Source organism: Citrobacter sp. Cpo065, from assembly GCF_030332805.1.
Taxonomy (GTDB): Bacteria; Pseudomonadota; Gammaproteobacteria; order Enterobacterales; family Enterobacteriaceae; genus Citrobacter; species Citrobacter portucalensis.
The window spans coordinates 1-57,671 of record NZ_JAOWHC010000020.1 but is presented as its reverse complement, the minus strand read 5'-3'; the positions used below and the strand labels follow the sequence as shown (position 1 = coordinate 57,671).

Genomic DNA, 57,671 nt, shown 5'->3' with positions numbered 1-57,671 from the left:
GATGGAACATTTTGACGTAGCGATTATCGGTTTAGGTCCGGCAGGCGCAGCGCTGGCGCGACAGTTGAGCGGAAAAATGCGCGTGATTGCGTTGGATAAAAAACGCCAGTGCAGCAACGAAGGTTTCACTAAACCCTGCGGCGGTCTGCTGGCCCCGGACGCCCAGCGTTCGTTTATCCGCGACGGGATAACCTTACCCGTTGATGTTATCGCCAACCCGCAGATTTTTAGCGTTAAAACGGTTGATGTTGCCGCTTCTTTGACGCGTAACTACCAACGCAGCTACATTAATATCAACCGCCATGCTTTTGATTTATGGCTTAAATCTCTCATCCCTGATGATGTGCAGGTGTATCACGACAGCCTGTGCCGGAAAATCTGGCGCGAGGGCGATAAATGGCATGTTATCTTCCGCGCCGACGGTTGGGAGCAGCAGATAACTGCACGTTATCTGGTGGGGGCAGACGGCGCGAATTCACTGGTGCGCCGTCATCTCTATCCACAGCACCAAATCCGTAAATATGTCGCTATTCAACAATGGTTTGCGGAAAAGCATCCCGTACCGTTCTATTCCTGTATTTTTGATAACGATGCAACTGACTGTTATTCCTGGAGTATCAGCAAAGATGGCTATTTTATCTTTGGTGGTGCCTACCCCATGAAGGACGGACAGGCACGCTTTGACGCGCTGAAAGAGAAGCTGGAAGCGTTCCATTTCCAGTTCAGCAAACCGGTGAAAAGTGAAAAATGTACGGTGCTATTCCCCTCACGCTGGAAAGACTTCGTCTGCGGCGAGGACAACGCATTTTTGATTGGTGAAGCGGCCGGTTTTATCAGCGCCAGCTCGCTGGAAGGGATTAGCTATGCGCTGGACAGCGCGGAGATCCTCAAATCGGTACTGCTGCGGGATACACCAGATATGAATCACGCTTACCGTAAAGCCACCCACAAGTTACGTCTCAAACTGTATGGCAAAATCCTGAAAAGCCGGGCCCTGACGTCGGCATTTTCCCGTAAATGGATTATGCGCAGCGGCGTTGCGCATATTCCCTTGGCAAAATCAGAAAACCGCCCGCCAGTGAAAGAAAAACGTGAGAGAAAACGTAGTAAGGCAATGACATTGTGGCGCGTTTTCTTAAGGGACTGAGTTCACCTCGCTGTCACGGCCTTGTGCCACTGTAGCCAGCGCGGGAAAGTTGGCGGCGGTGTACCAGGAACCAGGCGTAGGCAGTCGCTCCATTGTACGGCCAGGCCAAAGTTCGAGTTGTGCCAACGCATCAAGGGAATATTCTCGCCAGTGATGTGGCAACATCAGTCTCAATGGCGAGGCTTGTTCACCCGGTACCGGCGTCGGTAAACGCGAGTCACTCACATCATAGTTTCTGTGCAGAACCAAATATTTCTCTGGTACCCGACGCTGGCTGTTCCACCATTTGCCATCCAGCATATCAAACTGAAAGCGGGTGATTTTTTCCGGTTTTGCCCCCAATTGCATCAACGCCTGGCGCAGCGAGTTGTTCATCGCCGCATCGTACATTTCCGTTGTTGCCAGTTGCCCATTGAGGATCAGCGATACCGCAATTCTGGCACCCAACAAATTTGAGTAGAGATCTTCCGGGGAAAATGCAGAAACCTCCTCCGAAAATCCTGGAACAGACTCAAAACCATACCATTGCGCAATTTCATGCCAGGCAGCGAGCTGAAACGCCAGATGCGCGGCCATCCATGCCGCCAGCGCGTAACGATCAGCAGGCTCTGTGGGAGGTGTGAAAGCGTTAAATACGACATGCCGTTGCGCAAGCTCATCATCCAGACGCAGCGTAAATGATTGACCAAGTCGTGGAAGAAGCTGGCTAAAGAGCCAGACCGTCATGTCTGCGGTATCACGGACATGTGCGGTATCAATGAAGCCACCGCGAGCGGTATACACTATGCCGTTATTCTCATGCCCGATCCCTGCCAGATTCGCTAGCCCTAACAGTAGGCTATCGTTATAGCGGTGCTCGCCGATGCTATCGATCGTGACAACATTATCAAGTTCATAAAATGGCACCGGCATATGCAGTACCTGTGCGTGCAGGTCGTAGCCAAACGCGCAGCACGGACGTAATCCCTGAGGTGCAGGGAGGGGCGAAACTACCGACCAGGCAGTACCCTGGGCCTTATCCTCTGTAGAAACGAGCTGCAAAGTTACAGGTATTGCCGCACGGGCTATCGCCGTTGCCAGCCATAAGAGCGCTATTAACACCACCTTATTGATCAAAATGCCTCTCCAACCTGAAAATAAAAACCGCTGCTCCCTTTGCCAATCCCATAATCAAGACGCACATTCACCCGGGGCTTAAATTCAAAGCGGTAGCCCACACCGGCGGACGGTAACCAGCGTCCATCGTCCAGCGCATGAAAAGAGGGTCCCATCGTGCCCGCACCGAGCCAACCAACCACACCATGCCGCCAGTCAAGTTTCCGCCGATACTCCAGTTGCCCGCTGACGGCGTTTTTATCCCGGTAGCGCCCTTCGTAATAACCGCGCATACGCTGATTGCTGCCAAGCAGCGGCATCATGCTCCACGGCACATCGCCATGGGTAAACGCGCCGTCCATCTCCCAGGCAAGCACATTGTTCTCGTCCAGCGAGTGATAGCGGCTGTAGTGCAGTTGATATTCATCAAATCGCGTATCGCTTCCCACCTCTGGTGTGAATCGGGTATAGCGCACATCGGCATACTGTCCTTTACGCGGGTTGGGAACGAAATCACGATCGTCCCAGCTGAGTTCGACACTACTTCCGGAGCTGAGAACCGACGCCCCCTGCCCGGTATGCTCAATGTTGGGCGGATCGTTATCGTCCATTTGGGTAGAGTGCTGGGCGTTCAGCGACCAGCCAAGCCCCAGATAAACATTGGGTGCCAACTGGCGATACAACGTTGGACGCAACTCCAGAACCTGAGCGGTGTATTGCTGTTTTTGGTTATCTTTATCCCCAGCGCTAAAACCTTGCCCCCAGTAGTAGGTTGGAGTATCCGTTAATGCGCCATTGAGAAAAAATCGCCACCGATCGTCGGCAAAAAATGCGTAATTTTGCATCGTGATACCGAATGCGCCAGTTGAGCTAAAATAGCCGCTGAGCGTCAGCGTCGAGTTTTGGCTTACCGTATCATTCGGGTCAGGGCGATACATCCCCACCACCGCTGTACCGATCCCTAACCCCAGCTCCGGGGTATAAAACGGTCCCGGCATTACGCCCCAGTCAATGCCTTTGCTGGCGTCAAAGCTATCACTGGCACCCAACTTATTTAGCCAACCGTCAACTTCGCCTCGGCTCGGCAACGCTGCCCGCACTGTACAGGAGAGCATGTTGAACAGCAGGAAGAGGGTAAGACGGCTCAAAAGCGATACTCTCCCGCCATGAAGAAACTGTTACGTTCAGCAAAGCCGATTTCGGTCGTGACGTTGAAGTTCCGGGTAATTTCATACTGTGCGCCCACCAGCACGTTCCAGGGGGATTGCAGATGCTGTTTAACGTCAAAGCGACCATTACCGTCTTTGTTGGCAATATCAACGAGTCTTTGCAGCGTTTCAGACGGCATGGTGAGGTCGTTAAGGCTACCGCTAAATTCTTGCTGCACGTCCTGGTACATACTGCCAACCCATAGATTCAACTTTCCGGATGGCAGGTGCAGCGCATCCACACTGGGGGTGGTAAAGCGATATCCGATGCGCGGAGAAAGAGTTAAGGCGTCAATACTCCCATCCAGAATATCGAACCGCGTCTGGGTGTAGTTGGCATCAAAAGCAGTAAACCAGTTGCCTACACCGCCGACCAACGTCGTCCCTACGCCGTAGGTGGTGCCTTTAAAATCGAGCTGAAACGCCAGATTCTGCAAACTGCTTGGTGTGCGGTCTTTAAGGGGGCCTTTTATCCCGACGCCTATTTGCGAAACGGAGTGGCCATCGGTATAGCCAATCAAGCCATAGACATTCATAAACGGCAGCAGCCAGGCATCCAGCTTCAGCGTTTCGGTTTTACTGCGTTCACGCGTATTGCCGACGCTAATTTTAAACGCGTTATCCAGTGAGCGGCCACCGAGGGAAAGACCGTTGAAGTTAATACTATCCACATTAATATTTTGTCGGATATTCATGTAGTTAATATTCACGCCAAACGGTGCCGGTAGTTCATATCCGCGCTTACGCGCTTCATCGCCTAAAAAGGGCAAAATGGTGTGGTTTTCGGCAGGTTTAACAGTCGTTTTTTCCGGTACAGGCGCAGACAGACCGTCATCCTGATAGCCAAAGAGAGGTGTAATAGTTGAGCTGGAATCCGTCGCGGCACTGGCATGAAAAACCAGACAGGAAGACGTTATCAACACCACGCGGATGCTTGTGTTTGTCATAAGAAAGTTTAGTAGCAGGCAGGAATTGCCCAGATATAAAAGAAGAAGGGAGAGTATAGAAGTTACGTACTATGTGGGGGTATTAATGTGCGGTTTCACATCTGATAATATAAATATATGTTTTATAACATCTTAATGTTATTGCCCAGCCGAGGCCAGGCATAATACGCATCAGGAAAGGACGTATTTCTCTATCGCCCAGGCGACGCCATCTTCAAGGTTAGATTTCGTTACGAAGTTGGCGATTTCTTTGACTGATGGAATAGCGTTATCCATAGCAACGCCCACCCCTGCGTATTCAATCATCGCGATGTCGTTTTCCTGATCGCCAATCGCCATCACCTCTTCGGCTTTAATGCCTAACGCATCAGCCAGCGATTTTACGCCCGTCCCTTTATTGACGCGTTTATCGAGGATTTCGAGGAAATACGGCGCACTTTTCAGCACGGTGTACTTCTCTTTTACTTCCGCAGGTAGACGAGAGATAGCTTTATCGAGGATCTCCGGCTCGTCAATCATCATCACTTTCAGGAACTGGGTTGCAGGATCCATTTTCTCGGCTTCACAAAACACCAGCGGAATGGTCGCGACAAACGATTCGTGCACCGTGTAGTAGCTGATATCACGGTTCGCGGTATACAGCGTATTGCGATCGAGGGCGTGGAAATGCGAGCCAACTTCCCGGGAGAGCTGCTCCAGGTAACGATAATCATCATAGCTCAGCGCGGTTTGCGCCACGGTACTGCCATCCCCTGCTTTCTGCACCAGCGCACCGTTGTAGGTAATGCAGTAGTCACCGGGTTGTTCCATATGTAATTCTTTCAGATAGCTGTGAACGCCGGCATACGGGCGTCCCGTGGTCAGCACCACATTCACGCCACGCGCGCGTGCCGCGGCAATCGCCGTTTTGACCGCTGGTGAAATGGTGTGATCGGGCAGCAGAAGTGTGCCATCCATGTCGATAGCAATAAGTTTGATAGCCATGAGTTCCCCGGATTAAATGAGTCCGTCCTCATGCTAACGCGATTCCGCTCAAAAAACAGCTACGAAAAGGGGGATAGAAAGGGGAATCGAGATTCCCCTTTTTGTAGATTGGTTGTCGTTTGTAGGTCTGATAAGCAACGCGCCATCAGGCACAATACAACGTCTTGCCGGATGGCGGCGTAAACCGCCTTATCCGGCCTACAGATTGGCTTAAATATCGATGTTCGCCGCTTTCAGGGCGTTTTCTTCGATAAATGCGCGACGCGGTTCAACGGCATCGCCCATCAGCGTGGTGAACAGTTGGTCGGCAGCAATCGCATCCTTCACGGTAACGCGCAGCATACGACGGCTTTCCGGATCCATGGTGGTTTCCCACAGCTGTTCCGGGTTCATCTCGCCAAGACCTTTATAACGCTGGATAGCGAGGCCACGACGAGACTCTTTTTGCAGCCATTCCAGCGCCTGCTCAAAGCTGGCAACCGGCTGGCGACGCTCGCCACGTTCGATAAACGCATCGTCTTCGATCAGCCCACGCAGCTTCTCGCCAAGCGTACAAATACGATGGTACTCGCCACCGGTCACAAATTCATGTTCCAATGGATAGTCAGTATCGACACCGTGGGTACGCACCCGGATCACCGGTTCGAACAGGTTCAGTTCAGCGTCTTTACGCACGAAGCTATTCCAGGTGCTGCCGTGCATTTCGTTTTCATTAAGCACGTTAACCAACTGGGAAACCCAGGCCGTAACTTTCGCTTCATCAGCCAGATCGGCTTCTGGCAGCGTCGGTTGATAAACCAGCTCTTTCAGCAGCGCTTTCGGGAAACGACGTTCCATACGGCCAATCATTTTCTGCGTCGCGTTGTATTCAGAAACCAGTTTCTCTAACGACTCACCGGAAAGGGCTGGTGCGCTGGCGTTGGTGTGCAGCGTTGCGCCATCCAGAGCGATAGAGATCTGATACTGATCCATCGCTTCGTCATCTTTAATGTACTGTTCCTGCTTGCCTTTTTTCACTTTGTACAGCGGTGGCTGTGCAATGTAAACGTGGCCGCGTTCAACGATTTCCGGCATTTGACGATAGAAGAAGGTCAACAGCAGCGTACGAATGTGCGAGCCATCGACGTCGGCATCGGTCATGATGATGATGCTGTGATAACGCAGTTTGTCCGGGTTGTACTCGTCACGACCGATGCCACAGCCGAGCGCGGTGATCAGCGTCGCGACTTCCTGAGAGGAGAGCATCTTGTCAAAGCGCGCTTTCTCGACGTTGAGGATTTTACCCTTCAGCGGCAGAATCGCCTGGTTTTTACGGTTACGGCCCTGCTTCGCAGAACCGCCCGCGGAGTCCCCTTCCACAAGGTACAGTTCGGACAGCGCCGGGTCACGTTCCTGACAATCCGCCAGCTTGCCCGGCAGACCGGCTAAGTCGAGCGCGCCTTTACGACGGGTCATTTCACGCGCACGACGTGCAGCTTCACGAGCACGTGCAGCATCAATAATTTTGCCAACAACGATTTTCGCGTCAGACGGGTTTTCCAGCAGATATTCGCTCAGCAGTTCGTTCATCTGCTGTTCTACCGCCGATTTCACCTCAGAGGAGACCAGCTTGTCTTTGGTCTGTGAGGAGAACTTCGGATCCGGTACTTTCACGGAAACAACGGCAATCAGGCCTTCACGGGCATCGTCACCAGTAGCGCTGACTTTCGCTTTTTTGCTGTAGCCTTCTTTGTCCATGTAGGCGTTCAGGGTACGGGTCATCGCCGCACGGAAGCCTGCAAGGTGAGTACCGCCGTCACGCTGTGGAATGTTGTTGGTGAAGCAGTAGATGTTTTCCTGGAAACCATCGTTCCACTGCAGCGCAACTTCAACGCCGATACCGTCTTTTTCGGTGGAGAAGTAGAAGATATTCGGGTGGATCGGCGTTTTGTTTTTGTTGAGGTATTCAACAAACGCCTTGATGCCACCTTCGTAGTGGAAATGGTCTTCTTTGCCGTCACGCTTGTCGCGCAGACGAATAGAGACGCCGGAGTTCAGGAATGACAGCTCACGCAGACGTTTCGCCAGAATGTCGTATTCAAATTCAACAACATTGGTAAAGGTTTCGTGGCTTGGCCAGAAACGGACCTGAGTCCCGGTCAATTCTGTTTCGCCGGTTACTGCCAGCGGCGCCTGCGGCACACCGTGCACGTAAGTTTGCTGATGCACTTTGCCTTCACGACGAATCACCAGTTCCAGCTTCTGTGACAGGGCGTTAACGACGGAAACACCCACGCCGTGCAGACCGCCGGAAACTTTATAGGAGTTATCATCGAATTTACCGCCTGCGTGCAAAACGGTCATGATAACTTCCGCTGCCGAAACGCCCTCTTCCGGGTGAATACCGGTTGGGATACCACGGCCATCATCGGTAACGGACACGGAGTTGTCAGCGTGAATCGTTACCACGATATCTTTACAGTGACCCGCGAGCGCTTCGTCGATAGCGTTATCTACCACCTCGAATACCATGTGGTGCAGACCGGTGCCGTCATCCGTGTCGCCGATATACATACCCGGGCGCTTACGCACCGCATCCAGTCCTTTCAGGACTTTGATACTGGAGGAGTCATAAGAATTCGACATCAACGTTTCTCGCTCATTTTATCTTGGGTTAATCCGTTATTTTACCCTTTTCCACGGTAAACATCTTCGAATTTTCATCGGACATGTCTATAACGTGTTCAGCGCTTATTGCGCTGACAAAGACCTGAGATTGCGTGGCTTTTAAGCGGCTGGCCAGCAGTCCGCGACGCGCGTCATCCAGTTCAGAGGCAAAATCATCTATCAGGTACAGGCAGCGCCGCCCGCTTTCACGGGTCAGGAACTCCCCTTGCGCCAGACGTAAGGCGCACATCAGCAGCTTTAGCTGCCCACGCGACAACGTATCTTCCACCGGCGCACCGTCGGCGCGAATGCGGAAATCCGCCTTATGCGGGCCGTGCGCAGTGTAGGTCAACATGCGATCGCGTTCAAAACTGCGTTCCAGCACTTCGGCATAATCAGTCTCTTTCTCCCAGCCGCGCTGGAATGAGAAGGAGAGCGAAAACTCGGGAAGAAACTGCTGGCAGGTATCCGCCATATCCTGCGCGATACCGGCGCTGTACTCCGCGCGCCAGGTGCTGATTTGTTCCGCCAGTGGGATCAGTTCTTTATCCCACGGGCGCAGTTGCTCATAACGACTCACCTGGCGCAGCGCTGCATTGCGCTGCTTGAGCAGTCGCTTCAGGTTGCTCCAGGCGGTGAAAAATCCGGCTTCATTGTGAAAGCATCCCCAGTCAAGAAATGCTCTTCTGTATTTGGGGCCGCCGTTGAGTAAAGTAAACCCCTCAGGCGTGATCAGCTGCATCGGCATCAGGTGTGCCAGTTCAGCGACCTTGTGCCCGTCAGTGCCATCAATGCGCACTTTACTGTCGCCCAGTTTGTCTTTCGTCAGGCCAATCGACGTTTCACGTTCTTCACCCTGCAAACGCCCGTGTAAAACAAACGACTCCTGCTCGTGGCGAATCACGCGGCCAATCTGCAAACTGCGAAACGCCCGACCGTGGCCGAGCGTATAGATAGCTTCCAGTACGCTGGTTTTGCCGCTGCCGTTCGCGCCAACCAGGAAGTTAAAGCCAGGGGATAAAGCGAGATCCGCGCTTTCGATATTGCGAAAATCGCGGATCAACAGGCGGGTGAGCGACATTACAGTCTCATTGGCATAACAACATAGGCAGCCGACTGTGATGCGGCATCTTCAATCTGTACGCTCGATACGGAATCGGTCAGCAGAATACGCACGTTCTCGCACTTCAGCGCGTTCAGAACGTCCAGTACGTAGCTCACGTTAAAGCCGATTTCCAGTTCTGTACCAGGATAGGAGACATCCAGAATTTCTTCCGCTTCTTCCTGCTCCGGGTTGTTGGCGGTGATTTTGAGCTGGTTTTCGCTGACATACAGACGCACGCCGCGGAATTTCTCGTTCGAGAGGATCGCCGCACGCGCAAACGCCTGTTTGAGGATATCGCAACCGGCTTCCAGATGTTTGTCCGGATTCTTCGGCAATACGCGGCGATAATCCGGGAAACGGCCATCAACCAGCTTAGAGGTGAAGATGAAGTCACCAACGTGCGCACGAATGTTGTTGCTGCCAATCTGCACGCGCAGCGGGTTATCGCCGCCGTCGAGCATACGCATCAGTTCAATCACGCCTTTACGCGGTACGATCACCGAATGGCTTGGCAACGGCTGACCAACAGGCATTGAACAGACCGCCAGGCGGTGACCGTCGGTCGCCACGGTACGCAGCTCTTCCCCTTCGGTTTCAAACAGCATGCCGTTTAAGTAGTAACGTACGTCCTGATGCGCCATCGAAAACTGCGTGGCTTCAATCAGGCGCTTCATCGTCGCCTGCGGCAGGGTGAATTCGACTTCGCTCTGCCAGTCGTCCAGATTCGGGAAGTCGGCAGCAGGCAGCGTAGACAGCGAGAAACGGCTGCGACCAGAACGCACCAGCATACGGTCGCCTTCCAGTTGAACGGCAATTTCCGCGCCTTCCGGCAATCCACGGCAAATATCGAAGAATTTACGCGCCGGAACGGTGGTCGCGCCAGGTTCATGAGGCTGGATCAGCGCCACGCGCGCCACCATCTCCATTTCGAGATCGGTACCGGTCAGCGAAAGCGTGCCGTCAGCAACCTGCAGCAGCAGGTTTCCGAGAATAGGCAGTGTAGGACGTCCACCCAGCGGGCCGCTGACCTGCTGAAGCGGTTTTAATAAATGTTCACGTTCAACGGTAAATTTCATAGCGTCACGAAGATAATGTTCTGATTAAATTGGAGAAATCTTCTTTAATATCATGGCTTTCTTCACGCAACTGCTCAATCTTGCGGCAGGCATGAAGCACGGTAGTATGGTCACGCCCACCAAACGCGTCGCCAATTTCCGGCAGACTGTGGTTAGTGAGCTCTTTTGCCAGCGCCATCGCCATCTGGCGCGGGCGAGCTACCGAGCGAGATCGACGCTTAGAAAGCAGATCCGCAATTTTGATTTTGTAATACTCCGCCACCGTCTTCTGGATATTGTCGATGGTGACCAGCTTTTCCTGCAAAGCCAGCAGATCGCGCAGCGCTTCGCGCACGAAATCGATAGTAATCGCCCGGCCGGTAAAATTGGCGTTGGCGATCACGCGGTTCAGTGCGCCTTCCAGCTCACGTACGTTAGAGCGTAGACGCTTGGCAATAAAGAACGCTACTTCACCCGGCAGACGAATGTCGTTTTCGTCGGCTTTTTTCATCAGGATCGCAACACGCGTTTCCAGTTCAGGCGGTTCGATCGCGACAGTCAGTCCCCAGCCAAAACGGGATTTCAGACGATCTTCAACGCCGTTGATCTCCTTCGGGTAGCGATCCGAGGTCAGGATGATCTGCTGATTGCCTTCCAGCAGGGCGTTAAAGGTGTGGAAAAACTCTTCCTGCGATCGCTCTTTATTCGCGAAGAATTGGATATCGTCAATCAGCAGCGCGTCAACGGAACGGTAGTAGCGTTTAAACTCTTCGATCGCGTTGTTTTGCAGGGCTTTGACCATGTCCTGCACAAAACGCTCGGAGTGCATATATACCACTTTGGCGTTTGGCTTACGCGCCATAATGCCGTTACCGACAGCGTGCAACAGGTGGGTTTTACCCAGACCCGTACCGCCATAAAGGAATAACGGATTGTAGGCGCCGCCAGGATTGTCCGCCACCTGACGTGCCGCCGCGCGCGCCAGTTGGTTAGATTTACCTTCAACGAAGTTATCAAACGTGTGTTTGACGTTGACGTTAGAACGATAGGTAGGTTCTGCCGGAGCCGGGACGTTATCCCAGCCTGGACGCGCCGCCGGAACAGCACGTTGTGGTTGCACTTGCTGAGCCACGTGGGCGGACGCAACAACGTTGTTGACCGGCGTTTTCAGCGTTTGCGTGACGGGTTTAGTACCGACCTCAAAGCGCAGCTGTGGGGCATCCGCTCCACAGAAATTATTGAGTAATCCATTAATATTATTAAGGTATTTATCCCTTACCCAATCGAGCACGAAACGGTTTGGCGCATACAAAGCCAGCGTGTTATCGCTCAGTTCCGCCTGCAACGGGCGTATCCACATACTGAACTCTGTGGCTGGTAACTCATCCTGCAATCGGGCAAGACACTGCTGCCAAAGCGAAAGTGACACGGCGGACTCCACTCGAACAAAAGTCGATAAATGACAAAGGCTGAAACATTCATGATTGTTGACGCACATCGACAAGACCCTATGCAAAGGGTGACGTGCGAATTGCTATCTGCAATTTTTACCCGATCAGGATCCATTGAAACGATCAGGACCGCGGATCATAGCGTAAACTGAGAAAGAGATCTTCTGTTTCTCACAGATTCTTCCCGATTTATCCACAGGATGATCCAGAATCGGCTAAGTGTAAACGATCCTGGAGAAGTGCTGCAGGTTTTAGCGCGCATATTGAAAAAATTAATGAGTAAAGATGCTTTACTGCTTAAACGATCTAATAAAGATCCCGTGCGATCCTTGCGCTTTATCCACCAGCCCGTATAATTCTTACCCCCAGCGAGTAACGGTCGCCTTACGGCGTCAACGCTGCCTGTTTTTTACGCGAAACCATGCGGAAAAAAGCGGGAAATAAGGAAAGAGAATTGACTCCGGAGTGTACAATTATTACAATCCGGCCTCTTTAATCACCCACACTGTGGCGTAAGTCGTTCGAAATTCGTTCGGGTATACGCAAAAGTCAGTGAATTTATTCAAGTTTAGGTAGAAATCGCCATGAAACGCACTTTTCAACCGTCTGTACTGAAGCGCAACCGTTCTCACGGCTTCCGTGCTCGTATGGCTAATAAAAATGGTCGTCAGGTTCTGGCACGTCGTCGTGCTAAAGGCCGTTCTCGTCTGACCGTTTCTAAGTAATAAAAGCTAGCCCCTGAGTGGTTAAGCTCGCATTTCCCAGGGAGTTACGTTTGTTAACTCCCACTCATTTCACATTCGTCTTCCAGCAGCCACAACGGGCTGGCACGCCGCAAATCACCATCCTCGGCCGCCTGAATTCGCTGGGGCATCCCCGTATCGGTCTTACAGTCGCCAAGAAAAATGTTAAGCGTGCGCATGAACGCAATCGGATTAAACGTCTGACGCGTGAAAGCTTCCGTTTACGTCAGCACGAGCTTCCAGCAATGGATTTCGTGGTGGTGGCGAAAAAAGGGGTTGCTGACCTCGATAACCGTGCTCTCTCGGAAGCGTTGGAAAAATTATGGCGTCGCCATTGTCGCCTGGCTCGCGGGTCCTGATAGCCCTCATTCGGGTCTATCAACGCCTGATCAGTCCGCTGCTTGGGCCGCATTGCCGTTTCACTCCAACCTGTTCGAGCTACGGAATTGAGGCATTGCGCAGGTTTGGAGTGATAAAAGGCAGTTGGTTGACGGTGAAACGCGTATTAAAATGCCACCCTTTACACCCTGGTGGTGACGATCCCGTCCCGCCCGGACCATTTGATACCAGAGAACACTAACGATGGATTCGCAACGCAATCTTTTAGTCATCGCTTTGCTGTTCGTGTCTTTCATGATCTGGCAAGCCTGGGAGCAGGATAAAAACCCGCAACCTCAGGCCCAACAGACCACGCAGACAACGACCACCGCAGCGGGTAGCGCCGCAGACCAGGGCGTACCGGCCAGTGGCCAGGGGAAACTGATTACGGTTAAAACTGACGTGCTTGATCTGACCATCAACACCCGTGGTGGTGATGTGGAACAGGCTTCACTGCCAGCTTACCCGAAAGAACTCGGTTCTACCGAACCGTTCCAGTTACTGGAAACCACGCCACAGTTCATCTACCAGGCACAGAGTGGCCTGACAGGTCGTGACGGCCCGGATAACCCGGCTAACGGCCCACGTCCGCTGTACAACGTCGATAAAGACGCGTTTGTACTGGCTGACGGTCAGAACGAACTGCAGATCCCGATGACCTATACTGACGCAGCGGGTAACACATTCACTAAAACGTTTGTTCTTAAGCGTGGTGAATATGCTGTCAACGTTAACTACAGCGTGCAGAACGCCGGCGAAAAACCGCTGGAAATCTCCACCTTTGGTCAGTTGAAGCAATCCATCAATCTGCCATCTCATCGCGACACCGGTAGCAGCAACTTTGCGCTGCACACCTTCCGTGGCGCGGCGTACTCCACGCCGGATGAGAAGTATGAGAAATACAAATTCGACACCATTGCTGAAAACGAAAACCTGAACGTCAATGCTAAAGACGGCTGGGTCGCAATGCTGCAACAGTATTTCGCAACGGCATGGGTTCCGCGTAACGACGGCACCAACAACTTCTATACCGCTAACCTGGGTAACGGCATTGCCGCTATCGGCTATAAATCACAGCCGGTACTGGTACAGCCTGGCCAGACTGGCGCGATGACCAGCACCCTGTGGGTCGGCCCGGAAATTCAGGATAAAATGGCGGCCGTTGCACCGCACCTGGATCTGACCGTGGATTACGGCTGGTTGTGGTTCATTTCTCAGCCGCTGTTTAAACTGCTGAAGTGGATCCATAGCTTCCTGGGTAACTGGGGCTTCTCCATCATCGTTATCACCTTTATCGTTCGTGGCATCATGTACCCGCTGACCAAAGCGCAGTACACCTCCATGGCGAAGATGCGTATGCTGCAGCCAAAGATTCAGGCTATGCGTGAACGTCTGGGCGATGACAAACAGCGTCAGAGCCAGGAAATGATGGCCCTGTACAAAGCTGAGAAGGTAAACCCGCTGGGCGGCTGCTTCCCGCTGATCATCCAGATGCCAATCTTCCTGGCGTTGTACTACATGCTGATGGGCTCCATTGAACTGCGTCATGCGCCGTTCGCCCTGTGGATCCATGACCTGTCTGCACAGGACCCGTACTACATCCTGCCGATTCTGATGGGCGTGACGATGTTCTTCATTCAGAAGATGTCTCCGACCACTGTAACCGACCCGATGCAGCAGAAGATCATGACCTTCATGCCGGTCATCTTCACCGTGTTCTTCCTGTGGTTCCCGTCAGGTCTGGTGCTGTACTATATCGTCAGCAACCTGGTAACCATTATTCAGCAGCAGCTGATTTACCGTGGTCTGGAGAAACGTGGCCTGCATAGCCGCGAGAAGAAAAACTCCTGATTCGGTGTAGGCCGGATTAGGCGAAGCCGCCATCCGGCAAACGGAACATAAAGTAAAGGGCGGTCATTAGACCGCCTTTTTTATTGCATTAAGAAGAGACAAACCATGAGCCATAACGACACCATCGTCGCTCAGGCCACCCCACCGGGACGTGGTGGCGTGGGTATCCTGCGTATCTCCGGCCTGAAGGCGCGTGAGGTGGCAGAAACCGTACTGGGGAAACTGCCCAAACCGCGTTATGCCGATTATCTGCCGTTTAAAGACGCGGATGGCAGCGCGCTGGATCAGGGGATTGCCTTGTGGTTCCCCGGCCCAAACTCCTTTACCGGCGAAGACGTTTTAGAGCTTCAGGGCCACGGCGGTCCAGTGATTCTTGACCTGCTGCTCAAACGTATTCTGACCATTCCCGGGCTGCGCATTGCCAGACCAGGTGAATTCTCCGAGCGAGCGTTTCTCAATGATAAGCTCGATTTAGCCCAGGCCGAGGCGATTGCCGACCTGATCGATGCCAGCTCAGAGCAAGCCGCTCGCTCGGCGCTGAACTCGTTGCAGGGCGCATTTTCCGCACGGGTAAATCATCTTGTGGAAGCGCTCACTCACCTGCGCATCTATGTTGAAGCAGCGATCGACTTCCCGGATGAAGAAATCGACTTCCTGTCTGACGGCAAGATTGAAGCGCAACTCAACAGCGTTATCAGCGATCTTGATGCCGTGCGTGCGGAAGCGCGTCAGGGCAGCCTGCTGCGCGAAGGGATGAAGGTGGTGATTGCCGGTCGGCCAAACGCCGGGAAATCAAGCCTGCTGAACGCGCTGGCTGGCCGTGAGGCGGCCATTGTCACCGATATCGCCGGGACTACTCGCGACGTGCTGCGTGAGCATATTCACATCGACGGCATGCCGCTACACATCATCGACACCGCCGGTTTGCGCGATGCCAGCGACGAAGTTGAACGCATCGGTATCGAACGTGCCTGGCAGGAAATTGAACAGGCCGACCGTGTACTGTTTATGGTTGATGGCACCACCACCGACGCCGTGGACCCGGCAGATATCTGGCCAGACTTTATTGCCCGTCTGCCAGCCAAACTGCCGATCACCGTGGTGCGTAACAAAGCGGATATTACCGGTGAGACGCTGGGCCTTAGCGAAGTAAATAGCCACTCACTGGTTCGCCTCTCCGCGCGTACCGGTGAAGGCGTTGACGTACTGCGTAATCATCTCAAACAGAGCATGGGCTTTGAAACCAATATGGAAGGCGGCTTCCTGGCGCGTCGTCGTCACCTGCAGGCGCTGGCAGAAGCTGCAGAGCATCTCGAGCAGGGTAAAGCCCAACTGCTCGGAGCATGGGCCGGAGAATTGCTGGCTGAGGAGCTACGCCTGGCGCAGCAGAACCTCAGTGAGATCACCGGAGAATTTACTTCCGACGATCTGCTGGGACGGATTTTCTCCAGCTTCTGTATTGGTAAGTAGCGTTGTGTTGCCCGGTAGCTAGATTCTAACCGGGCCTACAGGCCCCGTAGGCCGGATAAGGCATTTACGCCGCCATCCGGCAACAACTATTTCCCATGTGGAAATCACTGTTGTCCAAATGGCAACTCGTGCAGTTGACTCTCTGACCGTATGCTTAGCGCCACATTTCTTATGAGGTCGCTATGACACGCTTTCTAATCTGCAGTTTCGCCCTGGTTCTTCTTTATCCTGCCGGTATTGATATGTATCTGGTGGGGCTGCCCCGTATTGCTGCCGATTTACAGGCCAGCGAGGCGCAACTGCATATCGCGTTTTCGGTTTATCTGGCAGGAATGGCGACGGCGATGCTGTTCGCCGGTAAAATTGCCGACCAGTCAGGTCGCAAACCGGTCGCCATAGTCGGCGCACTCATCTTTATTTTCGCCTCTGCGCTATGTTCTTTCGCCGAAAGCGGTACGCCATTCCTCATAGGTCGTTTTATTCAGGGCGTAGGTGCGGGCTGTTGCTACGTGGTGGCTTTCGCTATCCTGCGCGATACGCTCGACGATCGCCGCCGGGCGAAGGTACTGTCGCTGTTGAACGGAATTACCTGTATTGTGCCGGTGTTGGCTCCAGTGATGGGGCATCTGATCATGCTCAAATACCCGTGGCAGAGCCTGTTCTACACGATGATGGGAATGGGTGTGGCTGTTTGCCTGCTGTCGGTGTTTGTCCTGCGAGAATCGCGCCCAGCAACGCTTATGGCGACGACGGAAAAGAACCACACAACCGAATCACTGGTAAACCGCTTTTTCTTAAGCCGTCTGGCCATTACCACCCTCAGCGTATCGGTGATCCTGACCTTCGTGAACACGTCTCCGGTGCTGCTGATGGAAGTGATGGGCTTCGACCGTGGTGAGTACGCCACCACGATGGCCATGACCGCAGGCATCAGTATGGCGGTCTCTTTCTCTACGCCATTTGCTCTGAGCGTATTTAAGCCTCGCGTTCTGATGCTGACCTCACAGGTGCTGTTTCTGTGTGCCGGCGTGGTGTTAACCCTTGCCACTTCACACGCAGTAACGCTTTTCGGGCTGACGTTAATCTGCGCCGGATTCTCGGTCGGCTTCGGTGTTGCGATGAGCCAGGCGCTTGGGCCGTTCTCGCTGCGCGCGGGCGTCGCCAGCTCAGCATTAGGTATTGCGCAGGTTTGCGGTTCCTCGCTGTGGATTTGGCTGGCGGCGGTTCTTGGCCTTGATGCGCTGAATATGCTGATCGGGATTCTGATTGGCTGTAGCATAGTGAGTATCATGCTGATTATCACTGTTGCACCTAACCGGTCCGCGCCAACTCATGAAGAAATCCCTCAGCAGTCTCGATCTTAATTTATTGCTCTGCCTGCAGCTGTTAATGCAGGAACGCAGCGTCACTAAAACCGCCAAACGGATGAACGTCACGCCGTCGGCGGTCAGTAAGTCGCTGTCGAAGCTGCGGACCTGGTTTGACGATCCCTTGTTTGTGAACACCCCGCTGGGGCTATCACCGACGCCGCTGATGGTCAGCATGGAGCAGAGCCTTGCTGAATGGATGCAGATGGGCAATCAGTTGCTCGATAAGCCGCACCATGAGTCTCCACGCGGGCTGAAGTTTGATCTGGCGGCCGAAACGCCGTTAGTGATGATCATGTTCAATGCGCTCTCCCAGCAGATTTATCAGCGCTATCCCCAGGCAACAATCAAAATACGCAACTGGGACTATGACTCGCTGGATGCCATTATTCGCGGTGAAGTGGATATTGGCTTTACCGGGCGCGAAAGTCATCCGCGTTCGCGCGAACTGCTGAGTTTGTTGCCATTGTCGATCGACCATGAAGTGCTGTTTTCCGATCTGCCCTGCGTCTGGCTACGTGAAGATCATCCCGCACTGCAGGAAGAGTGGAATCTGGACACCTTTCTGCGCTATCCGCACATCAGCATTAGCTGGGAGCAAAGCGATACATGGGCGCTGGATGAAGTCCTGCAAGAAATGGGACGCGCACGCAATATCGCGTTATGTCTGCCCGGTTTTGAGCAATCGCTGTTTATGGCCGCGCAGCCGGATCACGCGCTGATAGCCACCGCACCGGTCTATTGCCAGCGTTATAACCAACTCCACCAGCTTCCACTCGTTGCACGGCCAATGCCATTTGATACGGCGCAACTGGAAAAAATGCGCGTACCGTTCACTCTTCTTTGGCATAAACGCAACAGCCACAATCCTAAGATCGTCTGGCTAAAAGACACGATCAAGGCGCTTTATCGCGATATCTCCTGACGATCCTTCATTTTGGTGTTGCTAAATCGACCATTCTGGCAACAGAAATGTAAATATCGCGTAATGTCTCCCATTTTCGCTTAGTTTTTGGGCAGCAAAGCCTGCCCGGAAGCCGTGTAAATGTTACTCTGGTAATAATCACGGACCATTAATCACGGAGCGACAAATGGCGACACATTTTGCCAGAGGGATTCTTACGGAGGGACACCTGGTTTCAGCTCGCCTCCCTTCTCCATGTCATATCGAAGCAAGAGATCTACCCGCTCATCGCCGGACACGTTTCCTGGCTTCCCGAAGTCTTCTCGCTGAACTGATGTTTATGCTTTACGGCACCAGCACGCTGCCCGAAATTGTTACTCAGGCCAAAGGTAAGCCCGTTTTTCGCGATAAGAACCTGCCGGGTTTTTCGATTTCCTATGCCGGGAATATCGTCGGCGTTGTGCTAACAACTGAAGGAACGTGCGGCCTGGATATGGAACTTCAGCGGGCCACCCGCGGGTTTCACAATCCAAATTCAGCGGAAACGTGGCGCTTCTCCAGTAACGAAAACCTGTGGATCAATAACCAAAACGACCCCAACGAAGCACGCGCGCAGCTCATTACATTGCGCCAGAGCGTACTCAAACTCACTGGCGATGTGTGCAATGACGATCCGCGCGAGCTCCAGCTTTTACCCGGCGCAGGGCGCCTGAAATGTGCCCATGTGGCGCAGGTTGAAGCCATTTGCGATGCGGAAGATGTACTGGTGTGGTCAGTTGCGGTTACGCCAACCATTGAAAAACTCAAAGTTTGGGAGTTTGATGGTAAACAGGACTGGAAAATTTTGCCTGATATCCAGACTCGCGCCAATGAGCCAACGGGTCGTCTGATCCGGTTCTCTCAATTATGTGCAGCGAAGAGCCATACGCTTTGATTTAACCTTCATGATGAAACAGGAGCCACCATGTCTGAAACATTGAATGTTGTTACGTTACTGGGAAGTCTGCGCAAAGGTTCGTTTAATGGAATGGTTGCCCGTACGCTGCCCAAGATTGCTCCAGCGGGAATGGAAGTGAACGCGCTGCCGTCGATTGGTGATATCCCTCTGTACGATGCCGACCTCCAACAGGAAGAGGGTTTTCCGGCCAGCGTAGAAGCACTGGCTGAGCAAATCAGAAAGGCTGACGGTGTCGTCATCGTCACACCTGAATATAACTATTCTGTTCCGGGCGGACTGAAGAACGCCATCGACTGGCTGTCCCGCCTGCCCGATCAGCCATTATCGGGTAAGCCGGTACTGATCCAGACCAGTTCTATGGGCGCTATTGGCGGCGCGCGCTGCCAGTATCATCTGCGTCAGATCCTGGTATTCCTCGACGCCATGGTAATGAACAAGCCGGAATTTATGGGCGGCGTCATTCAGAACAAAGTAGACCCGCAGACAGGTGAAGTGATCGACCAAAGCACGCTGGACCATCTGACCGGTCAATTGACCGCATTTGGCGACTACATTCAGCGCGTGAAAGCGTAAAAGAAAAAGCCCGGCGATATGCCGGGCTTGTTGATATATGGGCAAATAAACAACGATTAGTGCGCGTCGATAAACACAATCTTCAGCACAAACAGCAGCGCGACAATGATGACGCACGGGCTGAGATCGCGGAAACGTCCGGTACCAATCTTCATCACGCAGTAAGAAATAAAGCCCAGCGCAATACCTTCGGTAATTGAGAAGCTAAAGGGCATCATCACGGCAGTAATAAACGCCGGAACCGCTTCTGTAAGGTCATCCCACTTCACGCGCGACAGGCTTGATGTCATCAGGACGCCAACGTAAATCAGCGCACCTGCTGCTGCATAACCCGGTACCATCCCCGCCAGCGGCGACAGGAAGATAACCAACAGGAACAGCAGACCAACGACCACGGCGGTCAGACCGGTACGTCCACCGACCGAAACCCCGGAAGAAGATTCGATATACGCAGTAACGGAAGAAGTCCCGATAAACGCCCCGGTAACCGACGACACGCTATCCACATACAGCGCTTGCTTCATGCGCGGGAACTTGCCCTTCGCATCCGCCAGACCGGCTTTATCCGTAACGCCAATCAGCGTACCGGAGGAGTCGAACAGGTTAACCAGCATGAACGAGAAAATCACACCCGCCAGGCCAATGTTAAACGAACCGGCCAGGTCGACATGTCCGATAACGGACATCACGCTCGGTGGCGCAGAAACGATACCGTTGTAATGAACATCGCCCAGCATCCAGCCCAGCAGCGTGGTTACGATGATAGAAATCAGCACCGCCGCGTGAATGTTACGGGACGCCAGAATCGCGATGATAAAGAAGCCCAGGATACCGAGCAGTACGCTGTGGGACGTCAGGTTACCGATAGACACCAGCGTGTCTTTGTTGGCGACGATAACACCGGCGTTTTTCAGCCCCATCATGCCGATGAACAGACCAATACCGCTGGTGATCCCCACACGCAGGCTAACCGGGATATTGGCAATCATCCAGTAACGAACGCGGAAAATCGTCAGCAGCAGCAGACCAACAGCGCCCCAGAAGATAGCGCCCATTCCAATCTGCCATGACAGCCCCATCGCGCCAACGACCACGAAAGCGAAGAATGCGTTCAGGCCCATAGCAGGCGCAAGTGCGACCGGCAGGTTGGCAAACAGGCCCATCAGGATGCTACCAAATGCAGCAATAAGGCAGGTGGTAACAAAGACAGCGCTGGTATCCATGCCAGCCACGCCAAGAATTTGCGGGTTAACAAAAACGATATACACCATCGTCAGGAAGGTCGTTAAACCGGCGATCACTTCGGTCCGTGCCGTCGTGCCATGTTCGCGCAGTTTGAACACGCGTTCCAGCATCCCCTGGCCAGAAGCCTGGGTTGTGTGTTGTTGACTCATTATCAATTTCCGAACAAGGAGGGAAAATTCGTCGCTATCCTATACCAAAATGCGACAATAGGGTTGGGTTATGAGCAACTTTTTTCATTGATTTTGCTTATACGGCAACGATTGCGTCGCCCAATAATGCATTACGAAAACGTTAAACTTGTTAAAACGGAAATGACATGTCCCAGATAGAAGCCGTATTTTTTGACTGTGACGGTACCCTTGTCGACAGTGAAGTGATTTGTTCTCGCGCGTATGTCAGCATGTTCCAGGCGTTTGGCATTACGCTCGATCTTGAAGAAATTTTCAAACGCTTCAAGGGGGTAAAGCTGTACGAGATCATCGACATTATCAACGAGGAGCACGGTGTCGAACTGGCAAAAGCCGATTTAGAACCGGTTTATCGCGCTGAGGTCGCACGTCTGTTCGATACGGAACTGGAGGTGATTGCCGGTGCCAATGCGCTACTGGACAGCATGGCCGTACCAATGTGTGTGGTCTCTAACGGTCCGGTCAGTAAAATGCAGCATTCGCTGGGTAAGCTGGGCATGTTGCACCATTTCCCTGATTTACTGTTCAGCGGCTACGATATTCAGCGTTGGAAGCCCGATCCGGCCCTGATGTTCCATGCGGCGAAAGCGATGGACGTTAACCTTGAGAACTGCATTCTGGTTGATGATTCCAGCGCAGGTGCGCAGGCGGGGATTGCCGCCGGGATGGAAGTGTTCTACTTCTGCGCCGATCCGCATAACAAACCGATCGATCATCCAAAAGTCACGACGTTTACCGATCTGGCACAGTTGCCGGAATTGTGGAAAGCGCGGGGTTGGAATATCGTCGAATAAACAGTAGGCCCGATAAGCAAAGCGCCATCAGGCGAATGGCGCAGAATGCCGGATGCGGCGTAACACCTTATCCGGCCTACAATAGCGACGCCGGGGGATCCCGGCGCACGCAACAAGCCGCTTATTCCTTCGGATCTTTGCCCGCCAGCAGCTTATCCAGCTCATCCCCGCCCACGTGACGGAAGTCTTGTCCCTTCACGAAGTAGAAGATGTATTCGCAGATATTCTGGCAGCGGTCACCGATACGTTCGATGGAACGTGCGCAGAACAGCGCGGTCAGCACGCTTGGAATGGTACGAGGGTCTTCCATCATATAAGTCATCAGCTGACGCACGATGCCTTCATATTCCTGGTCAACTTTCTTATCTTCGCGATAAATACGCACTGCTTCGTCCAGATCCATACGCGCAAACGCATCCAGCACGTCATGCAGCATTTGTACGGTGTGGCGGCCCAGTGATTCCAGGCTTACCAGCAGCGGCTGGTGCTGTTGCGAGAACTTCTCCAGCGCGGTACGGCAAATTTTGTCCGCCACGTCGCCAATACGTTCCAGCTCAGCGATGGTTTTGATAATAGCCATCACCAGACGCAGGTCGCTCGCTGTCGGTTGACGCTTGGCGATGATACGCACGCAGGCTTCGTCGATCGCCACTTCCATCATGTTAACGTTCTTATCGCCTTCAATGACGCGCTTCGCCAGCTCGCTGTCCTGATTGTGCATCGCCGTGATTGCATCAGAAAGCTGCTGCTCGACCATGCCGCCCATGGTCATCACCTGGGTACGGATGCTTTCCAGCTCTGCATTGAACTGGCCGGAAATATGTTTATTAAGGTTAAGGTTATCCACAACAAGCTCCTGAATCAGCCGTAACGACCGGTGATGTAATCTTCAGTTTGTTTCTTCGCGGGCTTGGTGAACAGATCGTCCGTGTTGCTGAACTCAATCAACTCGCCCAGGTACATAAATGCCGTGTGATCGGAACAACGCGCAGCCTGCTGCATGTTGTGGGTAACGATAACGACGGTGTAATCCTCTTTCAGCTCAGTGATCAGCTCTTCGATACGCCCGGTAGAAATAGGGTCGAGCGCTGAACATGGCTCATCAAGCAGAAGCACTTCCGGGCGAATGGCGATACCACGCGCAATACACAGACGCTGCTGCTGACCACCCGAGAGAGAGTACCCGCTCTGGTGTAATTTATCTTTGGTTTCGTTCCACAATGCGGCCTTGGTCAATGCCCACTGCACACGCTCGTCCATATCCGCACGCGAGAGTTTCTCAAACAGACGTACGCCAAAAGCAATGTTGTCGTAGATGGACATCGGGAACGGCGTCGGCTTCTGGAATACCATGCCCACTTTGGCACGCAGCAGAGCGATATCCTGGGTATTGGTGAGAATATTGTCGCCATCCAGCAGGATTTCACCTTCCGCACGCTGCTCCGGGTACAGTTCAAACATTTTGTTGAACGTACGCAGCAGCGTTGATTTACCACAGCCTGACGGCCCGATAAACGCCGTTACCTGGTTTTTAGCAATATCCAGGTTGATGTTCTTCAGGGCATGGAATTTGCCATAGTAGAAGTTCAAATCACGAACCTGAATCTTACCTGGGGCAGTATCAACCATACTCATTTCAATCTCTTCCTCATCCGGCGCCGCATCAGCCACGCCGTAAAAATTAACCGTGTTTCTTCTTCGCGAAAATGACGCGCGCCAGAATGTTCAGCAGCAGTACGCACAGGGTAATAATCAGTACCCCGGCCCAGGCCAGTTGCTGCCACTCAGCAAACGGGCTCATCGCAAACTTAAAGATAGTGACCGGCAGGTTGGCGATAGGCTGCATCATGTCGGTGCTCCAGAACTGGTTGGAGAGCGACGTAAACAGCAGCGGAGCCGTTTCACCTGCGATACGAGCAATCGCTAACAGAACGCCTGTAATGATCCCCGAGACAGACGCCTTCAGGGTGATCGCAGAAATCATCTTCCATTTCGGCGTACCCAGTGCATAGGCAGCTTCACGCAGGCTATCCGGCACCAGCTTGAGCATGTTCTCCGTGGTACGGATAACAATGGGCACCTGCAGCAGCGCCAGCGCGATAACGCCCGCCCAGCCAGAGAAGTGCTCCATTTTTGCTACCACGATGGTGTAAACGAACAGACCGACCACGATTGATGGCGCAGACAGCAGAATGTCATTGATAAAGCGGATAACCTCAGCCAGCCAGGACTTACGTCCGTACTCTGCCAGGTAGATACCCGCCATAATGCCAAGCGGAGTACCAAACACGGTCGCCCACAGAATTAACAGTCCGCTACCGGCCAGGGCGTTCGCCAGACCACCACCCGCTGTATTCGGCGGAGGCGTCATTTCGGTGAACAGCGCCAGCGACATACCGTCAATACCACGGGTGATCGTGGACATCAGGATCCAAATGAGCCAGAACAGACCGAACGCCATGGTCGCCATAGAGAGCGTCAGCGCGATGCGGTTCTTCAGACGGCGACGTGCCTGCATTTTACGGCGGGACTCCGCCAGCGCAGTGGTGTTTTGCATTTCAAGCGTAGCCATTAGCGTGCCCCCTCGTTCTTCGCAAGGCGCATGATCATGAACTTAGACGCCGCCAGTACGATGAAGGTGATCACAAACAGAATCAGACCCAGTTCCATCAACGCAGCAACGTGCAGGCCAGATTCCGCTTCGGCAAATTCATTCGCCAGCGCAGAGGTAATACTGTTGCCCGGCATGTACAGCGAGGCACTATCGAGCTGGTAGGTGTTACCAATGATAAAGGTGACCGCCATGGTTTCACCCAGCGCGCGGCCCAGACCCAGCATCACACCGCCGATCACACCATTTTTGGTGAACGGCAGGACGATACGCCAGATAACTTCCCAGGTGGTACAGCCGATGCCGTAGGCTGACTCTTTCATAAGCACCGGCGTTTGTTCGAACACATCACGCATAACCGCAGCAATGTACGGAATGATCATGATAGCGAGGATCACACCAGCCGCCAGAATACCGATACCAAACGCCGGGCCAGCGAACAGTGCACCAACAAACGGAATGTTGGAAAGGATGTTTCCGACCGGCTCCTGGAAGTACGTCGCAAACAGCGGGGCAAAGATAAACAGGCCCCACATGCCGTATACGATACTCGGAATTGCTGCCAGCAGTTCAATAGCGATACCCAACGGGCGACGCAGCCAGCCAGGTGCAAGTTCAGTCAGGAACAGCGCAATGCCGAAACTCACCGGAACGGCAATCAGCAATGCAATAAATGAGGTGACCAGCGTACCGTAAATAGGTACCAGCGCGCCGTAGATATCGTTCGGCGCATCCCAGTCTTTGGTCCACAAAAAGGAGAAACCAAATTTCTGAATGCTTGGCCAGGAGGAGATAACCAGAGAGACAATAATGCCACCCAACATCAATAGCACAATTAGCGCAGCCAGTTTTACCAGCGCGCTGAATATCATGTCACCCTTTTTACCCGGTGGGTTAAAAGCAGGCTTGGTTGCAGCCATAAATCACTCTTTAAGTTAAACGCGTTTACGAAATTGCCCTGCCGGATGGCGCTACGCTTATCCAGCCTACAAATTGGGCCTACAGTCGGAACTGTAGGGCGGATAAGCGTAGCGCCATCCGCCAACTCGTTAAAGATATTCTATTAGTACAGCGCTTTACCGCTGCTGTCTTTCACGTTGGTCTTCCATGCAGCACGAATCTGCTCAACCACGCTGTCCGGCAGACTGGCGTAATCCAGGTCATTAGCCTGTTTGCCACCATTTTTGTATGCCCAGTCGAAGAATTTCAGCACTTCAACGCCCTGCTCAGGCTTCTTCTGCTCTTTATGGACCAGGATGAAGGTGGTGGAAGTGATTGGCCACGCATCGTTACCTTTCTGGTTAGTCAGATCCTGAGCGAAGGTTTTGCTCCAGTCAGCGCCTTTAGCGGCGTTGGCAAAGTTTTCTTCGGTCGGGCTTACCGGTTTACCATCAGCAGAGACCAGCTTGGTGTACGCCAGGTTGTTCTGCTTAGCGTAAGCGTACTCAACGTAACCGATAGAACCCGGCAGACGCTGTACGAACGCGGCGATACCGTCGTTACCTTTACCGCCCAGACCGGTCGGCCAGTTAACGGTAGAACCGGAACCAATTTTAGATTTCCACTCTTCGTTCACTTTCGCCAGGTAGCTAGTGAAGACGAAGGAAGTACCAGAACCATCAGCGCGACGCACAACGGCGATATTTTGCGAAGGCAGCTTCAGACCTGGGTTCAGTTTGGTGATGGCTTCGTCATCCCACTTCTTAATTTTACCGAGGTAGATGTCGCCCAGCGTTTTACCGTCAAGCACCAGCTCGCCGGATTTCAGTCCAGGGATATTCACCGCCAGCACCACACCGCCGATAACGGTCGGGAACTGGAACAGGCCTTCTTGTGCCAGTTTCTCGTCAGACAGCGGGGCATCAGAAGCGCCGAAATCAACGGTATTGGCCGTAATTTGTTTTACACCACCGGAGGAGCCGATACCCTGGTAGTTTACTTTGCTACCGGTCTCTTTCTGATAGGTATCTGCCCATTTGGCATACACTGGCGCAGGGAAGGTTGCACCTGCACCTGTCAGGCTCGCTGCTGCAAACGCAGAGAACGCGCTCATGGATAAGGTCGCGGCGACAACAGTTGCGACAGTGGTACGCATAACTTTCATAATGTCTCCTGCACGGTTTTCGTAAATCGTTGTTTGAGTTGCTACTGTGAGCAAAATAGGACAAACAGGTGACAGTTAAATGTACGAAATATGACAGTTTTATGACAATGAAAAATACGATAAGTTATTTATCTAAAAATACATTTAAAACAAAACGTTAACCATTACCATGACAATAACATTTCGCTAAAATTTTCTTTTTATGACACTGCAAACAGTAGCTGAAGATGACGGTTTGTCACATAAAACAGGCGGGATAATTGATTAAAAACAGAACAAGTTTAAAAAAATGCCCCGCTCATAGCAGGGCATTTTCAGTTCAGTTAGGTACGGATTACTCTACGGTAACCGACTTCGCCAGGTTACGCGGCTGATCCACGTCGGTGCCTTTAATCAGCGCCACATGATACGCCAGCAACTGCAGCGGAACGGTATAGAAGATCGGTGCAATCACCTCTTCCACATGCGGCATCTCAATGATGTGCATGTTTTCGCTGCTGGTAAAGCCAGCATCCTGGTCAGCAAAGACGTACAGCTGACCACCACGGGCGCGAACTTCTTCAATGTTGGACTTCAGTTTTTCCAGCAGTTCGTTGTTCGGCGCAACCACGATAACTGGCATATCGGCATCAATCAGCGCCAGCGGACCGTGTTTCAGTTCGCCTGCGGCATAAGCTTCAGCGTGAATATAAGAGATCTCTTTCAGCTTCAGCGCGCCTTCCAGCGCAATCGGGTACTGATCGCCACGGCCCAGGAACAGCGCATGGTGTTTATCAGAGAAACCTTCAGCCAGAGCGGCAATGCGTTTGTCCTGAGACAGCATCTGCTCAATACGGCTCGGCAGCGCCTGCAGACCGTGAACGATTTCCTGCTCAATAGCCACATCCAGGCCTTTCAGACGAGACAGTTTCGCCACCAGCATCAGCAGAACGGTCAGCTGAGTGGTAAATGCTTTCGTGGAGGCCACGCCGATTTCGGTACCGGCATTGGTCATCATCGCCAGGTCGGATTCGCGCACCAGAGAAGAGCCCGGTACGTTACAAATAGCCAGCGAACCCAGATAGCCCAACTCTTTGGATAAGCGCAGACCCGCCAGGGTATCTGCCGTTTCACCAGACTGGGAAAGGGTGATCATCAGGCTGTTACGACGCACGGCGGATTTGCGATAGCGGAATTCGGAAGCAATTTCGACATCACAAGGAATGCCAGCCAGCGATTCAAACCAGTAGCGGGACACCATACCGGAGTTGTACGACGTACCGCAGGCGATAATCTGGATATGCTCAACCTGAGACAGCAGCTCGTTGGCATGCGAACCCAGCTCGCTTAAATCCACTTCACCGTGGCTGATACGGCCGGTCAGCGTGTTTTTAATTGCGTTCGGCTGTTCGTAGATCTCTTTCTGCATGTAGTGGCGATAAATACCTTTTTCGCCCGCATCGTATTGCAGATTAGATTCGATATCCTGACGTTTCACTTCCGCGCCAGACTTGTCGAAAATAGAGACCGAACGACGGGTCACTTCCGCGATGTCACCCTCTTCCAGGAAGATGAAGCGACGGGTTACCGGCAGCAGTGCCAGCTGATCGGAAGCGATAAAGTTCTCACCCATACCCAGCCCAATCACCAGCGGACTGCCAGAACGGGCCGCCAGCAGGGTTTCCGGGTTACGGGTATCCATGATCACCGTGCCGTAGGCACCGCGCAGCTGCGGAATAGTACGCAGCACGGCTTCACGTAACGTACCACCCTGTTCCAGCTCCCAGTGCACCAGGTGAGCAATCACTTCGGTGTCGGTTTCAGAAACAAAGGTGTAGCCACGCGTTTTCAACAGCTCACGCAGTGGTTCATGGTTTTCAATGATGCCGTTATGCACCACAACAATGTGTTCAGAAACATGGGGATGCGCGTTCGCTTCTGAAGGTTCACCGTGTGTCGCCCAGCGGGTGTGAGCAATACCAGTACCACCATGCAGCGGATGTTCTTCCGCAGCAGCAGTCAGCATCTGCACTTTACCCAGACGACGCAGACGGGTCATGTTGCCTTCAGCATCGACAACGGCCAGACCAGCAGAGTCATAACCACGATATTCCAGACGACGTAAACCTTCGAGAAGGATTTCAGCTACATCACGCTGCGCGATAGCGCCAACAATTCCACACATATTTTTTGATTCCGAATTTAGGCATTGTGCCTGTCGTTGTCGGTCAACCTGTATTTATCCTTCATCTTTCACGCTGTGGCTGTGTTGGCTGCACGCTTTCGCCATGGTCACTTACTGATTGTAAGCTCCCATGGTCTCACGCGCTTGCCGCCTTACCACAACGCGAAATCTTTGGATAAAACCCGTATTTACGGGCGCCCCGAGCCTTGTAGAGAGTGGGGTTATTTTTATAGATACTGCTTGTTGAGCGGAGGATTATATTATCCCCTCATCTCTTGTCTGCCTGATGGCGCTCACGCTTATCAGGCCTACAGAACGTCACCGCACGTAGGCCGGATAAGGCAAAGCCGCCATCCGGCAAAAATAAATTACTTCTTCTTCACCGGACGCTGCCAGCCCTGTTTATGGACCTGAGGTACACGGCTTAATACCAATTCGTTATCGGCGACATTACGCGTTACGGTGGTTCCTGCGGCAATCGTCGCACCTTTACCCACGGTGACAGGTGCCACCAGCTGAGTATCAGAACCCACAAACACATCATCACCAATGATGGTTTTAAACTTATTGGCACCATCGTAGTTGCAGGTGATCGTACCCGCGCCGATATTCACGTTATCGCCAATTTCCGCATCGCCCAGATAGGTCAAATGACCAGCTTTAGAGCCTTTACCCAGACGCGCTTTTTTCATTTCGACGAAGTTACCCACGTGTGCGCCTTCCTGCAGCTCAGCACCCGGGCGCAGACGCGCGAATGGACCGATGGTGCAAGCGGCTTCCAGATGGGCATCTTCCACCACACTGTACGGGCTAAGCTCACAACCCTCACCAATCACGCTGTTTTTGATGATGCAGCCAGCACCAATCTTGACGCGATCTCCAACGGTTACGTTACCTTCAATGATAACGTTAGTATCAATTTCAACATCGCGCCCGTGAATCAGCGTACCGCGAAGATCAAAACGTGCAGGATCGCGCAGCATCACGCCCGCCAGCAGCAGTTTTTCTGCCTGCTCGGACTGATACACACGTTCCAGACGGGATAACTGAAGGCGGTTATTTACCCCTTCCGTTTCACTGATTCGTGCCGGATGTACCGCAGCAATTTCACGTCCTTCCTGATACGCCATCGCGATGATATCGGTGATGTAGTATTCACCCTGCACGTTGTTGTTGGTCAGTTTAGACAGCCAACGCTTCATGTCAGCGCCGTTGGCAATCAGAATGCCAGTATTGATTTCCTGGATTTGACGCTGCTCGTCGGTTGCATCTTTATGCTCAACAATGCCAGTAACTTTGCCGTTATCACGGGTAATACGCCCATAGCCGGATGGGTCGTCCAGTTTTACCGTTAACAAACCGATACCGCCCTGCGGTTTGGCTTCACGCAGGCGACGTAAGGTATCGGTAGAGATCAGCGGCACATCGCCATAGAGCATTAAAATGTCTTCGTCATCACTAAAGAATGGCGCCGCCTGCTGCATTGCATGGCCGGTACCCAACTGCTCAGCCTGCAGAACCCAATTCAGATTGCCATCTTTCAGCGTTTGCTTAAGCAGATCGCCACCGTGTCCGTAGACAAGGTGCACATGAGTCGCACCTAATTCATTAGCTGCATCAATGACATGCTGAACCATCGGCTTTCCTGCGAGGGTGTGCAGCACTTTAGGAAGATCGGAATACATACGCGTGCCTTTGCCTGCGGCAAGGATCACAACGCTCATAGCATTATTCAACATACACGTCCTGACTGTAATTTGAGAACGAATTTATACCGTTTCACATTGAAAATACTACATTTTTTTCAGCGTGAAATGGACCGAAGATAAAACGTTCAACAGGGGGGATTCCCCATCTGATAACTCACTATTTTCGTCTATATCTGCGTCTTTTGTCTCCCAAAAACCAGGAGTCTGCTCTTATTAAAGCCTTAGGTTAATGTTTTTGCTATTTTTTTACCGCATGAATAAAGCATTACATCAGCATAGTACGATTTTATTTATGTGATTCAGTGAGAAGCAGAAAAACGGGTTGGGAAAATTGAGGGGAGGAATGATAGAGAACAAATGATACAGCGAAGGAGGGGGGATTTAATGACGATGACGCTAGCTGATAAACCGCATTAAGCTTCGCGCCACAGAGCTGGCGGGGAAAGACTAAAAACTCATATTGCTGAACAGGGCGATGATTTTGTTGATCAATTTCATGTTGGTATCTCTTTTTTTATCTGAATTCATTATGTGACATACATCACATAAAAAAGAGTCTACGCCTCATTTTTTAACCAATCAATATTTTTATGATCTAAATCACGAAATAATAAAACTGCTTTTTATTTACATATTTCCTGTAACCAAGCCATAAAAAAAGCCAGCCTGGAAACCAGACTGGCCTTTGTGCTTTTCAAGCCGGTGTTACATCGCTTTTTTGGTCAACTCGATAACGCGCAGTTTCGCGATCGCTTTGGCCAGTTCCGCAGATGCCTGAGCGTAATCCACGTCACCATGAGAGCTCTTGATATGCTCTTCAGCCTTACGCTTCGCTTCCAGGGCTCTCGCTTCATCGAGATCCTGTCCGCGAATCGCGGTATCAGCCAGTACGGTCACGCTGCCAGGCTGCACTTCGAGAATGCCGCCGGACAGATAGATAAACTCTTCATGACCGAACTGTTTAACGATGCGGATCATACCAGGCTTAATGGCGGTGAGCAGCGGTGCGTGACCCGGGAAAATACCCAGTTCACCTTCACTACCCGTTACCTGGATTTTCTCGACCAGACCAGAGAACATTTGTTGCTCTGCGCTGACGACGTCCAGGTGGTAAGTCATTGCCATATCACCCTCCGATTAAGGCGTTAAAGTTTTTTGGCTTTTTCCACGGCTTCGTCGATAGAACCAACCATGTAGAACGCCTGCTCTGGCAGGTGGTCGTATTCGCCTTCCATGATGCCTTTAAAGCCACGGATGGTGTCTTTCAGGGAAACGTATTTACCCGGAGAACCGGTGAATACTTCCGCAACGAAGAACGGCTGGGACAGGAAGCGCTGGATCTTACGCGCACGTGCTACCACCAGTTTATCTTCTTCAGACAGTTCATCCATACCCAGGATGGCGATGATGTCTTTCAGTTCCTGATAACGCTGCAGCAGGGACTGTACGCCACGCGCGGTGTCGTAGTGTTCCTGACCAACAACCAGCGGATCCAACTGACGGCTGGTGGAGTCCAGCGGGTCAACTGCCGGGTAGATACCCAGAGAAGCGATCTGACGGCTTAGTACCACGGTTGCATCTAAGTGAGCAAAGGTGGTTGCTGGGGACGGGTCAGTCAAGTCATCCGCAGGTACGTATACCGCCTGAACGGAGGTGATAGAACCGGTTTTGGTAGAGGTGATACGTTCCTGAAGAACACCCATCTCTTCCGCCAGGGTCGGCTGGTAGCCTACCGCTGATGGCATACGACCCAGCAGTGCAGATACTTCTGTACCGGCCAGGGTGTAACGGTAGATGTTATCAACGAACAGCAGAACGTCACGACCTTCGTCACGGAACTTCTCAGCCATGGTCAGACCGGTCAGTGCAACGCGCAGACGGTTTCCCGGCGGCTCGTTCATCTGGCCATATACCAGGGACACTTTGTCCAGTACGTTGGAGTCGGTCATTTCGTGGTAGAAGTCGTTACCCTCACGAGTACGTTCACCTACGCCCGCAAACACGGAGTAACCGGAGTGTTCGATCGCGATGTTACGGATCAGCTCCATCATGTTTACGGTTTTACCTACACCCGCACCACCGAACAGACCGACTTTACCGCCCTTAGCGAACGGACACATCAGGTCGATAACTTTGATGCCGGTTTCCAGCAGTTCCTGAGAGCTGGACAGCTCTTCGTAGGAAGGTGCTGCGCGGTGGATAGCCCAACGCTCTTCTTCACCGATATCGCCTTTCATGTCGATCGGGTGACCCAGGACGTTCATGATACGACCCAGGGTTGCTTTACCTACCGGGACTTCGATCGGGTGTTCGAGGTCTTTAACTTCCAGACCACGACGCAGACCGTCGGAAGAACCCATGGCGATGGTACGTACGATACCGCCGCCGAGCTGCTGCTGAACTTCCAGCACCAGGCTCTCTTTACCATTCATAACCTCAAGAGCATCGTACACGCGCGGTACGGCATCCTGAGGGAATTCGACGTCAACCACGGCGCCGATTACCTGGACAATTTTTCCAGTAGCCATCTTGAATCCTCTACGAATTAACCTGGTTATACCGCGGATGCACCACCGACGATTTCGGTGAGTTCCTGAGTAATGCTGGCCTGACGAGCTTTGTTGTATACCAACTGCAGCTCTTTAATCAGGCTGCCGCCATTGTCGGTCGCGGCTTTCATCGCCACCATACGTGCGGCCTGCTCGCTGGCCAGGTTTTCTACCACGCCCTGATAAACCTGAGACTCGACATAACGACGCAGCAAGGTATCCAGCAGCGCTTTCGGGTCTGGCTCATACAGGTAATCCCAGGATTTACGCTTCAATTCATCATCATCTGATGCCGGCAGAGGCAGCAATTGAGTGATGGTTGGCGTCTGAGACATGGTGTTAATAAATTTGTTGCTGACAACGTACAGTTTGTCCAGACGACCTTCGTCGTAGGCCTGCAGCATCACTTTAACCGGACCGATCAGTTCGGACAGGGAAGGGTTATCCCCCATGCCGGTTACCTGAGCGATCACGTTTCCGCCAACGGAGTTAAAGAAAGACACGCCCTTAGAGCCGATCATTGCGATATCGCACTGAACGCCTTTATCGGACCATGTTTTCATATCCGCCAGCAGCTTTTTGAACAGGTTAATGTTCAAGCCACCGCACAGACCACGGTCGGTCGACACCACCAGGTAGCCCACGCGTTTAACGTCGCGTTCTTCCAGGTAAGGGTGCTTATATTCCAGATTACCATTCGCAAGGTGACCAATCACTTTGCGCATGGTCTCTGCATAAGGACGGCTGGCCGCCATGCGATCCTGCGATTTACGCATTTTGGAAGCGGCGACCATCTCCATCGCTTTAGTGATCTTCTGCGTGTTCTGGACGCTTGCGATCTTACTACGTATCTCTTTTGCGCCGGCCATGAGCTTCTCCTCAATGCCTTGCGGTCCGCCCTAAAGCAGACCGCCAGACGTTACCAGGACTGGGTTGCCTTGAAGGAATCGAGGATAGCTTTCAGCTTGCCTTCGATTTCATCGTTATAGCCACCGGACTGGTTGATCTCTTGCATCAGCGGAGCGTGGTCACGGTCAACGTATGCCAGCAGAGCGGCTTCGAAGCTACCGATTTTCGCCAGTTCCACATCTTCGAGGTAACCGCGTTCAGCCGCAAACAGCACCACACCCTGCTGTGCAACAGACATTGGCGCATACTGTTTCTGCTTCAGCAGTTCAGTTACTTTCTGACCATGGCTCAGCTGCTTACGAGTAGCTTCATCCAGGTCGGAAGCGAACTGAGAAAACGCTGCCAGTTCACGATACTGTGCCAGAGCGGTACGAATACCACCGGACAGTTTCTTGATGATCTTGGTCTGCGCTGCACCACCAACACGAGATACAGAGATACCCGGGTTAACTGCCGGACGAATACCGGAGTTAAACAGGTTAGTTTCCAGGAAGATCTGACCATCGGTAATGGAAATTACGTTGGTCGGAACGAACGCAGAAACGTCACCCGCCTGGGTTTCGATAATCGGCAGAGCGGTCAGGGAGCCGGTTTTACCTTTAACTTCACCATTGGTGAACTTCTCAACGTATTCCGCGTTTACGCGGGATGCGCGTTCCAGCAGACGGGAGTGGAGGTAAAATACGTCGCCCGGGAATGCTTCACGTCCTGGCGGACGACGCAGCAGCAGGGAAACCTGACGGTAAGCAACGGCCTGTTTAGACAGGTCATCGTAAACGATCAGTGCATCTTCACCGCGGTCACGGAAGTATTCGCCCATTGCGCAACCGGCATATGGTGCCAGGTATTGCAGTGCAGCAGATTCAGACGCGGTCGCCACAACAACGATGGTGTTGGACAGTGCGCCGTGTTCTTCCAGTTTACGAACCACGTTGGAAATGGTGGACGCTTTCTGGCCGATAGCCACGTACACACATTTGATGCCGGAATCACGCTGGTTGATGATGGCATCGATTGCCATCGCAGTTTTACCTGTCTGACGGTCACCGATGATCAGCTCACGCTGGCCACGACCGATTGGGATCATGGCATCAACAGATTTATAACCGGTCTGTACTGGCTGGTCGACGGACTGACGTTCGATTACGCCTGGTGCGATAACTTCGATTGGCGAGAAGCCATCGTTATCAACCGGACCTTTACCGTCAATCGGGGAACCCAGAGTGTTCACCACACGACCCAGCAGGCCACGGCCAACCGGAACTTCCAGAATACGACCCGTACACTTAACCTTCATGCCTTCGGCGAGGTCAGCGTATGGACCCATCACAACTGCACCTACGGAGTCGCGCTCCAGGTTCAGTGCGATAGCGTAACGGTTACCCGGCAGGGAAATCATCTCACCCTGCATACAATCGGCCAGGCCGTGAATGCGGATAACACCGTCACTTACAGAAACAATAGTACCTTCGTTATGAGCTTCGCTCACAACACTGAACTGAGCAATGCGCTGCTTGATCAGTTCGCTGATTTCGGTGGAATTCAGTTGCATGCTCCAGTCCCCTTAAGACTGCAAGACGTCTGCAAGGCGCTCAAGACGGCCGCGTACGCTGCCATCAATGACCATATCACCCGCTCGGATGATTACGCCTGCCATTACAGACTTATCGATTTTGCAATTCAGCTTAACTTTGCGTGACAGACGTTTTTCCATCGCAGCACTAATCTTCGTAAGCTGTTCATCACTCAGTGCATTGGCAGAAGTGACTTCTACCTCAGAGATAGCCTCACTGGCTGCACGCAGGTGAATAAACTGCTCAAGAACATCCGGGAGCGCATTCAGACGGTTATTTTCAGCCATAACCCTAATCAGGTTTTGGCCGCTTTCGTCCAGCTGCTCACCGCACACGGCGATAAACGACTCAGCGAGCGTTTCCGGCGCCAGCGCGCCAGAGAGAAGCTCTGCCATTTGTTCGTTTTTTGTCACCTCAGCGGCGAACGTCAACATATCCTGCCAACGGTCAATGCTTTGGTGCTCAACGGCAAAGTCAAAAGCTGCTTTGGCGTAGGGGCGAGCTACCGTAATAAATTCAGACATCAGCCCCTCCCTCCTTACAGTTCAGCGACAAGTTTGTCCACGATGTCGCTATTAGCAGCTTCATCCACGGAACGTTCGATGATCTTCTCGGCGCCAGCAACAGCCAGGATAGCAACTTGCTTACGCAGCTCTTCGCGAGCACGTTTACGCTCGGCGTCAATTTCCGCCTGCGCCTGTGCCACGATTTTAGTACGTTCCTGCTCTGCTTCAGTTTTAGCTTCGTCCAGGATCTGAGCACGGCGTTTGTTCGCCTGCTCGATGATTACCTGAGCTTCCGCCTTCGCTTTTTTCAGCTGGTCGGTCGCGCTGGCCTTTGCAAGGTCAAGATCCTTATGTGCTCGTTCTGCAGAAGCAAGGCCGTCAGCAATTTCTTTTTGACGTTTTTCGATGGCAGCCATTAATGGCGGCCATACGTACTTCATGCAGAACAGAACGAACAGGACAAACGCGATGGCCTGGCCGAGGATTGTTGCGTTAAGATTCACAGCACAATGCCTCTATCTAGTTAACGTTCTGATATTGCTCTTAATTCAAGCAACGCTTACTACGCGACAGCAAACATCACGTACAGACCCAGACCTACAGCGATCATTGGGATTGCATCCACCAGACCCATAACGATAAAGAACTGAGTACGCAGCAGAGGAATCAGATCCGGTTGACGCGCTGCGCCTTCTAGGAATTTACCCCCGAGGATGCCGATACCGATCGCAGCACCGATTGCCGCCAGACCCATCATCACAGCGGCAGCAATGTACAGCAGATCCATATTCAGGTTTTCCATGACAGTCTCCAGTTTGTTTCAGTTAAAACGTAGTAGTGTTGGTAAATTAATGCTCTTCAGATGCCATCGACAGATAGACAATCGTCAGAACCATAAATATGAAGGCTTGCAGCGTGATAATCAGTATGTGGAAAATGGCCCAAGGCACATTCAGGATCCACTGTGACCACCACGGCAACAGACCAGCAATCAGAATGAAAATCAGCTCACCGGCATACATGTTGCCGAACAGTCGCAGACCAAGAGAGATTGGTTTGGACAGCAGGCTTACCCCTTCAAGGATTAAGTTGACAGGGATGAACGCCCAGTGATTGAACGGCTGCAGCGTCAACTCTTTCGCGAAGCCACCGATGCCTTTCATTTTGATGCTGTAGAACAGAATGAGGATAAATACGCCCAGCGCCATCGACAGGGTGATGTTCACGTCAGCAGACGGAACCACACGCAGAGCCGGTAGGCCAAAGATATGCTCACCGATGTACGGCAGCAGGTCGATAGGCAGCAAATCCATCAAGTTCATCAGGAATACCCAGACGAAAATCGTCAGGGCCAGCGGAGCAATCAGCTTGCTTTTGCCATGGTACATGTCTTTCACGCTACCATGCACAAAGCCGATTACCAGCTCAATCGCGGTCTGAAATTTACCTGGTACGCCGCTGGTCGCCTTTTTGGCTACGCTACGGAACATAAGCAGGAACAACAGACCCAGAACCACCGAGAAGAAAATGGAGTCAATATTGAGCGTCCAGAAGGTGGCTGGGGGGTTGTGCGGATCCACCAGCGAGAATGTACGTAGGTCCAACTGAAGGTTATTCAGATGGTGTCCTATGTAATCCTGCGGCGTCATATTTTCTGAAGCCATGATGCCTTTACCCTTTGTTGTTAATTACAGCCGGCGCCAGTATCTGAACCACCAGCACCAAAACCCACGTAACGATCAGCGGCATGAATACCGCTTTCAAAACAGCCAACGCCACCACCAACAACACCAGCATCGCTAATACCTTGAAGGCTTCGCCGAAAGCGAACGACCAGGCTACTCGGCCTTTCGCTGGTGTATGTACCTGGTGACGCCAGGCAAATATCATAAACAACACATTAGGCAGTAACACTGCCAATCCTCCACACAACGCGGAGATGCCCCAGAAAGGGTCTTTGAGGCTAAACAGCAATCCACTTGCTATTACAACCAGAAGCTGTGTGAGCAAAAGCTTACGAGCAACGTTTCGACTCAAGAGCGACATAGACATCACGTTTTTACTCCTGCTCCCTTCGAGGTATGCCGCGTGTCGTATAAAACGTTCTTTATGGCTTAGAGTCAAGCATCAAAAAGCGGACAAATTATACGGTGCGCCTTCGTGATTTCAAACAATAAGTAGCTAAAAAGTGAATAAATGTTTAAATATTTTTCGCTGCCCCACATTTATTACTTTTAGGCAAACTGTGAACGATCATGCAAAACTGCAAATGCCGCGAAAACACTGGCGTCAAAGCGTGCACCAGATCACATATTGAACATATTCACCTTCGCATAATTTATTTACGTGGCAATTGATGCCTTTTCATCTTTTTGATATTTAAGCGTAAAAATAGCCACTATTTCAAAAACAACGCCTAACAACAAAAAAACCGCTCATTGACATTTATAATAAAAAATTAACACGAACGGTGATTCTTACGTTCTATTTTTAGCAGACTGATATTTTCACAGCTGACTTGTTTCGCTTTTAACAAAAAACGGTACGTTATAGTTATGATGCAAAACCGTAAGGCACTAGTGAAATGTAACGACATTTAACCACACTATTACCTATGACTTTTAACACCTGAAAAGTCGTTTTTTCTCTATTTTTTTTGATAAAAATTAAATTTTGTTTGGCTTAATAACCACCAAATGACGTTCACCATCCAACTGCGGAACGCGTAATTTTTCGACGGACTCAACGCTGAATTCTGCTGGCAGCGAATCAATTTCATCTGCAGGCAACTGCCCTTTTAGCGCATAAAAACGCCCATTCTGGCCCGGCAAATGGTGACACCAGCTCACCATATCATTGAGTGAAGCGAAAGCACGGCTAATCACCCCATCAAACGGCGGTTCTGAAGGAAATTCTTCAACCCGACTTTGCACAGGAGTGATGTTAGTAAGCGCAAGCTCATGCTGCACCTGACGCAAGAAACGAACGCGTTTTCCCAGGCTATCGAGCAGTGTGAAATGCGCTTCTGGACGCACTATAGAAAGCGGAATTCCCGGCAGGCCCGGTCCCGTACCTACATCGATAAAACGCTCACCCTTCAGATACGGTGCAACGACAATGCTGTCCAGAATATGGCGTACCAGCATTTCGTTTGGATCCCGCACCGACGTCAGGTTGTAGGCTTTGTTCCATTTGTGCAGCATATCGACATACGCAATCAGCTGATTTTTCTGGTGATCGGTAAGAGAAATACCGGCATCAGCCAGCAGACGAGAGAGTTTGTTGAGCACGGTCGTTACCTGTTAATAATCAAATGCCCGATGCGCTTTCGCTTATCGGGCCTACAAATTTGTACGGCGGGCAAGCGAAGCGCCCCCGCCAAAATAGTGTTATCAAGCGCTGCGGCGCAGCATACCTTGTTTTTTCAGCCATACCAGCAGAATGGAGATGGCGGCAGGCGTTATGCCGGAAATACGCGATGCCTGACCGATCGAAACGGGTTTGTGATCGTTCAGCTTAGCGATAACTTCATTCGACAAGCCTGAGACCTGACGATAATCCAGCGTTGCAGGCAACAGGGTGTTTTCATTGCGCTGTTGTCTTTCAATTTCTTCCAGCTGACGGGCAATATACCCTTCATATTTCACCTGAATCTCAACCTGTTCCGCGGCCTGAGCATCATCAAGCGCGGGTGCGAACGCAGATAAAGAGGTCAACTGAGCATAGGTCATATCCGGGCGACGCAGCAGATCTTCACCGCTCGCTTCACGTGACAGAGGTGTAGCCAGGTGAGCATTCACTTCTGCTGCGGACTCCGCTAACGGATTCACCCAGGTTGATTTAAGACGTTGGCGTTCCTGTTCGATGCGCTCCAGTTTCTCGTTGAAGCGAGCCCAGCGCTCATCGTCCACCAGACCCAGTTCACGACCAATTTCAGTCAGACGCAGGTCGGCGTTATCTTCACGCAGCATCAAACGGTATTCAGCGCGAGATGTGAACATACGGTACGGTTCTTTGGTACCCAGCGTACACAGGTCGTCCACCAGCACGCCAAGATAAGCCTGATCGCGACGCGGTGCCCAACCCTCTTTTTCGGCTGACAAGCGTGCGGCGTTCAGACCTGCCAGCATGCCTTGTGCGGCGGCTTCTTCATAACCGGTTGTACCGTTAATCTGGCCCGCAAAGAACAGACCCTGGATGAATTTGCTTTCCAGAGTAGGTTTCAGGTCACGCGGATCGAAGAAATCATACTCAATCGCGTAGCCTGGGCGGACGATTCTGGCATTTTCCATCCCCTGCATGGAGCGGACAATTTGCATCTGCACATCGAACGGCAGGCTGGTGGAGATGCCATTCGGGTAAATTTCGTTAGAGGTCAGTCCTTCCGGTTCGAGGAAGATCTGATGCTGGTTACGATCGGCAAAGCGCATTACTTTGTCCTCGATCGACGGGCAGTAGCGTGGGCCAATACCTTCGATCACGCCAGCGTACATTGGGCTACGATCGAGGTTATTGCGGATCACGTCATGGGTTTTCTCATTGGTATGCGTGATGTAACACGGCATCTGGCGCGGATGTTGAGAAGCATCGCCCAGGAATGAGAAGACCGGCATCGGGTTATCGCTGTTTTGCTGGCCGAGCACGCTGAAATCAATCGTGCGCGCATCGATACGCGGCGGTGTACCGGTTTTCAGGCGGCTGACGCGCAGCGGCAGTTCACGCAGACGGCGTGACAGCGGGATGGATGGCGGATCGCCAGCGCGGCCACCGCTGTAGTTATCCAGACCAATATGAATTTTGCCGTCGAGGAAAGTCCCCACAGTTAATACGACCGCTTTGGCACGGAACTTCAGTCCCATTTGGGTTACTGCACCCACAACGCGATCGTTTTCGACAATCAGATCTTCAACCGCCTGCTGGAAGATCATCAGGTTAGGTTGATTCTCCAGCGCAGTGCGTACCGCCTGGCGATAGAGCACACGATCGGCCTGAGCTCGGGTAGCGCGAACAGCTGGCCCTTTGCTTGCGTTTAGTATCCTAAACTGGATACCCGCGTGGTCGATCGCTTTTGCCATCAACCCACCAAGCGCATCCACTTCTTTTACCAGGTGTCCCTTCCCAATACCGCCGATCGCCGGGTTGCAGCTCATCTGCCCCAGAGTGTCGATATTGTGTGTCAAAAGCAGAGTCTGTTGACCCATTCGCGCCGCGGCCATTGCGGCCTCGGTGCCTGCATGACCCCCGCCAATGATGATGACGTCAAAAGGATCCTGATAAAACATGGTAATTGCCTCGCATAACGCGGTGTGAAAATGGATTGAAGCCCGGGCCGTGGATTCTACTCAACTTTAGTCGATGGAGAAAGACCTGGGATCCTGGGTATTAAAAAGAAGATCTTTTTATTTAGAGATCTGTTTTATTGTGATCTCTTATTAAGATCGCACCTTTCTGTGGATAAGGACGATCCTTTAAGTAAGATCAACAGGTTGCTGAGGATCATTAGCTGTGAATGATCGGTGATCCTGGTCCGTATAAGCTGGGATCAGAATGAAGGGTTATACACAACTCAAAAACTGAACAACGGTTGTTCTTGGGATAACTACCGGTTGATCCAAGCTTTTAACCAGAGTTATCCACATAAAAAAGTACGATCTTTACAAATCTCTGAGCAACGGATGCCACGATCCCAGCCAAATTTCAGCCGGATCTTCCGGAATTTCATGTTCCAGCACGTTGATCCTGAGTGTTTCGCCGATCTGTTTTGCCCCACAGGCCTTCAATTCGGCTTCCAGCTTGTCGATTGCGCCGCAAAAGGTGTCATATTCACGACTGCCGATCCCGATTGCACCAAAGCGTACTTGTGACAGGTCCGGCTTTTGCTCGCGTAACGCATCATATAAAGGCTGCAGGTTGTCAGGAATATCTCCCGCACCGTGCGTGGAGCTGATAATCAGCCAGATCCCGTCAGTCGGAACCTCTTCAAGCATTGGCCCATGCAGTATTTCGCTGGAAAAACCGGCGTCGTCCAGCTTTTCAGCCAGATGCTCTGCTACATATTCCGCACTGCCAAGCGTACTACCGCTGATAAGAGTGATGTCTGCCATGATCGCCCACCTTTATAAAGAGGGCGTATTGTACGCTGTGAGCGAGCTGGGATCTACCTGTGGAAAACCAGGGTATTAAAAAAAGCGATCACGGCTTGATGGTACGCATGATCGGGTTTTGCAGGACGATCAGCGTTTCCGTGGACTGAATTTCGTCAATTGTTTGGATCTTGTTGATAAGTACCTGCTGCAATGCGTCGATCGACTTGCACATCACCTTAATAAAGATGCTGTAGTGCCCGGTGGTGTAATATGCTTCGGTCACTTCATCGAGGCTTTCCAGTCTGGCAAGCGCTGACGGATAGTCTTTCGCACTTTTCAGGATTATGCCGATAAAGCAGCCGACGTCATAACCCAATTGTTTGGGACTAACATCAATCCGCGCGCCGGTAATAATCCCCGCCTGCTTCATCTTTTCTACGCGAACGTGAATTGTTCCTGGGCTGACGCCGAACTGTTTGGCTAATTCTGCGTAGGCGGTACGAGCATTTTCCATTAAGGCGTCAAGAATGCCGCGGTCCAGATTGTCGATCTGATAATTTTCCATAGGTTTTTCTTATGTAGATTAATGATTCCCTCTATTTTAGACGTAATTTTTAACGAATCAAAATCGAAGTCGGCTTTTTGTTTGTTGATTATTGAATATTACCTCCATTCTGTTGCTTAATCATAGGCAACAGGACACAGGAGTACACATAATGAAAACCGCTTACATTGCCAAACAACGTCAAATTAGCTTCGTAAAATCTCATTTTTCTCGCCAGCTGGAAGAGCGTTTAGGCCTGATCGAAGTTCAGGCGCCGATCCTCAGTCGCGTTGGAGATGGCACGCAGGATAACTTGTCGGGCTGCGAAAAAGCGGTGCAGGTGAAGGTTAAAGCATTGCCAGACGCTCAATTCGAAGTGGTTCATTCACTGGCGAAGTGGAAGCGTCAAACGTTAGGACAACACGACTTTAGCGCAGGCGAGGGGCTGTACACGCACATGAAAGCCCTGCGTCCCGATGAAGATCGCCTCTCCCCACTGCACTCAGTGTATGTTGATCAGTGGGACTGGGAGCGCGTGATGGGCGACGGTGAGCGTCAATTCTCCACTCTGAAAAGCACGGTAGAGGCTATCTGGGCGGGAATTAAGGCCACCGAAGCTGCGGTTAGCAAAGAGTTTGGTCTGGCACCGTTCCTGCCGGAGCAGATCCACTTTGTTCATAGCCAGGAGCTGTTATCTCGTTATCCGGATCTTGATGCAAAAGGTCGTGAACGTGCGATCGCTAAAGAGCTGGGTGCGGTATTCCTGGTGGGGATCGGCGGTAAGCTCAGTGACGGTCACCGTCATGACGTACGTGCGCCCGATTATGATGACTGGAGTTCAGCGTCCGAGCTGGGTCATGCCGGTCTGAACGGTGATATTCTGGTCTGGAACCCGGTTCTGGAAGATGCGTTTGAGCTGTCTTCTATGGGGATCCGTGTGGATGCTGACGCCCTGAAACACCAGCTGTCTCTGACCGGTGATGAAGATCGCCTGAGTCTGGAGTGGCACCAGGCGCTGCTGCGCGGTGAAATGCCGCAGACAATTGGTGGCGGCATTGGGCAGTCGCGTCTGACCATGCTGTTGCTGCAATTACCGCACATTGGTCAGGTTCAGTGTGGCGTATGGCCGGCCCAGGTACGTGAAAGCGTCGCTTCTCTGCTGTAACAATTAACGCCGCCAGCGTCTGAGCAGGCGGCTTCGCATCCCGGTATCAAAGCGCCAGATATGATCGAAAATGCGCATGATGCCGGGTTTGCCATGTGCTGACATCGCCACCGCGTGAAAACGGTGCTGGTGCACCCGCTGTAATTCACCCACTTTATTGACGACCTCATCGGGCAATCGCTGAGCGATAAAATCTGAGATCACCACCGCATCGGCATCAAACCATTCCCGACCCTGCATGCGCTCAATTATGGCGCGAAAACAGCTGGCAATATCAGTGCCACCACGAAAGCGCTGACTTAAAAAGCGGATCGCCTGTTCGATGCCCTCCGGACCGGAAAGCTCATAGCGCACCACTTCTGTTGAAAACAGCATAATGAAACAGCGCCGGTTATCGGCAAGGGCAACGCGCATTAGCGCTAGGCAAAAGGCTTTCGCACACTGCTCATTAAACCCGCCCATCGATCCCGAGGTATCAACGCAGACGATAAAAGGCCCGCGCGGCTGCTCGTCAAAATCCTGATGCACCACCGGACGTTCCGTTACTTTCTCACGCCATGCTTCGCCGTGCAGGCGGTAGGTGAGCAGTTGTTTTTCCACCAGCCGTCGGTAGAACTCGTATTCCAGTTCGGTAATGCCCAGCGTGGCCAGCTCTGGCGGTAGCAGGCGCAGGATATCGTCACTTTGCTGGATGCCATCCACCTGCTCCGGGACGGTTGCAGGTTCGCGCACCAGGGTACGGAAGGTTTCCATTGGCGCATCTTTACGCGGCACGGATTTCGCCTCTCTGGAACGACCTAACTGCTCGGCCAGGCGCTGGAGTTCGGGTTGTTGCGTCAGAAATTCGCCGTATTTCACCATCAACTGATAATCACCGCGCTTGATTTGGCCCGCGCTCATATCCCACAACCGGCCTGCTGCGTTGTCATTTTCTGCCAGTACAGGTTCCAGTTGCCCGCTGAGGGTCATCCGTTCTTGTACTTCACTGAGCAAATGCTCGCGCTCTTCTTCCAGCAGTTGCTGATTCAGCGTTGTGGTTTGCACCACCAGGCTCAGGCGCCAGCGCTGGAGAAAAAGCGTATGTAGTGCGGGCGTAAAGGTGCTGTTGTCATTGACCAGTTGCTGCGCTTGCCCGGCCCACGGCGAATGGAGGCGGTGCAATAGCGATAATATTTGCGGTAGCTGAACGATAAACTGCGCATGAGAGAGGAGCTGGCTTTGTTGATAGCACATAACCTCCTCCATCAGCTCCGGCGGTACATGGGTATCTTTGAGGCGGCTACGCAATGATTCACGCCAGCGGGGAATGTCGTCAGTGATCGCTTTTTTAAGGCGAGGAAATTTTTTAAAAAATACCACCATCTTTGGGGAAGCCAGCAGGGCGACGATCATCTCTTCGATCATTGCCTCTTCGCTGACTGCCAGCATGATGTTGAGCGTATCAAGGGTCAGCATTGTTGCGCCTGGCGGATTTGCGCCCCGACATCCTGCAGGCTGGCCTCAATGCGGCCTAACCAGTCGCTATGAATAAACAGGCATTTTTGCTGTTCGCTGAATGCGCTGTGCTGCTGATGCCACTCATTATCGAGCGCTTCAAGCTCCTGTTTTATCTCTGCGGGCATACTCTCTTGCGAAGCACCCGGCAGCGCCAGGCGAGAACCTTGTAAACTGACATCGCGTACAACCAGATGCTGTGCGCTATCGACTTCCATATTCAGCGTTTGGGCAAAGCCGATCCCGTTTAGTTTTCCGCGGATCTCCCCGCCTTTTGTTAGCCACAGTTCCAGCGCGCCACGTTCGAAAGCTATATGGATAACCTCCATATCATGCAGTTTTAAAGGCTTTTGCAGCAGTAATGTCACGACAGAAGACGAGGCTTCTGGCGGTAAATCATAATGAGGACGACGGCTGAACATTCCGCCCTGGCGGATCACCGTGAACGCCGTTTTGTCGCTTTGCTGCTGCTGGAGCTGAATGCGACGCTGCACAATGCTGCCCAGGCGCGTCAGCATGGCTTGCTGTTGCCAGGCGTGTCCGGTCATCAATATTTCAAGCTGTTGTTGCATCAGATTCAGGCTTTGTGCGTCGTACCACAGGCAATCTTTCAGCAGGATCAGGTCGATAGGTACTACCGCATCGCGTCCGCTAAAGAAAGCGCTGGCCTGGAGTAAGCGGATCGCTTTTTTCCAGCGACGATCGGACACATAAGGAGCATTCGGTAACACGTCCAACTGTTGGCGCAGCGTGAAAATGAGCTCAAACACGCGATCGGGAAGCTTGATCGCACCAATGTCTTTTTGCCACTGGTGATACTCTTCATCCGTCACCTGCAATGATGCCGGGACCGGATTGTCGCTTTCATCCTGCTGACTTAACAGCATGGAGCGGAAATTGGCCTTGTCCTGAACTTTATCCAGCCACAGACGAATCAGCATACGGTCGTACAGCGCTTCCAGGCTGCTGTCGGCTTCAGGCAGTTCGTTGGAAGCCGCCACCAGCAGACGCATTGGAATTTTTTCTTCATACGCGCCGTTACGGAAGTGACGTTCGTTAATGGCGGTCAGCAGGGTGTTAAGGATTGCCGGGCCTGCTTTCCAGATTTCATCGAGAAAAACGATTTCAGCTTCAGGAAGATAGCCCGCCGTTAAGCGTTCATAGCGACCTTCATCTTTTAATGCCTGAATGGACAGCGGACCAAACACCTCTTCGGGCGTAGAGAAGCGCGTCATCAGGTATTCAAAGGCGCGTGCGTTTTGGAAGGCAAACTTCAGTCGGCGGGCAATTAAGCTTTTTGCGATCCCCGGGGGGCCTAATAAGAAAACGCTCTCGCCGCTGAGTGCTGCCAGCAGACACAGACGAATGGCGTGGCTACGTTCATAAAGTCCCTTTTCCAGCGCATTGCTCAGACGGGAAATTCTTTCCGCTAATAAATGTGGGTGAGCCATAATGAAGTGGCGTCCTTTCGCCAAATGTACTGCATAAACTGCGAGTATAGATGCTTCACACCATTGCAGTAATAGACTGAAGGTGCGCTTATTTTTCTTTGAGCCAGATTAATCTGGTCTCATTTAGGGGTACGATTTTGTGATTAATCGTGCATACTGTGCGCCTTTTTGTGGGCCAAGGGACGACGCACACATTTCTTATATATACACCAAATCAATCAAGCTGCACCAAGGCGGCAATGGAGTTTTCTTCTGGGATGGGGGGAATAACGAATGCAGCCCATACGGAGTGGCTTGAAAGATGATGTGTATAAACGAAAGACGAGTCTATGAGCACTGATAATAAACAATCATTGTCTGCGATTACCCTTGCGGCCATTGGGGTTGTCTACGGTGATATTGGTACCAGCCCACTTTATACGCTTCGTGAATGTTTGTCCGGCCAGTTTGGTTTTGGCGTTGAACGTGATGCCGTATTTGGTTTTCTCTCGCTGATTTTCTGGCTGCTGATCTTTGTTGTCTCCATTAAATACCTGACGTTTGTCATGCGCGCAGATAACGCCGGAGAAGGCGGGATCCTGACGCTGATGTCATTGGCCGGGCGCAATACCTCGGCGCGAACAACCTCCATGCTGGTCATTATGGGATTGATAGGCGGCAGCTTCTTCTATGGTGAAGTGGTGATTACGCCAGCCATTTCGGTGATGTCTGCAATTGAAGGTCTGGAGATAGTTGCCCCGCAACTGGATACCTGGATTGTTCCGCTCTCAATAATTGTGCTGACCCTGCTGTTTTTGATTCAAAAACACGGTACCGGCATGGTCGGTAAGCTGTTTGCGCCGATTATGCTGCTATGGTTCCTGACGCTCGCGGTATTAGGTGTGCGCAGTATTATTGGCAATCCGGAAGTGCTGCAGGCGCTCAATCCGTATTGGGCGGTGCATTTCTTCCTCGAATTCAAAACGCTGTCCTTTATCGCGCTGGGTGCGGTGGTGCTGTCGATTACCGGTGTTGAAGCGCTGTATGCGGATATGGGCCACTTCGGTAAATTGCCGATTCGTCTGGCATGGTTCTCCGTGGTATTGCCTTCACTGGTGCTGAACTATTTTGGGCAGGGCGCGTTGCTGTTAAAGCATCCTGAAGCGATCAAAAACCCATTTTTCCTGCTGGCGCCGGACTGGGCATTAATTCCATTGTTGATCCTCGCCGCGCTGGCAACGGTTATCGCTTCTCAGGCGGTTATCTCCGGTGTCTTCTCGCTGACGCGTCAGGCCGTACGTCTGGGGTATTTATCGCCGATGCGTATCATCCATACCTCGGAAATGGAATCGGGCCAGATTTACATTCCTTTCGTTAACTGGATGCTCTATTTTGCGGTAGTTATCGTGATTGTGAGCTTTGAACACTCCAGTAATCTGGCCGCGGCGTACGGGATTGCGGTAACGGGGACAATGGTACTGACATCTATTCTGTCTACCACCGTGGCGCGCAAAAACTGGCACTGGAATAAATACTTCGTCTTCCTGATCCTGGTGGCGTTCTTGTGCGTCGATGTTCCGCTGTTCTCCGCGAACCTCGATAAGCTTATTTCTGGCGGTTGGCTGCCTCTGACGCTGGGTCTGGTGATGTTCACCATCATGACCACCTGGAAAAGCGAACGCTTCCGTCTGCTGCGTCGCATGCATGAGCACGGTAACTCTCTGGAGGCGATGATTGCTTCTCTGGAGAAATCGCCACCGGTACGCGTGCCGGGAACGGCGGTGTATATGTCCCGCGCACTGAACGTCATCCCGTTTGCGCTTCTGCATAACCTCAAGCATAACAAGGTGCTGCATGAGCGCGTTATTCTGCTGACGCTGCGCACGGAAGATGCGCCCTATGTTCACAACGTGCGTAGAGTGCAGATTGAGCAGTTATCGCCCACCTTCTGGCGCGTGGTGGCCAGCTACGGTTGGCGCGAAACGCCGAACGTGGAGGAAGTGTTCCATCGCTGCGGTCTGGAAGGCTTAAGCTGTCGGATGATGGAAACGTCCTTCTTCATGTCGCATGAGTCGTTGATTGTAGGTAAGCGGCCATGGTACCTGCGTCTGCGCGGCAAGCTGTATCTGCTGCTACAGCGCAACGCGCTGCGCGCGCCGGACCAGTTTGAAATCCCACCGAACCGGGTTATTGAACTTGGTACTCAGGTAGAGATTTAATCTCATCGACGCCCTCTTTCATCGCGAAAGGGGGCGTTTTGTTTTGCCCCTCTCAGTTTTCATTTCATCAAATGATAATCCTTGCGAAACGTTTCGATGGCGATCACATTTTCGTAACGTCGCGGTGGTTTTCTGTCCACTCTTCGCACTACACTTATCTTCAGCGAAACGTTTCGCTAGTGGGGAAAGAAAATGAAGAAAGGCACGGTACTCAACTCTGAAATTTCAACGGTGATCTCCCGTCTGGGGCATACCGATACGCTGGTGGTGTGTGATGCAGGTTTACCCATCCCGAACAGCACAACGCGTATTGATATGGCATTAACCCAGGGCGTACCTTCTTTTATGCAGGTGCTGGATGTGGTCACACGTGAAATGCAGGTCGAGGCAGCCATTCTCGCGTCGGAAATTAAACAACATAATCCGCAACTCCACGAAACGTTGCTCAGCCACATTGAGCAACTGCAACAACACCAGGGAAACACCATAGAAATTCGTTACACCACGCATGAACAATTCAAAAAACAAACCGCAGACAGTCAGGCGGTAATTCGCAGCGGAGAATGTTCTCCGTATGCGAATATCATTCTCTGTGCTGGCGTCACGTTCTGAGGCCATCATGAACGCATTACTGCAACTCAAAGGGATCGATAAAGCGTTCCCGGGCGTAAAAGCGCTATCCGGCGCCGCGCTGAATGTCTACCCTGGCCGCGTAATGGCGCTGGTGGGCGAAAACGGCGCGGGCAAATCCACCATGATGAAAGTGCTGACCGGGATCTATACCCGTGATGCCGGTTCTTTATTGTGGCTGGGGAAAGAGACCACCTTTAACGGCCCGAAATCCTCCCAGGAAGCCGGAATCGGTATCATCCACCAGGAGCTGAACCTGATCCCGCAACTCACTATCGCCGAGAACATTTTTCTTGGCCGTGAGTTTGTGAATCGCTTTGGCAAAATTGACTGGAAGAAGATGTACGCCGAAGCCGATCTGCTGCTCGCCAAACTGAATCTGCGCTTTAAAAGCGACAGACTGGTTGGTGAGCTGTCGATTGGCGATCAGCAGATGGTCGAAATTGCCAAAGTGCTGAGCTTTGAATCGAAGGTCATCATTATGGATGAACCGACGGATGCCCTCACCGACACTGAAACCGAATCCCTGTTCCGCGTCATCCGCGAACTGAAATCCCAGGGACGCGGCATTGTCTATATTTCTCACCGTATGAAAGAGATCTTCGAGATTTGCGACGACGTAACCGTCTTCCGCGACGGGCAGTTTATTGCCGAACGTGAAGTTGCCTCGCTGACTGAAGACTCGCTGATTGAAATGATGGTGGGACGTAAGCTGGAAGATCAGTACCCGCGCCTGGAAAAAGCGCCGGGTGATATTCGCCTGAAGGTCGATAACCTGTGCGGTCCTGGCGTAAACGATGTTTCGTTCACGCTGCGTAAAGGCGAGATCCTTGGCGTATCCGGGCTGATGGGGGCCGGACGTACCGAACTGATGAAAGTATTGTACGGCGCATTGCCGCGCACCAGCGGTTACGTCACGCTTGATGGCCATGAAGTGGTTACCCGTTCGCCGCAGGATGGGTTGGCTAACGGCATCGTCTATATTTCTGAAGACCGTAAACGCGATGGCTTAGTGCTGGGTATGTCGGTGAAAGAGAACATGTCACTGACCGCGCTGCGTTATTTCAGCCGCGCCGGTGGAAGCCTTAAACATAAAGATGAGCAGCAGGCGGTGGGTGATTTTATTCGTCTGTTCAATGTTAAAACACCATCAATGGAACAGGCTATCGGCCTGCTTTCCGGTGGTAACCAGCAGAAAGTGGCGATTGCGCGCGGTCTGATGACCCGGCCAAAAGTGCTGATCCTTGATGAACCAACGCGCGGCGTTGACGTTGGAGCCAAGAAAGAAATCTATCAGCTTATCAACCAGTTTAAGGCTGACGGGCTGAGTATCATTCTGGTCTCCTCTGAGATGCCAGAAGTATTGGGCATGAGCGATCGAATTATCGTTATGCATGAAGGGCATCTCGGCGGTGAGTTCACTCGCGAGCAGGCCACTCAGGAAGTATTAATGGCTGCCGCTGTGGGCAAGCTTAATCGCGTGAATCAGGAGTAAAAAAGATGACTACCCAGGCTGTTTCTGGTCGCCGTTATTTCACTAAAGCATGGCTTCTGGAGCAAAAGTCGCTCATCGCTCTGCTAGTGCTGATCGCGATTGTTTCTACCATGAGCCCTAACTTTTTTACCGTTAATAACCTGTTCAACATTCTCCAGCAAACGTCGGTGAACGCCATCATGGCCGTTGGCATGACGCTGGTTATCCTGACGTCGGGTATCGATCTGTCCGTCGGTTCCTTGCTGGCGCTTACTGGCGCGGTTGCGGCTTCAATTGTAGGGATTGAGGTCAATGCGCTGGTGGCTGTTGCTGCAGCCCTGGCGCTCGGCGCTGCCATTGGCGCAGTCACCGGGGTGATTGTTGCGAAAGGCCGGGTGCAGGCGTTTATTGCAACGCTGGTGATGATGCTGCTGCTGCGCGGCGTGACCATGGTGTACACCAACGGCAGTCCGGTTAATACCGGGTTTACTGACAATGCCGATGTGTTTGGCTGGTTTGGTATTGGTCGTCCGTTAGGCATCCCTACGCCAGTGTGGATCATGGGGATTGTCTTCCTCGCGGCGTGGTACATGCTGCACCACACTCGTCTGGGCCGTTATATCTATGCGCTGGGCGGTAACGAAGCGGCAACGCGTTTGTCCGGTATCAGCGTCAGTAAAATCAAAATTATCGTTTACTCACTGTGCGGTCTGCTGGCATCGCTGGCGGGCATCATTGAAGTCGCGCGACTCTCCTCCGCACAACCGACGGCAGGTACTGGCTATGAGCTGGATGCTATCGCAGCGGTGGTGTTAGGCGGTACCAGCCTGGCGGGTGGTAAAGGGCGTATTGTTGGGACGCTGATCGGCGCATTGATTCTTGGTTTCCTCAATAATGGTTTGAATTTGTTAGGTGTATCCTCCTATTACCAGATGATCGTCAAAGCGGTGGTGATTTTGCTGGCGGTACTGGTAGACAACAAAAAGCAGTAACAACGATTACAGGACATCTTAAATATGAACATGAAAAAAATGGCTACCCTGGTTTCTGCTGTTGCGCTGAGCGCCACCGTGAGCGCGAATGCGATGGCGAAAGATACCATTGCGCTGGTGGTCTCCACCCTCAACAACCCGTTCTTTGTTTCTCTGAAGGATGGGGCGCAAAAAGAGGCGGATAAGCTGGGTTACAACTTGGTGATTCTGGACTCGCAGAACAACCCGGCGAAAGAGCTGGCTAACGTTCAGGACTTAACGGTTCGTGGAACTAAAATTCTGCTGATCAACCCGACTGACTCTGATGCCGTTGGTAATGCTGTGAAGATGGCTAACCAGGCAAAAATTCCGGTTATTACCCTTGACCGCGTTGCCTCCAAAGGCGAAGTGGTAAGCCACATCGCGTCTGATAACGTGTTGGGTGGCAAAATTGCGGGTGATTACATCGCGAAGAAAGCAGGTGAAGGCGCGAAAGTTATCGAACTGCAGGGGATTGCCGGAACTTCAGCGGCGCGTGAGCGTGGCGAAGGTTTCCAGCAGGCCGTTGCGGCACACAAATTTAACGTACTGGCCAGCCAGCCGGCAGACTTCGACCGCACCAAAGGTCTGAACGTCATGCAGAACCTGCTGACCGCGCATCCTGATGTGCAGGCCGTATTTGCCCAGAACGATGAAATGGCGCTGGGTGCGCTGCGCGCACTGCAAACCGCGGGTAAATCTGATGTGATGGTGGTTGGATTTGACGGCACTCCAGATGGCGAAAAAGCAGTAAATGATGGCAAACTGGCTGCGACCATTGCTCAGTTGCCGGATCAGATCGGCGCGAAAGGCGTTGAGACTGCGGATAAAGTCCTGAAAGGCGAGAAGGTTCAGGCTAAATATCCGGTTGACCTGAAGCTGGTCATCAAGCAGTAATACCGATTCAGGTCGCTCGCGGCCTGATGGAGACATAAATACGCCATCCCCGTATCTGATTTTGGGGATGAAAGCGTAAAAAGAAAAGCAGGGCACGCGCCACCCTAACCCGGTGGCGCACTTTGACTTGGAACACCAAATATGAAAACCGCAGGCAACCTCGTTGTTCTTGGCAGTATCAATGCCGATCACATCCTTAACCTTAACTCTTTCCCGACACCTGGTGAAACCGTAACTGGTAGCCATTATCAGGTCGCATTTGGCGGTAAAGGCGCGAATCAGGCTGTTGCTGCGGGTCGTAGTGGCGCGAATATCGCATTCATTGCCTGTACGGGCGATGATGATATTGGCGAAAGTGTGCGTAAACAGTTAGCCAAAGACAACATCGATATTGCGCCGATTAGCGTAATTTCGGGGGAATCGACCGGAGTGGCGTTGATTTTTGTGAATGGTGAAGGTGAGAACGTTATCGGCATTCATGCCGGAGCGAACGCAGCTCTTTCGCCAGCGCTGGTGGAAGCGCAGCATGAGCGTATTGCTCAGGCGTCCGCCTTACTTATGCAGTTAGAATCGCCGATCGAAAGCGTACTGACTGCAGCAAAGATTGCACATCAAAATAAGATCATGGTCGCCCTGAACCCGGCACCGGCTCGTGAACTTTCTGATGAACTGCTGGCGCTGGTGGATATTATTACCCCGAATGAAACCGAGGCTGAAAAGCTGACGGGGATCCGGGTCGAAAATGATGAAGACGCGGCCAAAGCGGCGCAGGCATTGCACGCTAAAGGTATCCATACTGTACTGATTACCTTAGGTAGTCGCGGTGTGTGGGCAAGCGTTAATGGTGAAGGTCAGCGTGTGCCCGGTTTTAAAGTGGAAGCCGTTGATACTATTGCCGCTGGAGACACCTTTAATGGCGCGTTAATTACAGCGTTGCTGGAAGAGACTCCGCTGCCTGAAGCGATCCGTTTTGCGCATGCCGCTGCGGCGATTGCGGTTACCCGTAAAGGCGCACAGCCTTCCGTTCCGTGGCGCGAAGAAATAGAAGCGTTTTTAAGTCAACAGAGGTAACGCTTGGCTACAATGAAGGACGTCGCCCGCCTGGCGGGTGTTTCCACGTCGACGGTTTCTCACGTCATTAATAAAGATCGCTTTGTCAGTGAGTCCGTCACTGACAAAGTAGAAGCTGCAATTAAAGCGCTTAACTACGCGCCCTCCGCGCTGGCGCGTAGCCTCAAGTTAAACCAGACCCGCACGATTGGCATGTTAATCACAGCCAGTACCAATCCCTTCTATTCTGAACTAGTGCGCGGCGTTGAACGTAGCTGTTTTGAGCGCGGCTACAGCCTGGTGCTGTGCAATACCGAAGGCGATGAACAGCGCATGAACCGTAACCTGGAAACTCTGATGCAAAAACGTGTGGACGGCTTGTTGCTGCTCTGCACCGAAACACATCAGCCTTCCAGAGAAATAATGCAGCGTTATCCTTCTATACCGACCGTGATGATGGACTGGTCGCCTTTTGATGGTGAAAGCGATCTGATTCAGGATAACTCCTTGCTGGGCGGGGATTTAGCCACGCAACATCTTATCGAAAAAGGTTTTACGCGCATTGCCTGCATCACCGGGCCGCTGGATAAAACCCCGGCGCGTTTGCGTCTGGAAGGATATCGGGCAGCAATGAAGCGGGCGGGGTTGCCTGTCCCGGAAGGCTACGAGATTACCGGTGACTTTGAGTTCGGCGGCGGCTTTGAAGCTATGCAAACGTTGCTGTCGCATAAACAGCGACCGCAGGCCGTTTTTACCGGCAATGATGCAATGGCAGTTGGCGCGTATCAGGCTCTGTACCAGTCAGGATTGCGCATTCCGCAGGATATGGCTGTGGTGGGTTACGATGATATCGAGCTGGCGCGCTATATGACGCCGCCCCTGACGACCATCCACCAACCAAAAGATGAATTGGGCGAACTGGCCATCGATGTATTAATTCACCGGATGGCGCAGCCCGCATTACAGCAACAGCGTTTGCAGCTTACTCCTGTTCTGATGGAGCGGGGGTCGGTTTAGGTTTGTGCCGATCTTTGATCAGGTTACGTCCATCTTTGGCTTTTAGCAGCATGAACATCAGCGCGGATATTACCGTGATAGCGCCCATCGTCATAAAGGTGTAGTGGAACTGCTCGACCGTATTGGTTCCTTCCATACCTTCATAGATACGCAGAACGGCGGCGCTGATGGCAACCCCTAAACTGATTGATAACTGCTGAGTAACGGCCAATACGCTGTTGCCGCTGCTGGCGTTTTCATCGGTCAGATCCGCCAGAGTGATGGTATTCATTGAAGTAAACTGGGTGGACATCGCCATACCTAAAATGAACAACGGCAGGATTAGCATCCAGATCGGCATGGCAGGAGATTGCAAAGCGAACTGCGCAATCATCAGGCCGATAAATACCGTAACACCCACCAATGTGGTCCTGTAGCCGAGTTTGCGCAGAACCTGCGTCACCATGGATTTTGCCAGAATTGAACCCAACGCTGTTGGCGCCATCATGCAGCCGGCTATCAGAGCCGGATATCCAAATCCTACCTGCAACATCAGCGGCATTAAGAAGGGCACGCAGCCTGTGCCCAGGCGAGTGGCGAGGTTTCCGGCGATCCCAACAGAAAAGGTCCGAGTCTTAAATATCGGAAGCGATATCAGCGGCGTTGGGTGGCGACGCGCATGGCGAATATAGGCGAGTAGTAACAACACACTGGCAAGAATAATACCGAGTGCGACCCAGGTCTCGACAAGCTTCTCACCGAACAATTCAACGCCGCTGGAAAACAACACCAGGCTCAAACCAAACAGAAAGAAACCGGTCATATCAAAACCGCGGCGTGGCGTGGTGAAGTTCGGCATATATTTGCGGGCATAGAAGATACCGGCAATGCCAATTGGAATATTAATCAGGAAGATCCAGTGCCAACTGGCCCATGTAACCAGTACACCGCCCAATACCGGACCTAAAATCGGCCCCACAAGTCCTGGCATGGTGACGAAGTTAAGCACGGGAAGCAGTTCGCTGCGGGGGTAAGCACGCAATAACGCCAGACGGGCAACGGGCATCATCATGGCGCCACCGATCCCCTGAATGACACGGAAAATCACCAGCTCGCTTAAGGAACTGGACAGCGCGCAGGCCAGCGATCCCAACGTAAACAGGCTAACGGCAATCATAAAGACGCGTCGGGTACCAAATCGGTCTGCCAGCCAACCACTTACCGGGATCAGCATCGCGACAGTCAGGGTATAGCTGATAATGGCCGACTGCATGGCGAGTGGAGAGCGGTTAAGACTATGTGCTATTGCGGGTAGGGCGGTATTGAGGATCGTGGCGTCTAGTGCCTGCATAAAAAAGGCCATGGCTGCTATCCACGGTAGCCCGGCCATACTGCGTGATTTCTTTTCTGACATATTATTTATCCGGTAGCACGTTCGGTGCTATCAGCAATGCCTGACAGGCAGCAAAGGCGCGATCGCCATCGTTATCATCTATTGCGTCGACAATGGCCTGGTGCAAATCCAGTTTCACCACATCGTTATAGGTAATAGAGGTAAAGTAGGTCTGGTAAACCGAATGGAACAGAGATGCAAAGGAAATAAGGAACGGATTCGCACTCATTTCATAGATGTGCTCATGCCAGGCGATATCAACCTCAATCCAGCGTTCGCGTCTGAAGTTTCTTTTCAGCTCGACCATCTCTTCCATCAGCGTGTTGAGGTGCGCTTTCTGTTCAGCCGTACCTATAGTCGCTGCCAGTAAGCACGCCTGAGGCTCCAGGCTGATACGCATCACCAGAAAATGTTTAATGACCTGCGGGAAATTATCTTCCGTCATCCACCAGGTGAGTAGCTCCTGGTCAAGGAAGTTCCAGTTTGCTTGCGGCATGACGCGTGTGCCAATACGTGGGCGCGGTAATACCATACCTTTTGCCGTTAATGTTTTTACCGCCTCTCTTACCGCGGTGCGACTCACGCCAAACTGATCGCCCAGCTCTATTTCGCCAGGCAATATCGCACCCGGCGCGTATTCACCTTTTAATATTCGCTGAGCCAGCTTTTCGGCCAGAACGTAGGACAAGTTTTTCTGTGCGGCTAGCTGTTGGGCATTTAACGGCATGAATGTTCTTCCTTACTCTTTTTCTTATTCATTAGTATGCCACCAGGAAGTGTGATTGCGGCTGCAAAAACGGCAATTTGCTTATTTTATGGCATGTTAATGGTTGTTTTGGTGAAAAAACACGCACTCGGAAAGTTATTTTAAATTTCCCCTTGTCAGCCTGAAATAACTCCCTATAATGCGCCTCCACTGACACGGAACAACGGATTACAAGTCGCCGGGTCAGCGGGGTTCCACTGATAACTCCGGCGAAGAAAGCGAAATTAAATGCTTGACTTCGTAGCGGGATGGCGTAATATGCACACCCCGCGCCGCTGAGAA

54 protein-coding genes are annotated in these 57,671 nt (G+C 52.2%); 20 read left to right on the top strand and 34 right to left on the bottom strand.

What is annotated here, in order from left to right:
* Position 1: 1 nt before the first annotated feature.
* Positions 2-1,147: a colicin M resistance lipid reductase CbrA gene (gene cbrA, locus OGY68_RS03130; protein ID WP_057067114.1), complete on the top strand. Its 1,146-nt coding sequence runs from the start codon at positions 2-4 to the stop codon at positions 1,145-1,147.
* Here cbrA and OGY68_RS03125 read toward each other — a convergent pair.
* The 8 genes from OGY68_RS03125 to dnaA all read right to left on the bottom strand — a co-directional run bounded on the left by OGY68_RS03125 (position 1,136) and on the right by dnaA (position 11,616).
* Complete coding sequence (locus OGY68_RS03125; RefSeq protein ID WP_057067113.1) at positions 1,136-2,263, bottom strand: DUF4056 domain-containing protein; 1,128 nt, start codon at positions 2,261-2,263, stop codon at positions 1,136-1,138. The genes cbrA and OGY68_RS03125 overlap by 12 nt on opposite strands.
* Complete coding sequence (locus tag OGY68_RS03120) at positions 2,260-3,390, bottom strand: BamA/TamA family outer membrane protein (protein ID WP_057067112.1); 1,131 nt, start codon at positions 3,388-3,390, stop codon at positions 2,260-2,262. Before OGY68_RS03120 ends, OGY68_RS03125 begins: the two co-directional genes overlap by 4 nt.
* Positions 3,387-4,397, bottom strand: a complete 1,011-nt coding sequence (locus OGY68_RS03115) for a hypothetical protein (RefSeq protein ID WP_020996043.1) — start codon at positions 4,395-4,397, stop codon at positions 3,387-3,389. Before OGY68_RS03115 ends, OGY68_RS03120 begins: the two co-directional genes overlap by 4 nt.
* 171 nt (positions 4,398-4,568) lie before the next feature.
* Positions 4,569-5,381 (bottom strand): sugar-phosphatase, encoded by an 813-nt coding sequence (gene yidA, locus OGY68_RS03110; RefSeq protein WP_008786541.1) that lies wholly within the window; start codon positions 5,379-5,381, stop codon positions 4,569-4,571.
* 210 nt (positions 5,382-5,591) lie between these two features.
* The gene (gene gyrB, locus OGY68_RS03105) at positions 5,592-8,006 is read right to left on the bottom strand and encodes a DNA topoisomerase (ATP-hydrolyzing) subunit B (RefSeq protein WP_008786542.1); all 2,415 of its coding nucleotides are present in this window, start codon (positions 8,004-8,006) and stop codon (positions 5,592-5,594) included.
* A gap of 28 nt (positions 8,007-8,034) precedes the next feature.
* Entirely contained in the window at positions 8,035-9,108 is a 1,074-nt protein-coding gene (gene recF / locus OGY68_RS03100) for a DNA replication/repair protein RecF (protein WP_048215236.1), read from the bottom strand.
* A complete protein-coding gene (gene dnaN, locus OGY68_RS03095) occupies positions 9,108-10,208 on the bottom strand; it encodes a DNA polymerase III subunit beta (RefSeq protein WP_003023863.1) in 1,101 nt (366 codons plus the stop codon). The genes recF and dnaN overlap by 1 nt, the downstream gene beginning before the upstream one ends.
* Before the next feature lie 4 nt (positions 10,209-10,212).
* Positions 10,213-11,616, bottom strand: coding sequence for a chromosomal replication initiator protein DnaA (gene dnaA / locus OGY68_RS03090; RefSeq protein WP_057067110.1), 1,404 nt, complete (start codon positions 11,614-11,616; stop codon positions 10,213-10,215).
* 222 nt (positions 11,617-11,838) lie between these two features.
* Here dnaA and OGY68_RS22945 point away from each other — a divergent pair, with 222 nt between their 5' ends.
* The 10 genes from OGY68_RS22945 (at position 11,839) to OGY68_RS03045 (ending at position 19,882) form a co-directional block, all read left to right on the top strand.
* On the top strand, positions 11,839-11,994 hold the full coding sequence (locus OGY68_RS22945; protein ID WP_418657320.1) for a hypothetical protein: 156 nt from the start codon (positions 11,839-11,841) through the stop codon (positions 11,992-11,994).
* 228 nt (positions 11,995-12,222) lie between these two features.
* Positions 12,223-12,363, top strand: a complete 141-nt coding sequence (gene rpmH, locus OGY68_RS03085; RefSeq protein ID WP_003023858.1) for a 50S ribosomal protein L34 — start codon at positions 12,223-12,225, stop codon at positions 12,361-12,363.
* Positions 12,364-12,380: 17 nt separating this feature from the next.
* Positions 12,381-12,740, top strand: a complete 360-nt coding sequence (rnpA, locus tag OGY68_RS03080; RefSeq protein WP_003844432.1) for a ribonuclease P protein component — start codon at positions 12,381-12,383, stop codon at positions 12,738-12,740.
* Positions 12,704-12,961, top strand: coding sequence for a membrane protein insertion efficiency factor YidD (gene yidD, locus OGY68_RS03075; protein ID WP_003023846.1), 258 nt, complete (start codon positions 12,704-12,706; stop codon positions 12,959-12,961). Before rnpA ends, yidD begins: the two co-directional genes overlap by 37 nt.
* A gap of 2 nt (positions 12,962-12,963) precedes the next feature.
* Entirely contained in the window at positions 12,964-14,610 is a 1,647-nt protein-coding gene (gene yidC, locus OGY68_RS03070; protein WP_003827058.1) for a membrane protein insertase YidC, read from the top strand.
* Between the two features lie 105 nt (positions 14,611-14,715).
* Positions 14,716-16,080: a tRNA uridine-5-carboxymethylaminomethyl(34) synthesis GTPase MnmE gene (mnmE, locus tag OGY68_RS03065; RefSeq protein ID WP_008786545.1), complete on the top strand. Its 1,365-nt coding sequence runs from the start codon at positions 14,716-14,718 to the stop codon at positions 16,078-16,080.
* 182 nt (positions 16,081-16,262) lie between these two features.
* Complete coding sequence (locus OGY68_RS03060) at positions 16,263-17,444, top strand: MFS transporter (protein ID WP_032945462.1); 1,182 nt, start codon at positions 16,263-16,265, stop codon at positions 17,442-17,444.
* Positions 17,413-18,372, top strand: a complete 960-nt coding sequence (gene yidZ / locus OGY68_RS03055; protein ID WP_003827051.1) for an HTH-type transcriptional regulator YidZ — start codon at positions 17,413-17,415, stop codon at positions 18,370-18,372. The genes OGY68_RS03060 and yidZ overlap by 32 nt, the downstream gene beginning before the upstream one ends.
* Positions 18,373-18,538: 166 nt before the next feature.
* Positions 18,539-19,285 (top strand): 4'-phosphopantetheinyl transferase family protein, encoded by a 747-nt coding sequence (locus OGY68_RS03050; RefSeq protein ID WP_048227371.1) that lies wholly within the window; start codon positions 18,539-18,541, stop codon positions 19,283-19,285.
* 30 nt (positions 19,286-19,315) lie between these two features.
* A complete protein-coding gene (locus tag OGY68_RS03045) occupies positions 19,316-19,882 on the top strand; it encodes an NADPH-dependent FMN reductase (RefSeq protein WP_003827046.1) in 567 nt (188 codons plus the stop codon).
* 56 nt (positions 19,883-19,938) lie between these two features.
* On the opposite strand, the gene adeP is transcribed toward OGY68_RS03045, so the two are convergent.
* Entirely contained in the window at positions 19,939-21,276 is a 1,338-nt protein-coding gene (gene adeP / locus OGY68_RS03040; protein WP_003827042.1) for an adenine permease AdeP, read from the bottom strand.
* Between the two features lie 167 nt (positions 21,277-21,443).
* Between adeP and yieH the strand changes: the two genes are divergently transcribed.
* Entirely contained in the window at positions 21,444-22,109 is a 666-nt protein-coding gene (gene yieH / locus OGY68_RS03035) for a 6-phosphogluconate phosphatase (protein WP_057067109.1), read from the top strand.
* 121 nt (positions 22,110-22,230) lie between these two features.
* On the opposite strand, the gene phoU is transcribed toward yieH, so the two are convergent.
* The 20 genes from phoU to asnC all read right to left on the bottom strand — a co-directional run bounded on the left by phoU (position 22,231) and on the right by asnC (position 42,886).
* Positions 22,231-22,956: a phosphate signaling complex protein PhoU gene (phoU, locus tag OGY68_RS03030; protein ID WP_003023824.1), complete on the bottom strand. Its 726-nt coding sequence runs from the start codon at positions 22,954-22,956 to the stop codon at positions 22,231-22,233.
* A 14-nt stretch (positions 22,957-22,970) separates the two neighbouring features.
* Complete coding sequence (pstB, locus tag OGY68_RS03025; protein ID WP_003023821.1) at positions 22,971-23,744, bottom strand: phosphate ABC transporter ATP-binding protein PstB; 774 nt, start codon at positions 23,742-23,744, stop codon at positions 22,971-22,973.
* Between the two features lie 46 nt (positions 23,745-23,790).
* Entirely contained in the window at positions 23,791-24,681 is an 891-nt protein-coding gene (pstA, locus tag OGY68_RS03020) for a phosphate ABC transporter permease PstA (RefSeq protein WP_003827037.1), read from the bottom strand.
* Complete coding sequence (gene pstC / locus OGY68_RS03015; RefSeq protein ID WP_008786549.1) at positions 24,681-25,640, bottom strand: phosphate ABC transporter permease PstC; 960 nt, start codon at positions 25,638-25,640, stop codon at positions 24,681-24,683. Before pstC ends, pstA begins: the two co-directional genes overlap by 1 nt.
* A 143-nt stretch (positions 25,641-25,783) precedes the next feature.
* Positions 25,784-26,824, bottom strand: a complete 1,041-nt coding sequence (gene pstS / locus OGY68_RS03010) for a phosphate ABC transporter substrate-binding protein PstS (protein ID WP_057067108.1) — start codon at positions 26,822-26,824, stop codon at positions 25,784-25,786.
* A gap of 334 nt (positions 26,825-27,158) precedes the next feature.
* The gene (glmS, locus tag OGY68_RS03005; RefSeq protein ID WP_003827031.1) at positions 27,159-28,988 is read right to left on the bottom strand and encodes a glutamine--fructose-6-phosphate transaminase (isomerizing); all 1,830 of its coding nucleotides are present in this window, start codon (positions 28,986-28,988) and stop codon (positions 27,159-27,161) included.
* Positions 28,989-29,356: 368 nt separating this feature from the next.
* Positions 29,357-30,727, bottom strand: coding sequence for a bifunctional UDP-N-acetylglucosamine diphosphorylase/glucosamine-1-phosphate N-acetyltransferase GlmU (glmU, locus tag OGY68_RS03000; RefSeq protein WP_008786550.1), 1,371 nt, complete (start codon positions 30,725-30,727; stop codon positions 29,357-29,359).
* 675 nt (positions 30,728-31,402) lie between these two features.
* On the bottom strand, positions 31,403-31,822 hold the full coding sequence (locus tag OGY68_RS02995; protein WP_003023809.1) for a F0F1 ATP synthase subunit epsilon: 420 nt from the start codon (positions 31,820-31,822) through the stop codon (positions 31,403-31,405).
* Between the two features lie 20 nt (positions 31,823-31,842).
* Complete coding sequence (atpD, locus tag OGY68_RS02990) at positions 31,843-33,225, bottom strand: F0F1 ATP synthase subunit beta (RefSeq protein WP_003023806.1); 1,383 nt, start codon at positions 33,223-33,225, stop codon at positions 31,843-31,845.
* A gap of 26 nt (positions 33,226-33,251) precedes the next feature.
* Entirely contained in the window at positions 33,252-34,115 is an 864-nt protein-coding gene (gene atpG / locus OGY68_RS02985; RefSeq protein ID WP_006687765.1) for a F0F1 ATP synthase subunit gamma, read from the bottom strand.
* Positions 34,116-34,165: 50 nt separating this feature from the next.
* Positions 34,166-35,707 carry a F0F1 ATP synthase subunit alpha gene (gene atpA / locus OGY68_RS02980; protein ID WP_003827026.1) on the bottom strand — a complete coding sequence of 514 codons (1,542 nt, stop codon included), beginning with the start codon at positions 35,705-35,707 and terminating at the stop codon, positions 34,166-34,168.
* A 12-nt stretch (positions 35,708-35,719) separates the two neighbouring features.
* Positions 35,720-36,253: a F0F1 ATP synthase subunit delta gene (gene atpH / locus OGY68_RS02975; protein WP_003827024.1), complete on the bottom strand. Its 534-nt coding sequence runs from the start codon at positions 36,251-36,253 to the stop codon at positions 35,720-35,722.
* Between the two features lie 14 nt (positions 36,254-36,267).
* Positions 36,268-36,738, bottom strand: a complete 471-nt coding sequence (gene atpF, locus OGY68_RS02970) for a F0F1 ATP synthase subunit B (protein ID WP_003827022.1) — start codon at positions 36,736-36,738, stop codon at positions 36,268-36,270.
* Positions 36,739-36,797: 59 nt separating this feature from the next.
* Positions 36,798-37,037 carry a F0F1 ATP synthase subunit C gene (gene atpE, locus OGY68_RS02965; RefSeq protein ID WP_003023794.1) on the bottom strand — a complete coding sequence of 80 codons (240 nt, stop codon included), beginning with the start codon at positions 37,035-37,037 and terminating at the stop codon, positions 36,798-36,800.
* 46 nt (positions 37,038-37,083) lie between these two features.
* Positions 37,084-37,899 (bottom strand): F0F1 ATP synthase subunit A, encoded by an 816-nt coding sequence (gene atpB / locus OGY68_RS02960; RefSeq protein ID WP_003023792.1) that lies wholly within the window; start codon positions 37,897-37,899, stop codon positions 37,084-37,086.
* A 7-nt stretch (positions 37,900-37,906) separates the two neighbouring features.
* A complete protein-coding gene (atpI, locus tag OGY68_RS02955) occupies positions 37,907-38,287 on the bottom strand; it encodes a F0F1 ATP synthase subunit I (protein WP_003827019.1) in 381 nt (126 codons plus the stop codon).
* 614 nt (positions 38,288-38,901) lie between these two features.
* On the bottom strand, positions 38,902-39,525 hold the full coding sequence (rsmG, locus tag OGY68_RS02950) for a 16S rRNA (guanine(527)-N(7))-methyltransferase RsmG (protein ID WP_003827017.1): 624 nt from the start codon (positions 39,523-39,525) through the stop codon (positions 38,902-38,904).
* 102 nt (positions 39,526-39,627) lie between these two features.
* A complete protein-coding gene (gene mnmG, locus OGY68_RS02945; protein WP_003827014.1) occupies positions 39,628-41,517 on the bottom strand; it encodes a tRNA uridine-5-carboxymethylaminomethyl(34) synthesis enzyme MnmG in 1,890 nt (629 codons plus the stop codon).
* 372 nt (positions 41,518-41,889) lie between these two features.
* Positions 41,890-42,339, bottom strand: a complete 450-nt coding sequence (mioC, locus tag OGY68_RS02940; protein WP_003827013.1) for an FMN-binding protein MioC — start codon at positions 42,337-42,339, stop codon at positions 41,890-41,892.
* An 88-nt stretch (positions 42,340-42,427) separates the two neighbouring features.
* Positions 42,428-42,886, bottom strand: coding sequence for a transcriptional regulator AsnC (asnC, locus tag OGY68_RS02935; RefSeq protein WP_003023780.1), 459 nt, complete (start codon positions 42,884-42,886; stop codon positions 42,428-42,430).
* A gap of 151 nt (positions 42,887-43,037) precedes the next feature.
* Here asnC and asnA point away from each other — a divergent pair, with 151 nt between their 5' ends.
* Complete coding sequence (gene asnA, locus OGY68_RS02930) at positions 43,038-44,030, top strand: aspartate--ammonia ligase (RefSeq protein ID WP_003827009.1); 993 nt, start codon at positions 43,038-43,040, stop codon at positions 44,028-44,030.
* 3 nt (positions 44,031-44,033) lie between these two features.
* Here asnA and viaA read toward each other — a convergent pair whose 3' ends face one another.
* Complete coding sequence (gene viaA / locus OGY68_RS02925) at positions 44,034-45,485, bottom strand: ATPase RavA stimulator ViaA (protein ID WP_008786554.1); 1,452 nt, start codon at positions 45,483-45,485, stop codon at positions 44,034-44,036.
* Positions 45,479-46,975 carry an ATPase RavA gene (gene ravA, locus OGY68_RS02920; RefSeq protein WP_020996042.1) on the bottom strand — a complete coding sequence of 499 codons (1,497 nt, stop codon included), beginning with the start codon at positions 46,973-46,975 and terminating at the stop codon, positions 45,479-45,481. The genes viaA and ravA overlap by 7 nt, the downstream gene beginning before the upstream one ends.
* A 329-nt stretch (positions 46,976-47,304) precedes the next feature.
* On the opposite strand from ravA, the gene kup reads away from it, so the two are divergent.
* From kup to rbsR, 7 genes are all read left to right on the top strand, one after another.
* Positions 47,305-49,173, top strand: coding sequence for a low affinity potassium transporter Kup (gene kup, locus OGY68_RS02915; RefSeq protein ID WP_003827003.1), 1,869 nt, complete (start codon positions 47,305-47,307; stop codon positions 49,171-49,173).
* Positions 49,174-49,365: 192 nt separating this feature from the next.
* A complete protein-coding gene (rbsD, locus tag OGY68_RS02910) occupies positions 49,366-49,785 on the top strand; it encodes a D-ribose pyranase (RefSeq protein ID WP_003827001.1) in 420 nt (139 codons plus the stop codon).
* Between the two features lie 7 nt (positions 49,786-49,792).
* Complete coding sequence (gene rbsA, locus OGY68_RS02905) at positions 49,793-51,298, top strand: ribose ABC transporter ATP-binding protein RbsA (RefSeq protein WP_003023764.1); 1,506 nt, start codon at positions 49,793-49,795, stop codon at positions 51,296-51,298.
* 5 nt (positions 51,299-51,303) lie between these two features.
* Positions 51,304-52,269 carry a ribose ABC transporter permease gene (gene rbsC, locus OGY68_RS02900; RefSeq protein ID WP_045449027.1) on the top strand — a complete coding sequence of 322 codons (966 nt, stop codon included), beginning with the start codon at positions 51,304-51,306 and terminating at the stop codon, positions 52,267-52,269.
* Between the two features lie 24 nt (positions 52,270-52,293).
* The gene (gene rbsB, locus OGY68_RS02895) at positions 52,294-53,184 is read left to right on the top strand and encodes a ribose ABC transporter substrate-binding protein RbsB (RefSeq protein ID WP_057068675.1); all 891 of its coding nucleotides are present in this window, start codon (positions 52,294-52,296) and stop codon (positions 53,182-53,184) included.
* A 141-nt stretch (positions 53,185-53,325) separates the two neighbouring features.
* Complete coding sequence (gene rbsK / locus OGY68_RS02890) at positions 53,326-54,255, top strand: ribokinase (RefSeq protein WP_057068672.1); 930 nt, start codon at positions 53,326-53,328, stop codon at positions 54,253-54,255.
* Between the two features lie 3 nt (positions 54,256-54,258).
* Positions 54,259-55,251: a ribose operon transcriptional repressor RbsR gene (gene rbsR / locus OGY68_RS02885; protein WP_003023757.1), complete on the top strand. Its 993-nt coding sequence runs from the start codon at positions 54,259-54,261 to the stop codon at positions 55,249-55,251.
* Here the strand turns inward: rbsR and mdtD are convergent.
* The 3 genes from mdtD to OGY68_RS02870 all read right to left on the bottom strand — a co-directional run.
* Positions 55,217-56,644: a multidrug transporter subunit MdtD gene (gene mdtD / locus OGY68_RS02880; protein ID WP_008786557.1), complete on the bottom strand. Its 1,428-nt coding sequence runs from the start codon at positions 56,642-56,644 to the stop codon at positions 55,217-55,219. The genes rbsR and mdtD overlap by 35 nt on opposite strands.
* Before the next feature lies 1 nt (position 56,645).
* Positions 56,646-57,350, bottom strand: coding sequence for a FadR/GntR family transcriptional regulator (locus tag OGY68_RS02875; protein ID WP_003023753.1), 705 nt, complete (start codon positions 57,348-57,350; stop codon positions 56,646-56,648).
* A 31-nt stretch (positions 57,351-57,381) separates the two neighbouring features.
* Positions 57,382-57,671: hypothetical protein (locus tag OGY68_RS02870; protein ID WP_286616834.1), on the bottom strand; the 290-nt coding region annotated here is incomplete at its 5' end.

What these genes read in the sequence shown, in the direction of transcription:
- viaA (WP_008786554.1), bottom strand. Translation starts at nt 45,485, where the DNA reads ATGCTGACCCTTGATACGCTCAACATCATGCTGGCAGTCAGCGAAGAG.
- cbrA (WP_057067114.1), top strand. Translation starts at nt 2, where the DNA reads ATGGAACATTTTGACGTAGCGATTATCGGTTTAGGTCCGGCAGGCGCA.
- rbsD (WP_003827001.1), top strand. Translation starts at nt 49,366, where the DNA reads ATGAAGAAAGGCACGGTACTCAACTCTGAAATTTCAACGGTGATCTCC.
- asnC (WP_003023780.1), bottom strand. Translation starts at nt 42,886, where the DNA reads ATGGAAAATTATCAGATCGACAATCTGGACCGCGGCATTCTTGACGCC.
- dnaN (WP_003023863.1), bottom strand. Translation starts at nt 10,208, where the DNA reads ATGAAATTTACCGTTGAACGTGAACATTTATTAAAACCGCTTCAGCAG.
- recF (WP_048215236.1), bottom strand. Translation starts at nt 9,108, where the DNA reads ATGTCGCTCACCCGCCTGTTGATCCGCGATTTTCGCAATATCGAAAGC.
- mioC (WP_003827013.1), bottom strand. Translation starts at nt 42,339, where the DNA reads ATGGCAGACATCACTCTTATCAGCGGTAGTACGCTTGGCAGTGCGGAA.
- ravA (WP_020996042.1), bottom strand. Translation starts at nt 46,975, where the DNA reads ATGGCTCACCCACATTTATTAGCGGAAAGAATTTCCCGTCTGAGCAAT.
- OGY68_RS03060 (WP_032945462.1), top strand. Translation starts at nt 16,263, where the DNA reads ATGACACGCTTTCTAATCTGCAGTTTCGCCCTGGTTCTTCTTTATCCT.
- OGY68_RS03115 (WP_020996043.1), bottom strand. Translation starts at nt 4,397, where the DNA reads ATGACAAACACAAGCATCCGCGTGGTGTTGATAACGTCTTCCTGTCTG.
- mnmG (WP_003827014.1), bottom strand. Translation starts at nt 41,517, where the DNA reads ATGTTTTATCAGGATCCTTTTGACGTCATCATCATTGGCGGGGGTCAT.
- pstS (WP_057067108.1), bottom strand. Translation starts at nt 26,824, where the DNA reads ATGAAAGTTATGCGTACCACTGTCGCAACTGTTGTCGCCGCGACCTTA.
- atpE (WP_003023794.1), bottom strand. Translation starts at nt 37,037, where the DNA reads ATGGAAAACCTGAATATGGATCTGCTGTACATTGCTGCCGCTGTGATG.
- OGY68_RS22945 (WP_418657320.1), top strand. Translation starts at nt 11,839, where the DNA reads ATGATCCAGAATCGGCTAAGTGTAAACGATCCTGGAGAAGTGCTGCAG.
- atpB (WP_003023792.1), bottom strand. Translation starts at nt 37,899, where the DNA reads ATGGCTTCAGAAAATATGACGCCGCAGGATTACATAGGACACCATCTG.
- pstC (WP_008786549.1), bottom strand. Translation starts at nt 25,640, where the DNA reads ATGGCTGCAACCAAGCCTGCTTTTAACCCACCGGGTAAAAAGGGTGAC.
- yidA (WP_008786541.1), bottom strand. Translation starts at nt 5,381, where the DNA reads ATGGCTATCAAACTTATTGCTATCGACATGGATGGCACACTTCTGCTG.
- atpA (WP_003827026.1), bottom strand. Translation starts at nt 35,707, where the DNA reads ATGCAACTGAATTCCACCGAAATCAGCGAACTGATCAAGCAGCGCATT.
- glmU (WP_008786550.1), bottom strand. Translation starts at nt 30,727, where the DNA reads ATGTTGAATAATGCTATGAGCGTTGTGATCCTTGCCGCAGGCAAAGGC.
- kup (WP_003827003.1), top strand. Translation starts at nt 47,305, where the DNA reads ATGAGCACTGATAATAAACAATCATTGTCTGCGATTACCCTTGCGGCC.
- glmS (WP_003827031.1), bottom strand. Translation starts at nt 28,988, where the DNA reads ATGTGTGGAATTGTTGGCGCTATCGCGCAGCGTGATGTAGCTGAAATC.
- yieH (WP_057067109.1), top strand. Translation starts at nt 21,444, where the DNA reads ATGTCCCAGATAGAAGCCGTATTTTTTGACTGTGACGGTACCCTTGTC.
- gyrB (WP_008786542.1), bottom strand. Translation starts at nt 8,006, where the DNA reads ATGTCGAATTCTTATGACTCCTCCAGTATCAAAGTCCTGAAAGGACTG.
- rbsK (WP_057068672.1), top strand. Translation starts at nt 53,326, where the DNA reads ATGAAAACCGCAGGCAACCTCGTTGTTCTTGGCAGTATCAATGCCGAT.
- asnA (WP_003827009.1), top strand. Translation starts at nt 43,038, where the DNA reads ATGAAAACCGCTTACATTGCCAAACAACGTCAAATTAGCTTCGTAAAA.
- yidC (WP_003827058.1), top strand. Translation starts at nt 12,964, where the DNA reads ATGGATTCGCAACGCAATCTTTTAGTCATCGCTTTGCTGTTCGTGTCT.
- pstA (WP_003827037.1), bottom strand. Translation starts at nt 24,681, where the DNA reads ATGGCTACGCTTGAAATGCAAAACACCACTGCGCTGGCGGAGTCCCGC.
- atpH (WP_003827024.1), bottom strand. Translation starts at nt 36,253, where the DNA reads ATGTCTGAATTTATTACGGTAGCTCGCCCCTACGCCAAAGCAGCTTTT.
- mdtD (WP_008786557.1), bottom strand. Translation starts at nt 56,644, where the DNA reads ATGTCAGAAAAGAAATCACGCAGTATGGCCGGGCTACCGTGGATAGCA.
- mnmE (WP_008786545.1), top strand. Translation starts at nt 14,716, where the DNA reads ATGAGCCATAACGACACCATCGTCGCTCAGGCCACCCCACCGGGACGT.
- adeP (WP_003827042.1), bottom strand. Translation starts at nt 21,276, where the DNA reads ATGAGTCAACAACACACAACCCAGGCTTCTGGCCAGGGGATGCTGGAA.
- yidD (WP_003023846.1), top strand. Translation starts at nt 12,704, where the DNA reads ATGGCGTCGCCATTGTCGCCTGGCTCGCGGGTCCTGATAGCCCTCATT.
- OGY68_RS03045 (WP_003827046.1), top strand. Translation starts at nt 19,316, where the DNA reads ATGTCTGAAACATTGAATGTTGTTACGTTACTGGGAAGTCTGCGCAAA.
- atpG (WP_006687765.1), bottom strand. Translation starts at nt 34,115, where the DNA reads ATGGCCGGCGCAAAAGAGATACGTAGTAAGATCGCAAGCGTCCAGAAC.
- yidZ (WP_003827051.1), top strand. Translation starts at nt 17,413, where the DNA reads ATGAAGAAATCCCTCAGCAGTCTCGATCTTAATTTATTGCTCTGCCTG.
- atpD (WP_003023806.1), bottom strand. Translation starts at nt 33,225, where the DNA reads ATGGCTACTGGAAAAATTGTCCAGGTAATCGGCGCCGTGGTTGACGTC.
- OGY68_RS02875 (WP_003023753.1), bottom strand. Translation starts at nt 57,350, where the DNA reads ATGCCGTTAAATGCCCAACAGCTAGCCGCACAGAAAAACTTGTCCTAC.
- atpI (WP_003827019.1), bottom strand. Translation starts at nt 38,287, where the DNA reads ATGTCTATGTCGCTCTTGAGTCGAAACGTTGCTCGTAAGCTTTTGCTC.
- rpmH (WP_003023858.1), top strand. Translation starts at nt 12,223, where the DNA reads ATGAAACGCACTTTTCAACCGTCTGTACTGAAGCGCAACCGTTCTCAC.
- OGY68_RS03050 (WP_048227371.1), top strand. Translation starts at nt 18,539, where the DNA reads ATGGCGACACATTTTGCCAGAGGGATTCTTACGGAGGGACACCTGGTT.
- pstB (WP_003023821.1), bottom strand. Translation starts at nt 23,744, where the DNA reads ATGAGTATGGTTGATACTGCCCCAGGTAAGATTCAGGTTCGTGATTTG.
- rbsB (WP_057068675.1), top strand. Translation starts at nt 52,294, where the DNA reads ATGAACATGAAAAAAATGGCTACCCTGGTTTCTGCTGTTGCGCTGAGC.
- rbsA (WP_003023764.1), top strand. Translation starts at nt 49,793, where the DNA reads ATGAACGCATTACTGCAACTCAAAGGGATCGATAAAGCGTTCCCGGGC.
- OGY68_RS02995 (WP_003023809.1), bottom strand. Translation starts at nt 31,822, where the DNA reads ATGGCAATGACTTACCACCTGGACGTCGTCAGCGCAGAGCAACAAATG.
- rbsC (WP_045449027.1), top strand. Translation starts at nt 51,304, where the DNA reads ATGACTACCCAGGCTGTTTCTGGTCGCCGTTATTTCACTAAAGCATGG.